Annotated in this window: 48 protein-coding genes, 5 tRNA genes, 3 rRNA genes and 1 pseudogene (1 of these 57 running past the window's edge); 7 read left to right on the top strand and 50 right to left on the bottom strand. The window is 31.5% G+C overall.

Annotated features, from left to right (window positions below; translation table 11 throughout):
- On the top strand, positions 1-474 hold the 3' portion of the coding sequence (locus H3Z83_RS07275; protein ID WP_182124822.1) for an N-acetylglucosamine kinase. 375 nt of this gene lie to the left of the window's left edge; the window shows 474 of its 849 coding nt (coding positions 376-849); the start codon falls outside the window, past its left edge; it ends in the stop codon at positions 472-474.
- On the opposite strand, the gene H3Z83_RS07270 is transcribed toward H3Z83_RS07275, so the two are convergent.
- The gene (locus H3Z83_RS07270; RefSeq protein WP_182124821.1) at positions 466-1,719 is read right to left on the bottom strand and encodes a UDP-N-acetylmuramoyl-tripeptide--D-alanyl-D-alanine ligase; all 1,254 of its coding nucleotides are present in this window, start codon (positions 1,717-1,719) and stop codon (positions 466-468) included. The genes H3Z83_RS07275 and H3Z83_RS07270 overlap by 9 nt on opposite strands.
- A 72-nt stretch (positions 1,720-1,791) precedes the next feature.
- The gene (gene gldJ / locus H3Z83_RS07265; RefSeq protein WP_182124820.1) at positions 1,792-3,513 is read right to left on the bottom strand and encodes a gliding motility lipoprotein GldJ; all 1,722 of its coding nucleotides are present in this window, start codon (positions 3,511-3,513) and stop codon (positions 1,792-1,794) included.
- A 388-nt stretch (positions 3,514-3,901) separates the two neighbouring features.
- On the opposite strand from gldJ, the gene porV reads away from it, so the two are divergent.
- From porV to H3Z83_RS07240, 5 genes are all read left to right on the top strand, one after another.
- The gene (gene porV / locus H3Z83_RS07260) at positions 3,902-5,014 is read left to right on the top strand and encodes a type IX secretion system outer membrane channel protein PorV (RefSeq protein ID WP_182124819.1); all 1,113 of its coding nucleotides are present in this window, start codon (positions 3,902-3,904) and stop codon (positions 5,012-5,014) included.
- 84 nt (positions 5,015-5,098) lie between these two features.
- On the top strand, positions 5,099-5,581 hold the full coding sequence (gene cdd, locus H3Z83_RS07255; protein WP_182124818.1) for a cytidine deaminase: 483 nt from the start codon (positions 5,099-5,101) through the stop codon (positions 5,579-5,581).
- 165 nt (positions 5,582-5,746) lie between these two features.
- A complete protein-coding gene (locus H3Z83_RS07250) occupies positions 5,747-6,811 on the top strand; it encodes a 3-oxoacyl-ACP synthase III family protein (protein WP_182124817.1) in 1,065 nt (354 codons plus the stop codon).
- Positions 6,812-6,874: 63 nt separating this feature from the next.
- Positions 6,875-8,410, top strand: a complete 1,536-nt coding sequence (guaA, locus tag H3Z83_RS07245) for a glutamine-hydrolyzing GMP synthase (protein ID WP_182124816.1) — start codon at positions 6,875-6,877, stop codon at positions 8,408-8,410.
- 27 nt (positions 8,411-8,437) lie between these two features.
- Complete coding sequence (locus H3Z83_RS07240; RefSeq protein WP_182124815.1) at positions 8,438-10,270, top strand: PBP1 and LysM peptidoglycan-binding domain-containing protein; 1,833 nt, start codon at positions 8,438-8,440, stop codon at positions 10,268-10,270.
- Positions 10,271-10,310: 40 nt separating this feature from the next.
- On the opposite strand, the gene rfbB is transcribed toward H3Z83_RS07240, so the two are convergent.
- The 42 genes and pseudogenes from rfbB to H3Z83_RS07030 all read right to left on the bottom strand — a co-directional run bounded on the left by rfbB (position 10,311) and on the right by H3Z83_RS07030 (position 49,930).
- Complete coding sequence (rfbB, locus tag H3Z83_RS07235; protein WP_182124814.1) at positions 10,311-11,327, bottom strand: dTDP-glucose 4,6-dehydratase; 1,017 nt, start codon at positions 11,325-11,327, stop codon at positions 10,311-10,313.
- A gap of 28 nt (positions 11,328-11,355) precedes the next feature.
- Entirely contained in the window at positions 11,356-11,910 is a 555-nt protein-coding gene (gene rfbC / locus H3Z83_RS07230; RefSeq protein WP_182124813.1) for a dTDP-4-dehydrorhamnose 3,5-epimerase, read from the bottom strand.
- 2 nt (positions 11,911-11,912) lie between these two features.
- Positions 11,913-12,788 (bottom strand): glucose-1-phosphate thymidylyltransferase RfbA, encoded by an 876-nt coding sequence (gene rfbA / locus H3Z83_RS07225; RefSeq protein ID WP_182124812.1) that lies wholly within the window; start codon positions 12,786-12,788, stop codon positions 11,913-11,915.
- Positions 12,789-12,853: 65 nt separating this feature from the next.
- Positions 12,854-13,405 (bottom strand): sugar transferase, encoded by a 552-nt coding sequence (locus H3Z83_RS07220; protein ID WP_182124811.1) that lies wholly within the window; start codon positions 13,403-13,405, stop codon positions 12,854-12,856.
- Between the two features lie 3 nt (positions 13,406-13,408).
- Positions 13,409-14,332 (bottom strand): NAD-dependent epimerase/dehydratase family protein, encoded by a 924-nt coding sequence (locus tag H3Z83_RS07215; protein ID WP_182124810.1) that lies wholly within the window; start codon positions 14,330-14,332, stop codon positions 13,409-13,411.
- Complete coding sequence (locus tag H3Z83_RS07210) at positions 14,325-15,503, bottom strand: glycosyltransferase family 4 protein (RefSeq protein ID WP_182124809.1); 1,179 nt, start codon at positions 15,501-15,503, stop codon at positions 14,325-14,327. Before H3Z83_RS07210 ends, H3Z83_RS07215 begins: the two co-directional genes overlap by 8 nt.
- 2 nt (positions 15,504-15,505) lie before the next feature.
- Positions 15,506-17,089, bottom strand: a complete 1,584-nt coding sequence (locus H3Z83_RS07205) for an alginate lyase family protein (protein ID WP_182124808.1) — start codon at positions 17,087-17,089, stop codon at positions 15,506-15,508.
- Positions 17,071-19,191 (bottom strand): bi-domain-containing oxidoreductase, encoded by a 2,121-nt coding sequence (locus H3Z83_RS07200; protein ID WP_182124807.1) that lies wholly within the window; start codon positions 19,189-19,191, stop codon positions 17,071-17,073. Before H3Z83_RS07200 ends, H3Z83_RS07205 begins: the two co-directional genes overlap by 19 nt.
- 35 nt (positions 19,192-19,226) lie before the next feature.
- A complete protein-coding gene (locus H3Z83_RS07195) occupies positions 19,227-19,988 on the bottom strand; it encodes an AglZ/HisF2 family acetamidino modification protein (protein WP_182124806.1) in 762 nt (253 codons plus the stop codon).
- Entirely contained in the window at positions 19,981-20,604 is a 624-nt protein-coding gene (hisH, locus tag H3Z83_RS07190) for an imidazole glycerol phosphate synthase subunit HisH (protein WP_182124805.1), read from the bottom strand. The genes H3Z83_RS07195 and hisH overlap by 8 nt, the downstream gene beginning before the upstream one ends.
- The gene (locus H3Z83_RS07185; protein WP_262889553.1) at positions 20,601-21,734 is read right to left on the bottom strand and encodes an N-acetyl sugar amidotransferase; all 1,134 of its coding nucleotides are present in this window, start codon (positions 21,732-21,734) and stop codon (positions 20,601-20,603) included. The genes hisH and H3Z83_RS07185 overlap by 4 nt, the downstream gene beginning before the upstream one ends.
- A 9-nt stretch (positions 21,735-21,743) precedes the next feature.
- Positions 21,744-22,856, bottom strand: coding sequence for a glycosyltransferase (locus H3Z83_RS07180; RefSeq protein ID WP_182124803.1), 1,113 nt, complete (start codon positions 22,854-22,856; stop codon positions 21,744-21,746).
- Entirely contained in the window at positions 22,853-23,902 is a 1,050-nt protein-coding gene (locus tag H3Z83_RS07175) for a glycosyltransferase family 4 protein (protein WP_182124802.1), read from the bottom strand. The genes H3Z83_RS07180 and H3Z83_RS07175 overlap by 4 nt, the downstream gene beginning before the upstream one ends.
- On the bottom strand, positions 23,899-24,396 hold the full coding sequence (locus H3Z83_RS07170; RefSeq protein WP_182124801.1) for an acyltransferase: 498 nt from the start codon (positions 24,394-24,396) through the stop codon (positions 23,899-23,901). Before H3Z83_RS07170 ends, H3Z83_RS07175 begins: the two co-directional genes overlap by 4 nt.
- A gap of 4 nt (positions 24,397-24,400) precedes the next feature.
- On the bottom strand, positions 24,401-25,492 hold the full coding sequence (locus H3Z83_RS07165) for a glycosyltransferase (RefSeq protein WP_182124800.1): 1,092 nt from the start codon (positions 25,490-25,492) through the stop codon (positions 24,401-24,403).
- Between the two features lie 5 nt (positions 25,493-25,497).
- Positions 25,498-26,718 (bottom strand): glycosyltransferase, encoded by a 1,221-nt coding sequence (locus H3Z83_RS07160; protein WP_182124799.1) that lies wholly within the window; start codon positions 26,716-26,718, stop codon positions 25,498-25,500.
- Positions 26,699-27,820, bottom strand: coding sequence for a hypothetical protein (locus tag H3Z83_RS07155; RefSeq protein ID WP_182124798.1), 1,122 nt, complete (start codon positions 27,818-27,820; stop codon positions 26,699-26,701). The genes H3Z83_RS07160 and H3Z83_RS07155 overlap by 20 nt, the downstream gene beginning before the upstream one ends.
- 74 nt (positions 27,821-27,894) lie before the next feature.
- Entirely contained in the window at positions 27,895-28,650 is a 756-nt protein-coding gene (locus tag H3Z83_RS07150) for a hypothetical protein (RefSeq protein WP_182124797.1), read from the bottom strand.
- 2 nt (positions 28,651-28,652) lie between these two features.
- Positions 28,653-29,303 (bottom strand): nucleotidyltransferase family protein, encoded by a 651-nt coding sequence (locus H3Z83_RS07145; protein ID WP_182124796.1) that lies wholly within the window; start codon positions 29,301-29,303, stop codon positions 28,653-28,655.
- 2 nt (positions 29,304-29,305) lie between these two features.
- Positions 29,306-29,518, bottom strand: coding sequence for a hypothetical protein (locus tag H3Z83_RS07140; protein WP_182124795.1), 213 nt, complete (start codon positions 29,516-29,518; stop codon positions 29,306-29,308).
- Between the two features lie 4 nt (positions 29,519-29,522).
- Positions 29,523-30,878, bottom strand: coding sequence for a lipopolysaccharide biosynthesis protein (locus tag H3Z83_RS07135; protein ID WP_182124794.1), 1,356 nt, complete (start codon positions 30,876-30,878; stop codon positions 29,523-29,525).
- A 14-nt stretch (positions 30,879-30,892) separates the two neighbouring features.
- On the bottom strand, positions 30,893-31,963 hold the full coding sequence (locus tag H3Z83_RS07130; protein WP_182124793.1) for a GDP-L-fucose synthase family protein: 1,071 nt from the start codon (positions 31,961-31,963) through the stop codon (positions 30,893-30,895).
- Between the two features lie 2 nt (positions 31,964-31,965).
- A complete protein-coding gene (gene gmd / locus H3Z83_RS07125; protein ID WP_182124792.1) occupies positions 31,966-33,084 on the bottom strand; it encodes a GDP-mannose 4,6-dehydratase in 1,119 nt (372 codons plus the stop codon).
- A 13-nt stretch (positions 33,085-33,097) separates the two neighbouring features.
- Positions 33,098-34,312, bottom strand: coding sequence for a UDP-N-acetyl-D-mannosamine dehydrogenase (gene wecC, locus H3Z83_RS07120; protein ID WP_182124791.1), 1,215 nt, complete (start codon positions 34,310-34,312; stop codon positions 33,098-33,100).
- A 3-nt stretch (positions 34,313-34,315) separates the two neighbouring features.
- Positions 34,316-35,455 (bottom strand): non-hydrolyzing UDP-N-acetylglucosamine 2-epimerase, encoded by a 1,140-nt coding sequence (gene wecB, locus H3Z83_RS07115; protein WP_182124790.1) that lies wholly within the window; start codon positions 35,453-35,455, stop codon positions 34,316-34,318.
- Positions 35,456-35,477: 22 nt separating this feature from the next.
- Entirely contained in the window at positions 35,478-36,491 is a 1,014-nt protein-coding gene (locus tag H3Z83_RS07110) for a mannose-1-phosphate guanylyltransferase (protein ID WP_182124789.1), read from the bottom strand.
- A complete protein-coding gene (locus tag H3Z83_RS07105) occupies positions 36,491-37,465 on the bottom strand; it encodes a type I phosphomannose isomerase catalytic subunit (RefSeq protein WP_182124788.1) in 975 nt (324 codons plus the stop codon). Before H3Z83_RS07105 ends, H3Z83_RS07110 begins: the two co-directional genes overlap by 1 nt.
- A 93-nt stretch (positions 37,466-37,558) precedes the next feature.
- Positions 37,559-37,680: pseudogene (locus H3Z83_RS07100) on the bottom strand (adenylyltransferase/cytidyltransferase family protein); the annotation flags it as partial.
- A gap of 34 nt (positions 37,681-37,714) precedes the next feature.
- Positions 37,715-38,647 carry a Gfo/Idh/MocA family protein gene (locus H3Z83_RS07095; RefSeq protein ID WP_182124787.1) on the bottom strand — a complete coding sequence of 311 codons (933 nt, stop codon included), beginning with the start codon at positions 38,645-38,647 and terminating at the stop codon, positions 37,715-37,717.
- Positions 38,647-39,930, bottom strand: a complete 1,284-nt coding sequence (locus tag H3Z83_RS07090) for a nucleotide sugar dehydrogenase (RefSeq protein ID WP_182124786.1) — start codon at positions 39,928-39,930, stop codon at positions 38,647-38,649. Before H3Z83_RS07090 ends, H3Z83_RS07095 begins: the two co-directional genes overlap by 1 nt.
- Before the next feature lie 95 nt (positions 39,931-40,025).
- Positions 40,026-40,100: transfer RNA gene (locus tag H3Z83_RS07085), tRNA-Val, on the bottom strand.
- 33 nt (positions 40,101-40,133) lie between these two features.
- Positions 40,134-40,211: transfer RNA gene (locus tag H3Z83_RS07080), tRNA-Val, on the bottom strand.
- Positions 40,212-40,250: 39 nt separating this feature from the next.
- Positions 40,251-40,325 (bottom strand) — tRNA-Val (locus H3Z83_RS07075).
- Positions 40,326-40,375: 50 nt separating this feature from the next.
- Positions 40,376-41,584, bottom strand: a complete 1,209-nt coding sequence (locus H3Z83_RS07070) for a bifunctional folylpolyglutamate synthase/dihydrofolate synthase (protein ID WP_182124785.1) — start codon at positions 41,582-41,584, stop codon at positions 40,376-40,378.
- A 4-nt stretch (positions 41,585-41,588) separates the two neighbouring features.
- A complete protein-coding gene (locus H3Z83_RS07065) occupies positions 41,589-42,599 on the bottom strand; it encodes an NAD-dependent epimerase (protein WP_182124784.1) in 1,011 nt (336 codons plus the stop codon).
- The gene (locus H3Z83_RS07060) at positions 42,599-43,924 is read right to left on the bottom strand and encodes a UDP-glucose dehydrogenase family protein (protein ID WP_182124783.1); all 1,326 of its coding nucleotides are present in this window, start codon (positions 43,922-43,924) and stop codon (positions 42,599-42,601) included. The genes H3Z83_RS07065 and H3Z83_RS07060 overlap by 1 nt, the downstream gene beginning before the upstream one ends.
- Before the next feature lie 75 nt (positions 43,925-43,999).
- A complete protein-coding gene (locus H3Z83_RS07055) occupies positions 44,000-44,827 on the bottom strand; it encodes an energy transducer TonB (protein WP_182124782.1) in 828 nt (275 codons plus the stop codon).
- Position 44,828: 1 nt separating this feature from the next.
- On the bottom strand, positions 44,829-45,221 hold the full coding sequence (locus H3Z83_RS07050) for an ExbD/TolR family protein (RefSeq protein ID WP_182124781.1): 393 nt from the start codon (positions 45,219-45,221) through the stop codon (positions 44,829-44,831).
- Entirely contained in the window at positions 45,221-45,904 is a 684-nt protein-coding gene (locus H3Z83_RS07045; RefSeq protein WP_182124780.1) for a MotA/TolQ/ExbB proton channel family protein, read from the bottom strand. The genes H3Z83_RS07050 and H3Z83_RS07045 overlap by 1 nt, the downstream gene beginning before the upstream one ends.
- Before the next feature lie 148 nt (positions 45,905-46,052).
- Entirely contained in the window at positions 46,053-47,447 is a 1,395-nt protein-coding gene (gene nhaD, locus H3Z83_RS07040; RefSeq protein ID WP_182124779.1) for a sodium:proton antiporter NhaD, read from the bottom strand.
- A 15-nt stretch (positions 47,448-47,462) separates the two neighbouring features.
- A complete protein-coding gene (locus tag H3Z83_RS07035) occupies positions 47,463-48,695 on the bottom strand; it encodes a Glu/Leu/Phe/Val dehydrogenase dimerization domain-containing protein (protein WP_182124778.1) in 1,233 nt (410 codons plus the stop codon).
- A gap of 170 nt (positions 48,696-48,865) precedes the next feature.
- Positions 48,866-49,930: an anhydro-N-acetylmuramic acid kinase gene (locus H3Z83_RS07030; protein WP_182124777.1), complete on the bottom strand. Its 1,065-nt coding sequence runs from the start codon at positions 49,928-49,930 to the stop codon at positions 48,866-48,868.
- Between the two features lie 91 nt (positions 49,931-50,021).
- Between H3Z83_RS07030 and H3Z83_RS07025 the strand changes: the two genes are divergently transcribed.
- On the top strand, positions 50,022-51,164 hold the full coding sequence (locus H3Z83_RS07025) for an acyl-CoA dehydrogenase (protein ID WP_182124776.1): 1,143 nt from the start codon (positions 50,022-50,024) through the stop codon (positions 51,162-51,164).
- A 45-nt stretch (positions 51,165-51,209) separates the two neighbouring features.
- On the opposite strand, the gene H3Z83_RS07020 is transcribed toward H3Z83_RS07025, so the two are convergent.
- The 6 genes from H3Z83_RS07020 to H3Z83_RS06995 form a co-directional block, all read right to left on the bottom strand.
- Complete coding sequence (locus tag H3Z83_RS07020) at positions 51,210-51,992, bottom strand: tRNA pseudouridine synthase A (protein ID WP_182124775.1); 783 nt, start codon at positions 51,990-51,992, stop codon at positions 51,210-51,212.
- Positions 51,993-52,058: 66 nt separating this feature from the next.
- A 5S ribosomal RNA gene (gene rrf / locus H3Z83_RS07015) occupies positions 52,059-52,167 on the bottom strand.
- Positions 52,168-52,267: 100 nt separating this feature from the next.
- Positions 52,268-55,146: ribosomal RNA gene (locus H3Z83_RS07010) — 23S ribosomal RNA — on the bottom strand.
- Between the two features lie 232 nt (positions 55,147-55,378).
- A tRNA-Ala gene (locus H3Z83_RS07005) sits at positions 55,379-55,455 on the bottom strand.
- Between the two features lie 84 nt (positions 55,456-55,539).
- Positions 55,540-55,613, bottom strand: a tRNA-Ile gene (locus H3Z83_RS07000).
- An 81-nt stretch (positions 55,614-55,694) separates the two neighbouring features.
- Positions 55,695-57,218: ribosomal RNA gene (locus tag H3Z83_RS06995) — 16S ribosomal RNA — on the bottom strand.
- The 16S, 23S and 5S rRNA genes sit together here with 2 tRNA genes alongside, the layout of an rRNA operon.
- Positions 57,219-57,671: the final 453 nt, after the last annotated feature.

Genomic DNA, 57,671 nt, shown 5'->3' with positions numbered 1-57,671 from the left:
GGTTTTAAGATAAAACCTTCAACTCCATCATTAGGATATACAATTATGGATGAAGCTAGTGGCAATTATTTTGGTAAAATTTTATTGAAGCATTTCTTTTACAAAAAAATGCCTGGTAATATTAGTGAAAATTTCAAAAATGAATTTAACCTAGATGTTGATACAGTTAAAAGAAACTTATATAGAGAGTCCAACCCTGCTATGTATTTAGCTTCATTTGCAAAATTTATGTTTGATTATAAAGAATCTAAATATATTCAAGAAATAATTAAAAATGGATTTCAAAAATTCTTTGAGTATAGAGTTCTTCCTTTTGATAAGGACAAAAATACTCCAATCTATTTTATTGGATCAATCGCTTTTTATTTCAAAGATATTCTAGAGCAGGTCGCTTTAGATAATAATTTAATTATTACAGATGTTATACAACGTCCAATAGACCGGTTAGTTGAATATCACCAAAACTTAACATAGTTCAACCGCTCTTTCTAAAGCAATACCACGAGATCCTTTAATTAAAATTGAACTTTCTTTAATTGAGTTTTTCTTTAAATACTCACTAAGTTCTGAAAAACTAGAAAACTTAGGATAATTAGTCTGAGTCTTAAAAAAATTATCTCCCAAAAAAATTACTTTTTCAAAATTAGCCTCAGATACTAAGTTAACGATATTTTGATGCTCAACACCACTATACTCACCAAGCTCAAACATATCACCTAAAATAACTGCTTTACGAGTATCTTCTAATAGTTTAAAACTCTCAATCGCTGCTTTCATACTTGTAGGGTTTGCATTATAAGCATCTAAAATTATTCTATTTGTTTTTGTTTTAATTATTTGAGATCTGTTGTTAGACGGAACATAATTTTCAATAGCTTCTTTTATTTCATTAACAGAAACATTAAAATAGTTTCCAATTGTTATAGCTGCAGCAATATTATTATAGTTATAAAGTCCTATAAGATTGCTATTAATTTCAACATCTTTGAAAGAAAGTTTTACAAAAGGGTTAGCATTTACAAACTTAATCGTAGAATCAAAAACAACTGTATCCATCTTTTTGGTTTTATCAACTTGAGTTTGATCATCAGGGTTAACAAAAACTTTTTTCTTGTTTTTTTTTATAAAATCGTATAACTCGGATTTTGCTTTTATAACCCCTTTTAAAGAACCAAAACCTTCTAAATGTGCGCTTCCAAAATTAGTAATATATCCAAAGTCTGGATTTACAATTTCAGATAAAAAAGCAATCTCTTTATGGTGATTTGCTCCCATTTCAACAATCCCAACCTCAGTTTCTGAAGTCATTGATAATACGGTTAAAGGAACTCCGATGTGATTATTTAAATTACCTAAAGTAGCTGTTGTTTTATATTTTGAAGAAAGAACAACATTAATCAGTTCTTTAGTTGTTGTTTTACCGTTACTTCCTGTTAGTGCTATTATAGGTATATTTAATTGATTACGATGATGGTTAGCTAATTTCTGAAGTGTTTCTAATACATTATCAACCAATATAAATCTATCAGAACTTTTATATTCTTCTTCATCAATTAAAACATAATTAGCTCCATTATTTAAAGCTTGTTCTGCAAATTTATTTCCATTGAAATTCTCTCCTTTTAAAGCAAAGAAAATAGAATTATTTCTAATCTTTCTTGTATCTGTATCAACTAAACCATGTTGAATATATAACTTGTATAAATCTTCAATTCTCATTTGGTAAAAATAAAAAACCTCATTGACAAATCAACGAGGTTTAATTGTATTCTATTTATTACTAAGAATAACTTACCTACCTTTTTTATTTACAAATCTAGGCGTTGCTGTTTTTCTTTTATTCAGCATCATAGGCCCCATTTTATCAGTAGCACATCTAAATCCAATAAAGTTGGTTGCCATGTATTCTGGAAAATATCTTCTTTGTGCAGGATCTAACCAATACTCTCTATCTGCCCAAGACCCTCCTTTATAAACTCTTGATTTATCACTAACTAAAGTTGTTCTTCTTTTACTATCGTACTTATAATTATCTATTACATTACCTAAAGTATCTCTTTCTGCTTCTGGTTTTTGTGGAGAATTATACATTCTAGAAGAACGATCTAATTGATCTTTATCTAAATTATAATACTTAGAAGAAGCTTGATCTCCATCTCCTAAACTTGAGTTATTTGCTAAGTTATAATTTCTTCTCATGTAAGTATCTTCTCTAGTAATAGGAATATACTTCACACTTCCTGGTAAATCTCTTGGAATTATTCTTCCGTTTTCTAAAGTATCATATTCAACTTCACCAGTCTCATCACCAACTATTACAACTTTACCATTTTCATCTATTAATTTTTTGGTAAATATGTTACCTCTAAAATAATTAAAATCATTTGCTTCAGAATCGATAATTGGTCTGTAAACATCTTCTACCCATTCTGCTACGTTACCAGACATATCAAAAAGACCAAAAGCATTTGGTGGGTAACTTTTTACAGCGTTAGGAATATCAGATCCATCACTACTCCAACCAGCAATACCACTATAATCTCCTTTTCCTTGTTTAAAGTTAGCTAACTGATCTCCTCTTCTTCTTTTATCTCTATCACGCGTATATTTTCCATCCCAAGCATATTTCTTTCTTCCTCTAATATTATTATACTCACGATTTTCGAAAATAGCTTTCGCAGCATATTCCCATTCTACTTCAGTTGGAAGTCTAAATTTTTGAGAAAGAATACCATCTGAAGAAGTTACTTGTCTTCCTGAAAACTCGCCTTTAGTAGGTTTCGGATCACCTTTTTTTCTTGGTACAGGAATACCTTTTTTATAGATGGTAGAATCACCATCAAATAATGCATATGGATTTGTTAAATAAGTATCAGTATCAAAATTATTTTTCCCTTTAAAATTTAATGAATCTTCTTTGAAAATGTTTTTAATAACACCTTTATCCATTAAAATCTTTAAATTCACTGCATTAGTACGCCATTTACAATATTTGTTGGCTTGTAACCAACTAACACCAACTACTGGGTACTCTGCATATGATGGATGACGCAAATAACTTTCAGATAATAGGTTTGTGTTTCCTAAACCTTTTCTCCAAACTAGAGTATCTGGTAAAATAGATGCATAAATATCTCTAAACTGTGGTTCTTCTGGTGGAAAAACATCTTTAGTATATTGCATAAATAAACCGTATTCCGCATTGGTTACTTCAGCTTCGTCCATGTAAAAAGAACGGACATGCATTTTTTTGGGAGTTGTATTCCAATCAAACATAACATCATCTTGCACAAGTCCCATTGTATAACTTCCACCTTCAATATGTACCATACCTGGAGGAGCATCTTGACCTTCTTTATATTTACCTTTTAAATAACCTCCATAATTAGGGTCATTAAAATTCCAACCAGTTAACGATGATTTACTTGATCCACCTCCGCTTTTACTTTTACAAGAAGTAAATAGTAAACCAGTGATAGCTAATAAACCAAATAATTTTAATGTACTTTTCATATGTTTTTAACTGTTTTAAGGGTGTCGCAATTTACACTTTTTCTAATTTATTGCAACTAATTTACATACAAATTCTGTCAATTGTAACCTTGCTCTTGCATGATAATTAACGCCCTTTTTTAAACTTTAGTATTACGAATCTAAGAAAAAGATTAAAACTTCAACAATTATAATTTATAATTTTATTTTTTTTCTAAAAAAACAATCAAAATAATGTGAAAACATTTACAATAAAACTCTTCTAGAAATAAAAAAATAACAAGTAATTTTCACTTTAATAATAAATACTTTTTTTCTTCGTTCTCTTTTAAATAATTGATTTCCTAAGTAATACTGATATTATTTTAAGAAATTATATATTTGCCAAACTAAATAATCAAATTTTTACATGAAAAAATTATCATTTTTATTGTTTTTTGCATGTTTTGCCCTTCAAATCAAAGCACAATCAACATCGGGAGGTATTACTACCGCTACACCGTTTTTATTAATATCATCAGATGCTCGTGCCGGAGGTATGGGAGATGTTGGTGTTGCCACTTCTTCTGATGCATTTTCTATTTTTCACAATCCAGCCAAGGCTGCTTTTAACAAAAACAAAATAAGTATTGGTTTAAATTATACACCTTGGTTACGTAATTTAACTGATGACATTTTTGTAGGGAATGCTTCTTATATTAATAGATTTAAAGAAAATTCTGCATGGGGAGTTGATATTAAATATTTTTCTCTTGGTCAGATTCCTACAAACGTATTACCAATTGGTGGTAGTTTACCTGTAAGTACTGGTACTATAAACCCAAGTGAATTTGCAATTACTGGTATTTACTCTTTAAAACTAAGTGAGAAATTCTCGATGGGTATTGGACTAAAGTATATCAACTCTAACTTAGCTTCTGGTCAAAATAACAATAGTATAGATGCTGTAAATTCATTTGCTGTAGATGTATCTGGTTACTACCAATCAGAAGAAGACAACTATGGAAGTATTAATGGTAGATATCGTTTAGGTTTCAATATTACTAATATTGGTCCTAAAGTAGAGTACACTCCAGGAGTTGAAAACTTCATTCCAACAAACGCAAAGTTTGGTGGTGGATTTGACTTTATTTTCGACAGTAATAATATATTAGGTCTTAATTTAGAATTTACAAAATTATTAGTTCCTTCAAGTAGCACTGCTTCAACAAGAGGTTGGTTCGAAGGAATGTTTACTTCTTTAGGAGACCGTAGTTTCAGTGAAGAATTAAAAGAAACAACTTGGGCTTTAGGAGCTGAATACCTATATAACAATGCTTTTGCTTTAAGAGCTGGTTTTTTTCACGAAAGTGAAGAAAAAGGTCAAAGACAGTTTTTAACTTTAGGTACAGGGTTCACTGCAAAAGCGTTTACACTAGATTTATCTTATTTAGTAAACACATCAGCAGTTAATAATCCTTTAGAAAATACTTTACGTTTCTCTTTATCGTTTGATTTAGGAGAAATTTACGAAGATTATTAAAAATTAGTTTTTTTTTTAATAAATTCGTACCAGAATTAAAAAGCAGTCATTTTCGGCTGCTTTTTTTGACCATTATTTTTACATATGAAAAAAATAAACGTTACTACTTCTGCAACAATGTTCGATGATTTTTCTCAATTATCATCTGATGACCAATTATTAATGAATAAAGCTATTGAAGCTCGTAAAAAAGCTTATGCTCCATATTCTAAATTCAATGTTGGTGTTGCTCTTCTTTTAGGTAATGGAGAAATTATTTTAGGTAACAATCAAGAAAATGCTGCTTATCCGTCTGGTATGTGTGCTGAGCGAGTTGCTATATGGAAAGCAGGTTCTGAATACCCTAACATGAAGGTTAAAAAAATAGCAATCACTGCTGCTTCTGAAACTTCAACAGTAAACAAACCAGTCGGTCCTTGTGGTGCATGTAGACAAACTTTATCTGAGTATGAAATAAATCAGAAAGAACCGATAGAAATAATTTTTATGGGAGAAGTAGGTAAAATTGTAAAAACAGAATCTTTACTTTCATTGTTGCCATTCTCATTCGACAGTTCTTATTTGTAATATTTCAATTTAAGAAAAGTCTATAAAGGATTCCTTTTTTTTAATTAAAATCATTTATAAACTTATTTTTTGAGAATTCTATAATAATTCAAAATTGACTGAATTTAAAGCCTTTAAAGTAAAAAAAAAGGTTTTATTTGTAAATCAATCTCAAAAAATTAACACATGGCTTCTGCTGTAATTACTGGAACTGGTTCATATATACCTTCAATAAGAAAAGAAAACAATCAGTTTTTAAAAAGTTCTTTTTTAAATTCTGATGGTACACCTTTTGAAAGCACAAACGATATCATTATTGAAAAATTCAAATCCATTACTGGTATTGAAGAGCGCCGTTATGCTAAAAACGAATATAAATCTTCAGATTTAGGTTTCTTTGCAGCTCAAAAAGCAATCAAAGATTCAGGAGTTGATCCTGAAGAGTTAGACTACATCATCTTAGCTCATAATTTTGGAGATGTAAAAAACAATGCAATTCAAAGTGATATTTTACCAAGTTTAGCGACAAGAGTTAAATATAAATTAGGAATTAAAAACCCTAATTGTGTAGCTTATGATATTCTGTTTGGTTGCCCTGGTTGGGTTGAAGGCGTTATACAAGCACAGGCATTTATTAAAGCTGGTATTGCAAAAAAATGTTTAGTTATTGGTACCGAAACATTATCTAGAGTTGTTGACAAAAGGGATAGAGATTCAATGATTTATAGTGACGGAGCTGGAGCTTGTGTCGTTGAAGAAAAGGAAGGCGCTGAATCTGGAATTATCAGTCATGCAACTCAAACTTTCACAAAAGATGAGGCTTATTATTTATTCTTTGGGAATTCTTTTGATAGTAATGAAGATCCTAATGTGCGCTATATAAAAATGCATGGTCGTAAGATTTATGAATTTGCTTTAAATAATGTACCTCAAGCCATGAAATCTGCTTTAGATAAAAGCGGAATTGAAATTGACGAAGTAAAAAAAATATTTATCCATCAAGCCAATGAAAAAATGGATGAAGCGATTATCAAACGTTTCTATAGATTATACAAGAAACCTATCCCAGAAGGCATCATGCCAATGAGCATTCATAAATTAGGAAACAGCTCTGTAGCAACTGTACCTACCCTATTAGATTTGGTTTTAAAAGGACAAATAGACAAGCAAGAAGTACAGAAAGGAGATGTAATCATGTTAGCTTCTGTTGGGTCTGGAATGAACATAAATGCAATTGTTTATCGCTATTAAAAAACTTCAAAAAAATCTAAAATCAAACACTTAAATTCTAAAATCTAAGTACTATTTTTGCACATGCAACAACACAACGTACTTATATTAGATTTCGGATCGCAATACACGCAACTTATTGCGCGCCGAGTAAGAGAATTAAACATTTATTGTGAAATTCACCCTTACAACAAAATTCCAGAGAATTTAAACGATTTTAAAGCAGTAATTTTATCAGGAAGTCCATCTTCGGTTCGTTCTGATGAAGCTCCGCATCCAGATTTATCAGAAATTAGAGGAAAAAAACCTTTATTAGCAGTTTGCTATGGTGCACAATATTTAGCACACTTTTCTGGTGGATTGGTAGCTCCATCGAATACTCGCGAGTATGGTAGAGCAAATTTATCTTTCGTAAAAGAAAATGAAGATTTTTTTAAAAATATTTCAGAAGGAAGTCAAGTTTGGATGAGCCATTCAGATACTATTAAAGAATTACCAACCGGAGGAACTTTATTAGCTAGTACACACGATGTACAAAATGCGGCTTATAAAATTGAAGGGGAAACTACTTATGCTATCCAATTCCACCCAGAAGTATATCATTCTACCGATGGTAAACAATTATTAGAAAATTTTTTAGTTAATATAGCTGAAGTAGCTCAAACTTGGACACCTGCTTCTTTTGTAGATGAAACAGTAGCAGATATTAAAGCTAAGGTTGGCAACGACAAAGTAGTTTTAGGTTTATCAGGTGGAGTAGATTCAACAGTAGCTGCCGTTTTATTACATAAAGCTATTGGTAGTAATTTACACTGTATATTCGTAAATAATGGTTTATTACGTAAAAACGAATTTACCGACGTATTAAAACAATACGAAGGTATGGGCTTAAACGTTAAAGGGGTTGATGCTTCGGCACGTTTCTTGAATGAACTTGCTGGGTTAAGCGATCCTGAAGCTAAACGTAAAGCTATTGGTAAAGTTTTTATTGATGTTTTTGATGACGAAGCAAATCAAATAGAAGATGCTAAATGGTTAGCACAAGGAACAATTTATCCAGATGTTATAGAATCAGTTTCAGTAAACGGAGGTCCATCTGCAACTATTAAAAGTCATCATAACGTAGGTGGTTTACCAGATTTTATGAAATTAAAAATTGTAGAACCTTTACGAATGATTTTTAAAGACGAAGTTCGTCGTGTAGGAGCTTCTATGGGAATTGATAAAGAATTATTAGGACGTCATCCATTTCCTGGTCCTGGTTTAGCAATTAGAATTCTGGGAGATATAACATCAGAAAAAGTTCGTATTTTGCAAGAAGTTGATGCAATATTCATTAATGGATTAAAAGAAAGTGGATTGTACAATAAAGTATGGCAAGCTGGAGCAATTTTATTACCTGTTAACTCAGTAGGAGTTATGGGAGATGAAAGAACTTATGAAAAAGTAGTTGCTTTACGTGCTGTAGAAAGTACTGATGGAATGACTGCTGATTGGGTTAATTTACCTTATGAGTTTTTACAAAAAACATCAAACAAAATAATAAATAATGTAAAAGGTGTTAACAGAGTTGTGTACGATATTAGCTCTAAGCCACCCGCAACAATAGAATGGGAATAAAATCCTGATATAAAAAATCTGAAGTAGATGAAGAAATTACAATTTTTACTTTTAATCTGTATTTTAACTTTTACCGTTTCTTGTGGTCAGCAAAAACGCTATGTTTCTTATAAAGTTCAAGAAGGAGAAACAATGAGAGACATTGCCAAACGCATGGACATGAGCACAAAAGATTTATTGCGCTTAAATCCAGATGTTGGTAGACGACCTGATGCTAATACAGTAATTGTAATCCCAAATCCTGAAATTAAAAAAGGAACTTCTTCATCTACTTCATCACCTGAAAATACTGAAGAAGTTGTTGTAGATAATGAAAATATTGGAGAATCTACAGAAATTCCTGATGAAACCGAAACTATTTTTAAACATATTGTTTACGAATATGAAACACATACAGTACAAGCTGGTGAAACAGTATATAGAATAACTAAAGAGTATAATGTCTCTAAAGATGATTTAATAAAATGGAATCCTGAATTTCCTGGAATTGAAAGAAATATTCTAAGTATCGGTCAAGTTCTAAAAGTTAAATCAACTGAAAAAACAATAATTATTGATCGAGAAGAAGTTTTAAAAAATTTCTTAACACATACGGTTAAAAGCAAAGAAACCATATATAGCTTAACACGTTTTTATAACGTTTCAAAAAAAGACTTAATTCGTTTAAACCCTGAATATCCAGGTATTTTAAATGATGAATTATCAATTGGTCAATTATTAAAAATTAGACCTATTGAAGAAGTTAATTCTGATGATAATTATACTTTTTATAAGGATAGTATTCAGGAGAATACTGAAATTAACTTAGCTATTTTATTGCCTTTCAAAGCAAAAGAATACGATTCTATTTCAGCAAAAGAAATATTCAAAAAAAATCAATTAGCAAATATGGTAACTGATTTTTATATGGGAGCTGAAATCGCAATTGATTCAATAGCTAAACAAGGAGTTGAAATTAATGTAAATGTTTTTGACACAGGGAATAGAGGTAGAAATATTACTTCTATTTTGGCTGAAGACAACCTAGAGAATTCCGATGTTGTTATTGGTCCTTTTTATTCAGACAAAACAGAGATTATTGCTAGAAAAGTAAATGCTCCGGTAGTATTCCCTCATTACTCAAGTAAGCAAGAAAAATTCTCAGGATCAAAAATTGTAAAAACCGCTCCAGAAAAATCTTCATATACCAACTTCTTAATTTCTTATTTAAAAGATAATTATAGAGGAGAACAAATATTTGTTGTTGGTGATGGTGAATCAAGTTCTAATAATAAAATTAACAAGATTACAAATGAATTAAAAAGACACGATTCTATAAAAGTGGTTCATGTTTTAAAACCTGAAAAAGGATATATAAAAAGAGAACGTTTTACAGATAAAATGGATGCTAAAAAACACAATTGGGTAATTATTACATCTGATGATAATGTTGCTATTGCCGACGCTCTAAACAGTATGATTGGTTTACCTGATGATATAACTGTTCAAGTTTTCGCTGTTGATAAAAATGGCTCTTATAACAAGATAGACAATAACAAATTAGCAAGTATTAATTTTACTTATATATCTAATGTTTTTGCTGACGATTCTTCAGATGATGTAAAAACTTTTAACAATAAGTATTTCAAAAAAAACAATACTATTCCTTCAGACTATGCTATTAAAGGTTTTGATATAACTTATGATGTTTTAATGCGTTTAGCTTCTGGCAACAGTTTAACAGATACTTTTAAAGATGGAGTGTCCTATCGTTTAGAAAACAAATTTGATTATCGTAAAAAGACTTTTGGAAGCACCAGTAACAAAGGTTTATTTATTGTAAAGTATAATAAGGACCTTAGCTTAAATAGGCTTAAATAGAATAAAAAAAAGCTCACATTAAAAATGGTGAGCTTTTTTATTATTTCTTATTAGAAATATTCTTTAACCAATCTTGATTATCCAAATACCACTTAACTGTTTTTTTTATTCCTTCTTCAAACTGTAAAGAAGGTTTCCAATTTAATTCTTTTTTAAGTTTTAAAGCATCAATTGCATATCTATAATCATGACCCGCTCTATCTGTCACATAAGTAATTAGTTTTTCCGAACTCCCTTTTTCTCTTCCTAACTGTTCATCTACCGATTTAATTACTGTTTTAATTAAATCTATATTTCTCCATTCATTATCTCCTCCAACATTATAAGTTTCCCCTATTTTACCTTTATGAAAAATGACATCAATTGCCTTAGCATGATCCTCTACAAATAACCAATCTCTAATATTCTCTCCTTTACCATATACCGGTAATGGTTTATTATTACATATATTTTGAATGAATAAAGGAATTAACTTTTCAGGATATTGATTAGGCCCATAATTATTTGAACAATTAGAAATAACCACTGGTAAATTGTAAGTATTGGCATAGGCTCTTACAAAATGATCAGAAGATGCTTTAGAAGCCGAATATGGTGATTTAGGATTGTATGAGGTTTCTTCTGTAAAAAAACCTTTGTCATTTAAACTTCCGTAAACTTCATCGGTAGAAATATGATAAAATAATTTCTCCTTACTATCTTCTTTCCAATATTTTTTTGCGTACTCTAGTAGATTTAAAGTTCCTATAACATTCGTTTTTACAAATGATAAAGGGTCAGATATAGATCTATCTACATGAGATTCAGCTGCCAAATGTATAACAGCATCAATTTCATGTTTTTCGAAAACTTCACTTACTAAATCTACATTGCAAATATCTCCTTCTACAAAAGTATAGTTAGGTTTATTTTCTATGTCTTTTAAATTATCTAAATTACCTGCATAGGTTAATGCATCTAAATTTATAATATGGTAATATGGATATTTATTGGCAAATAATCGAACAACATGCGAGCCTATAAAACCAGCTCCACCAGTAATTAAAATGTTTTTCATTAAGATAATTCGTTAGCTTCCAAAGTTACTAATAAATAAACGGAGTTTTCAACTCTTTGAAGCTTTGTAGTTGTTGATCTTTCTCAGAAAGTATAATTTCATCAATAGCTATTTTCCAATCAATATTTAAAATTTCGTCATTCCATTTTATTCCAGAATCACATTCTGGCGCATAAATATTATCAACTTTATATGAAAAAACAGCAGTATCAGATAACACAATAAATCCATGAGCAAAACCTCTTGGTACAAATAATTGCTTTTTGTTTTCTTCAGATAATTCAACAGCAATATATTTACCGTAAGTTGGAGAATTCTTTCTAACATCAACAACTACATCTAGTACTTTTCCCTGAATACAACGAACCAATTTTGCTTGCGAAAATGGTGGCTTCTGAAAATGTAACCCTCTTAAAACTCCTTTCGAAGATTTGGACTCATTATCTTGAATAAAAGTGATTTCTCCAATATTTTCTTCAAACTCCTTTTGATTAAAGGACTCGAAAAAATAACCTCTCCCATCATCAAAAATTTTAGGTTCAATAATTACAACTTCAGGAATGTCCGTTTTTGTAAATACCATCTCTATTCTTTAATTAAGTTTAGCAAATACTGTCCATAATTATTTTTCATGAGAGGCTTTGCTAGTTTTTTTACTTGTTCTTTATTTATATAGTCCATGTATAGAGCAATTTCTTCCAAACAAGCTACTTTTAACCCCTGCCTTTTTTCAATGGTTTCTATAAACTGACTAGCTTCTAACAGAGAATCATGTGTTCCAGTATCTAACCAAGCGAATCCACGCCCCATTAACTCGACCTTTAGTTCTCCTTTTTCTAAATAGTATTGATTTACAGATGTAATCTCCAATTCTCCTCGATCAGACGGTTTTACATTTTTAGCCACATTAATTACACTATTAGGATAAAAATACAATCCAACAACCGCATAATTAGATTTAGGAGCCTTAGGTTTTTCTACAATAGATTTTGCATTTCCGTCTGAGTCAAAATCAACTACTCCATATCTTTCAGGATCTTTTACATAGTATCCAAAAACAGTGGCCTTATCTTGCTCCTTCACGTTATCAATTGCCGATTTAAGCATTTGTGGTAATCCATGACCATAAAAAATATTATCCCCTAAAACCATACACACATCATCATTACCAATAAACTCTTCACCTATAATAAAAGCTTGTGCTAATCCATCTGGAGAAGGTTGCTCTGCATATTCTAATTGAAGTCCTAAATCATTTCCATTTCCTAATAATTTTTGGAAATTCGGTGAATCATCTGGTGTAGATATAATTAAAATTTCTTTTATCCCTGCCAGCATTAATACTGACAATGGATAATAAATCATGGGTTTATCGTAAATCGGTAATAACTGTTTTGATACTCCTTTGGTTATAGGATATAGTCGTGTTCCCGATCCACCTGCTAAGATTATTCCTTTCATATGCTAAAACTATAAAAGCGAAGTTAAAAAAATAAGCTCAGAAAAATTTCTGAGCTTATTTTTATTTATTCTTTAATTCTATCTCCCGATCCTTTTCCTCCTACGGTTGCAAAAATATACTGAAAGTATTTCTTTATTGTTAAAGATTCAAGCATCTCAGCATCTACCTCAGCTAACTTTTTTGGAGTTGACATATCTATTTCATTAATTTGAGCTAAACCAGTAATTCCTGGCAAGAAATCATAAACTCCTTTTTTACTTCTTTCTTCTATTAGTTCCTCTTGATTAAAAAGGTTTGGTCTTGGACCAACTAAACTCATATCTCCTTTTAAAACGTTAATCAGTTGCGGTAATTCATCGAGTTTCGATTTTCTTAAAAAAGCTCCTAATTTTGTTACAGAGCTACTATTTGCCAAGTGTGTTGCTACCGACTTAGTATTTACACCCATCGTTCTAAACTTTAACAACGTAAATGGCTTCTTGTTTTTACCTACTCTTTCTTGTTTAAAAATTGGTGATCCTGTATCAAACAATCCTAAAACATATACTATTAAGCCTAATGGCCATAAAATCAAAATTCCAAAAAAGGAAAAAATGAAATCAAAAAAACGCGTCATATTTTATTTATTAAAACTTTTAATAGTTAACTGTATCCCTTCCTCTACACTCAAAGGAAGCCTCTTCCCAATGGCTTTCTTAATCCTTTTATTTAAAACAACATAATTACTTGTTAGCTTATGTGTTTTTTCTGAATTAATCGGAAAAGGAATAACATCCCCAACTTTACCTAAAAAATTGATTATAAATTTTGGAGTATTAAGAATTAATACTCTTTTATTTATAGCCAAACCTATATTTTTCACCAACTCTTTTGTTGAAATAGGTTGATCATCTGCAACCTGATATACTCCAGATAAAACATTTTTATTTTCTATCAATTCTTTTATCACAAAACATAGATTCTCCACAGATAAAAAAGAACGTTTATTTTTAAATCTTCCAAATGGATAAGGTATACCTTTTGACACAAAACTATATAATAAATTTAGATTTCCTTTATTATAAGGACCATGAATCATACAAGGTCTTAAAATATAAACTCTTTTATCTTTAGGTATTTCTTTACTAAGTATATAGTTCTCGGCTGCCAATTTTGATTTACCATATACTGTTACAGGGTTTGGAATAACTTCTTCCGTAAGAAAAGTTTCTACTTCATCAGCAACAGCTTTAACAGAGCTCATAAAAACAAAGACCTCACATTCACTCTTTAAAAATTTATTAAACACCTGTTTTGTAAGTTCAAAATTAATAGCAAAATATTCTTCCTCCTGAGCAGTATTTTTTAAATCATGAGCTTTACCTGCTAAATGAATAAAAGCTTTACTAATATCTAAAACTTCCTTATCTAAAGTATCATAAGAAATTAATTCTTCTGTTATTCTTCTAGAAACTCCTTGAATTCTATAGTCTTCTTTTAAATAATTAAATAAATTGGACCCAACAAATCCAGTTATTCCACTGATTAAAATATTATTAGTCATTCCCAAAACTTATTATTGACTCTGTCATTCTTTTATTAATCTCCTCCCTGTTGAAATTTTTCTTAAATTCTATTCTTTCTTCGTTCTTATATATATAATTCATTAACTTATTATAAAGTTCCTCTGTATTTGTTGGTTCGAATAAAATTAAATTCGACATATTCTCTTTTAAAAATTCTTTAGCATACCCATCTACTCCAGCAATTATAGGTTTATTAAAAGTTCCATATTCAAAAAGTTTAGATGGTAATACTCTTTCAAAAGCCTTATGCCTATTTAAATGTAAAAATAGATAATCAGCTTTTTGATAGTAATCTATCAACTCATTTCTACTAACTGGGCCTATCATTTCAACATTTTCTACATTATTGGCCTTTAGTCTTTCCTCTAGTTTAGCTCTAGCTCCTCCATCACCAATAATTTGAAATTTATGTGTTTCCGATAATTTCTTAGCAATATCTGGTATAATCAAATCTAATCCTTGTCCTTCTCCTATATTACCACCATAAACTATAGTTTTGACTTCGTCCTTTTTCTCTACTGTATAAATTGTCGTAAGTGATAAAAATAACTCATCAATTCCATTTGTAAAAAATGAATACTTTACCTTTTTGTAGTTTTTAAAATAACTTTTAAACCCTTTTGAAACTAAATTTATATGCCCAGCTCTTCCGAAAGTATAATTCTCAATAGGTTTTAAAACTAAGTTTAGTCCTAAATTGATAATCTTATTTTTGTATAAATCTGTAATTGTTTCTCTGAAGATATCTCTAATATCTAAATATAACTTAGCCTTTTTCTTTCTGGCAATTTTTGCACCAAGATAAGCTGTAAATAAACGAGATGAAGAAGCATAAACTAAATCATAATTTTTATTCTTAGTAAGATTTAAAGCCTTAAAATAAAACTCTTTATATGACTTAACTTGCCCTATAATTCCGCTTCCATGCTCAGGAATTTTTATCCTGTTAACCACAACTCCTTCTTTAATTTCTTCTTTATCTTTTGCTTCTGCTTTGAAAGAGTCATATCTATTAGGGTGTGTTGTTATTACCTCAAGTTCATCATCATCATTTAAATGATTTAAAAGTTCCTTAAATAAGGAAGTGTTTCTAAAAGATCCCGCTGATAAATCAGGTTCGTAATAGAATGTTAAGAATAATATCTTCATAATTATATTTCGGTAATACGTGTCTCCAATTCGCCATTGAAAAATACCACTATTTTTTTCCCTTTTCTTGTTTTATTAAACCCTATACTAAATTCGTAATCCTGAACAACTACTTTGTCAAACTCTTCTATAAAGCTTAATTTCAAACTATTTAAATGAAATTCCGCTTTATTGACCTCATTTATTTGAACATCAGGATGAAGATGTAGAATCATTTTTTTATCCAAGGAAGATATACCTTCCAAACAATCTCTTAATATTAGATTGTTTTCGTCTAGATGAAATTGTCTGGCATGGATAATTCCTTTATTTTTATAGCCATCATGTTTGGCTAAAATTTTATTTTCATCTTCACTTATAGCAAATACTTTAGCTCTTTTCGCAACTCTAAATCCTCCCCAAACTTGAGTTTGTTCTAAATCCCCTAATTGAACAGTATTATGATAATAAGTTCCTCTCTCTTTCTGTCTTCTCTCATTTTTTTCATAAGTAGAAACCCCGGGATCAACTATTATTGGGATATTCTCAGAATATAACTCAAAACTAAATGTGTCTGAATGAACATGTCCTGGTTGGTAAGACGGTTGGATATTTCCAACATCTATAACAACTTCAAATTTATCTGATTCAAATTTTCTATAACCAGAATCAAACAACTTAATATTTCTCCATTTTAATTTTAAAGATTCAGCATAACTGAATAACTCTTTTGAAGTAGGTGCTATTCCAACAGAACTATCATTTAATAATGGGATATTACCGTTTTTATATGTGATGTTTGCTAACCATGATAACATGCTACAAGCCTTGTCTTCTAGAAAACCTAATAAATTTTTGTCATCAATTTTCTCATTACGTCTAACTAATTGAATACAATCCAAAAGTCGTCCCAATAAAATCTGGTGATACATTGGAGAAAGTTCATAATGGGCTCCATCATTCAAGATTTGCTCTTCTAATTCTGATTTTAGAATTTTTCGAGCTGAATTTGATAGTTTTTTATCCTGAAAATAATACCCTCCGAACAGTAAAGAAAATCCATTTTCAAGTAAATGATTTCCCAAAAGATGATATTCTAAATTATCTAGTAAAATTTGATAATGATGATAAAGTGTTTCATCAATGATTTTATCTTTTATAGTATTTTTAGACAAAAATTTAACCCAGTTAATTCCTCTTAAAGAAATAACGTAAGGTTCTTTTCCATCTAATAATGCTGAATCTTGATTGATATAATTTTTTATCAACTCTAAACCAGAGTCTACAGAAATTTCCTTTTGATTTAAAAAGTCGAAGTAATTCAAATTATATGTCCATAGTTTTCCGAATTCAGAATAATTCCAATTTATATTATTCTCAAAACTCATAGGAATATTTAAAAACTCAAAATCCTTGGCTCCTAAATAAGATTTATTATTAAAAACTTTGTCACTCCAAATTAAATCTATAACTCGATTTATTTCCTTTTTAGAATAAGATTTTTTATAAAATCGATTACGTAATAAATAGTAAAGCCTGTAATAAACTTGAACAGGCTTTAAGTATTTAATTGTATGATATAACGTAATTATTTTACTTCTATCCATCTTCCTTCTTTCAAAGATTCAATAGCAGCAAAGGAGGCTTTAGTTGTATTTACAATCTCTTCAAACGGGATGATTGATTCGCCACCTGATTTTTGGCTGCTAATTAATTCATTAAATTGATTATAATGACCTTTGTCTTGTTTAGAAGAGCATTTTGAGAATTTCTTAAATCCAAACCCTCTTAATTTTCTCCAATTATCCATAACTAATGTTCTTTCCTGAGAATATACCTCAACCCTCTCCTTTGAGTAAGCTTTTGAACCATTAGCAAAATAATTAATAACTGCATTCGTACCATTTTCATACTTTAAAAGGATGCTAGCATTATCTGTATTTTCTTCTGGATTAACTCCCATGGAATTCATACAAACAGATTTTACTTTACTACCAGCTAAATAAGTACATAAATCAATGTAGTGACACGCCTCTCCAATTATTCTTCCTCCTCCTATTTCCATATCATGAACCCAAACATCGGAAGGAATAAACCCGGCATTCATTGTTGCTACAATATTCATAGGAGTATTATCCTTACCCAAAACCTTCTTCATTTGCTTTGCCAAAGGAGCAAATCGTCTATTGAATCCAACAGAAATTGAAACATTTCTAGAATTATATTCTTCTATAATTTCATTAAGTTCATCTCTATTTAAAGCCAATGGTTTTTCAACGAAAACACTTTTATCTGCTCTCAATGTTTCGAGTACCATCGATGCATGCATATTGTGTTTCGTAGTAATAAAAACTAAATCTGCTTCATTATCGGTAAGTATTTCTTTATAATTTGTTGTTGAATTAGTAATACCGTACTGCTTTGCCATTGTCGTAGATGACAAACCTCCAGAACTAGCGATGTATTTTATATCTGCATTTAATTTTTTAAGACTCGGTAAAATAGTTGCACTTGTAAAATTACCAGCCCCAACAATACCAATAATTCCTTTATTTCCACCAAACTCCTTTTCGTTTAATGTAACTGTATTTTTTGGTTCCTCTGTTGAATTGTATTCTAAAATTGAGGCAATTGATTTTGATGAAGACATGTCTCCATATATAGTTTCAAACTCCTTAAGAGGAACTCTCTCTGTTATTAGCGGATTAACATCTAACGAACCAACAGAAATAGCGTTTAATACAGCTTCAAAGTTTCTTTTTTCTGTCCATCGAACATAACCTATTGGGTAATCGTTACCTTTCTGTTCATATTCTTCATCATATCTTCCAGGTCCGTAAGAGCATGAAACTTGAAAAGATATTTCCTTATTGTAAAAATCTGCTCTACTAATATCTAATCCTATTACACCTACAAGAACAATTCTACCAAGTTTTCGACACATTTGCGCTGATTGAGAGATAATTTCATTACTCTTACTTGAAGCTGTAATAATAACTCCATCTGCTCCTACTCCATTTGTAAAAGTCTCAACAAATTTCACTTGATCTGTACCTTCAGATGGGTTTATTGCTGTAATACCTTTAGATTTTGCAATTTTAATTTTTTCCGGATCAAAATCAAACCCAATAACATTACACCCATTGGCTTTTAGAAGCTCAGCTGTTACCAAACCAATAAGACCCAATCCTACAACTACAATTGTTTCTCCAAATGTAGGGTTAAGCAATCTAATACCTTGTAAACCAATTGCACCAATTACCGTAAAAGCTGCTTCTTCATCTGATACGTTATCTGGGATTTTTGCAACTAGGTTTTTAGGGACTAATACATACTCTGCATGATTACCATTAGACGCAACTCGATCTCCAATTTTAAATTCTGAAACACCTTTTCCTACAGCTACAACTTCTCCTACATTACAATATCCAAGAGGTAAGGGTTGACCTAATTTATTAAAAACAGCATCTATTGTTGGTTTCAACCCATCAGTTTTAACCTTATCTAAAACCATCTTAACCTTATCAGGTTGTTGTTTTGCTTTTTGAATAAAATTCGCTTTACCAAATTCTACTAGCATTTTCTCAGTTCCAAGAGAAACTAATGATTTAGAAGTCTTTATAAGTACATGACCTTTTTTTACCAATGGAACAGGAACTTCTTCTAATATTGTATCACCTTTTTTAAGGTCTTGTATAATTTGTTTCATTATTTCTTTATTACTTAATCCAATTTTTTGAATTATTAGTACAGAGGCTTTCTTTCTTCTCTGTTTGGATAATTTATTAGTACAGCTCTGTATTTCCCTTTAAATACGAAAAGACTCCCAGCTGCTGCGCCAATAACTTTAAATTTTGAAATTAGTTTTTTGACATCTTCTAAACTACCAGCACCACCTAAAATAGTAAGAGGCATTTTACATAAATCGCGAATTGTTTCTGCTAAATCCATATCATACCCCTTCATCACGCCATCATTATCAATAGAATTAATAACAATTTCTCCAACACCTATATTATCTAACTCTTTAATAAGGTCCTTTAATTTCCATTTCGACTTTTTAGTTCCATTAATTGTATAGATATCATATCCTCCAAAAAGTTTTCTTTTTTTAACATCTATTACAACTACAACACTTTGTGCTCCTACTACTTCTCCTATTTTAACACATAAATCAAGATTATTTAGTGCTGCCGAAGAAAGTGCAACTTTTTCTGCTCCTAAGCTAATTATTTTTCTCGCCTGTTCAACAGTTGTTACACCGCCACCATAACAGAAAGGCATTCTGCATTCTACTGCTAAATTTTTAATCATTTCGAAGTTTGGAGCCTTTTTTTCTTTAGATGCATCAATATCAAGAACCATTAATTCATCTACCTCTTTTTCATTAAATATCTTTACAGCATTAATGGGGTCACCAACATATTTGGCGTCTTTGAAATTTACTGTTTTCACCAATCCTTTATTATGAACTAACAAACATGGTATTATCCTAGATCTAAGCATACTCTAATTCAGCAAAATTTTTTAGTAATTGTACTCCATTTCCATGACTCTTTTCAGGGTGAAATTGCATTCCAAAAATATGATTACTATATATTGAAGAGGCAAACTCTATTCCGTAATTGCATTTTGATAATACATGTTCTTCATTCTCACATTCGAAATAATAACTATGTACAAAATAGAATCCAAAATCTTCATCTATGTTATTAAATATTGGATGATTATTGTTGTTTTTTATAGTATTCCATCCCATATGAGGCAAATGAGGTTTATTTGGAATAGTTTTTTCATCAAATTTTCTAACATTACCCGGAATCCATCCCAATCCTTTTAGCTCGCCTTCATCACTTCCATTACCGAGTATTTGCATTCCAACACATATACCAAATACTGGGGTTTTTTTCTCAAGAACTAAATAATTAAGCTTTTCTTGAAGACCTGAATTCATCAGTTGCTGCATTGTTTCATCAAATGCTCCTACTCCTGGTAAGATTAGCTTTGATGCCTCTTCTAATTCATCTGGTTTACTAATAATTTTATGCGGAATATTTAGATTTTTGAATATTGTCGCAATCGCATAAATATTACCAGATCCATAATCAACAATACCAATCATCTTTTACCTCCTTTTTCTAGTCCTAATGCTCTCATTACTTTAGCTCCTATATTATATATGTTTTCTTGTGACTTATAATCTTTGTACGTTTTATTAGGAGCATCCATATATGACTGCAATTCTTCTACAGTTATTCCTAACTTTGTTGCAATATATTCAAAATCTTGTGCAATGGTTTCTGGATCATACCCTGGTTTAGATAAAGCTTCTATAGCTTCTTCACGTGTCATTTGGTTGGTTAATATTAAACTTGAATATTGTACTTTTCTAGTATCGTATCCAAATTTTTCAGGTAACCAATACGCCTCATAAAATCTGGTAAATCTAGACTCAAAATGTTTTTGAGGATATTTTTGATAACCAAATTCATCTACTAAAAGCTGCATTGCTTCATCTTTATTGTATGGAACAAAATCTAATGGTCTAATTAATTTAATTCCTCTAACATATGGAAGATATATTTTATGCCATAAAATATTAGAAACAGGATAATCTTTCAATTTACCTGTACCGAATTTCTTATAAATATCCTTTAACTGTATAGAGTCTGATTGATAATACATCCATTCTAATGGATTTCTAACACATTCGGTAGAATAGTTACCTCCAGTTAAGATATATTTGATTTTATGCTTAGAAGCAAATTTATACATCGTTGCAAAAAAAGCATGATCTTGAGGCACATCAACATGGGGTACACCAGACTTAAAAAAAGCTAACTGTAAGTCTTTAATTTCTTCCCAATTAATTACTTCAGTATATAAATCTAATCCTAAACCATCGACTAATCTTTCTATATTATTAACAGCAATTTGAGAATTCCATCCTGCATCTACGTGAAATACTAAAGGTCTTAAGCCATACTTTTTAACCATTACATATAATAAGTACGAACTATCAATTCCGCCACTCATTCCCATTAAACAGTCAAAATCTTTACCTTTACCTTCCTTCTTTATTTTTGATATAATCCCTTCCAGCTCCTTATGGCCTCTTTCATCTGTGTGCCATTTAGGTAAAATATCAGTGTAAAAAGTATTACAGTGGTCACAAACTCCATTTTTATCAAAAACTATTTTTGAATCTGTAGTGTCCATAACACAGTTTGAACATATTTGGTATTCTCTCATATTTTTCATTTATCTCAAAACACTATTTATTTCTTTTTCAAAAAGCATCATCGTCTCTTCCCATTTTGGTAACTCTTTAACAATTTCCTCTCCTCTATCTAATCTTAAATTTAACATATCATCTTTAAATGTAACTTCTATTTTATCTAATATATCTATTGAGTTAAATGGATCAAAATAAAGCGCCGCATTTTTACATGCAACTTTAGCAAAATCTAAATTAGAAGCTACAACAGGCTTCCTATAATACATTGATTCGTAATATGTTAAACCAAAAGACTCTAGTAATGAAGGTATAACCACTATATCACTTTCTCTATATACTTTTTGAATTTCTTCAAGATTCAACCTACCCAAGTTTTTTATTTGATTATTTAATTTTAACTCTTTTATTTTTAAAAAAAAATCTTCAGAAGATTCTTTATTTAATGTTAAGTAAATTATATGTCCTTTATTCAATCTCTTTATATCGTTAGCTAACGAAATTATTATCTCAAAATTCTTATGAGAAAAAAAAGATGCTGGATAAAATATTTTAAGTTTATCAACATTATATTTCTCTTTATCAGCAAACTTAACATTATTTCCTGTAAAGTTTACAGGGGTAGGCATTGTAATTAACTTATTTATATTATATTTTTTTCTTATCCTATCATTAATATTTTGACTTTGTACTATAACAAGACTTAATTTTTTAATATACCTACCTATCAAAAAGATTTTAGTTTTCCTTAATAAAACATCTTTTACAGACATTCTTTCCCATAAATAATTTTCTCCATATACCGCATAAGCCCAATCAAAATAATAAACTTGTTTCCTTTTTGTAGGAATAATAACATCTCCAAAATTAAAAATCAAATCTATCTCATTTCTTTTTATAAGTTTTTGAATGTAATAACAATAAAAGAATATAAAGAATGTATTCTTTAGATATATCTTTTTTATGTCAAGTATATAAATATTATTTTTAGTAAAACTTTTATATTTATTATAATCTGGAGTAATAATAAAATATTTATGTTCATTGAGTTTATGTGAATGCTCAAGAAAGTTTATAAGTATGCTTTTTCCTCCTCCCACATTAGCTTTTGAAAAATTTACTAGTATATTACTCATCATTTTAATACTGACATTAAATTTGCTACAGAAAATTGGGGTGAAATTCTTTTAGATAAAAGGTAACTATTTTCTCCCATCACTTTTAAATCTTTATAATTCATTTGAGAAAATTCTTTCATTTTTTGAGCCAACTCTTCTGGAGAGTTATTTTCAAATAATAGACCATTAAATTTATTTATAAAAAAAGTGCATTTTGCACCAACATTTTCAGACAATAATAAAGGGAGTCCTAATCCAGCAAATTCATGAACTACGACTCCCCATTGGTCGTTTCGACTCGGTAGTATAAACACCGATGACTTTAATGCAATATTAATTAATTCTTGCTCATTAGAATAAGGATATAATTTCAAACCTTTAACATTTTTCAGTATTTTATCTAATTCACCGTTACCAACACACACCAAACTCCAATCTCCATTAAACCTCTCTTTATATATTTTATAAGCTTCAATTAAAATATCAGTCCCTTTTACTTTTCTAAAGTTACCAACGTATAAAAATGTTTTTTTTTTCAAGTGTTTTTCTTCATATTTATTTTTATCAAATACTTCTGTATTTGCTGACAATAAATCAAATATAATTTTTTCTTTCACAAAACCTAATCTACTAGCAAACTCATATTGTTCAACACCCGCTACCCAAGCATGTGAAAAATATTTTTTATATAAAAAGGGAAACAGAAATGCTCCCAATTTTTGGCGAAAACTATTAACCCAACGATCATCAAACCCAGTAACAATCGGCACTCCTTCTCTTTTTAAATATTTGGTTGCATGCAAATATTTTTTATCCATCCATCCAGAAACATAAACAATATCTGGAGATATATGTTTACAAAATGTTAAAATTTGTTTTCTGTTATAGTTTGATGAAGGGTAATAAAATACTCCTTTAGTGCCTACTGGCTTATATGGTTTCATTCTATTTTTATCCCAAAAAACTACGTGGACCTCAAATTCATAATCTTCTACTAAAGATTTAAAAATTGGTATCAAGTACCCTACAACTTCAGAATAAAGGAAAATGATTTTCTTTTTTTTCATATATTTTTAATTACTCTCATCGGGTTACCTATAACTACTTGCCTTTCTAATACATCTTTACTCACCACGCAACCTGCCCCAACTATAGCCTTATCTCCTATTTTTACTCCTGGTAAAATTAAAGCTCCATATCCAATCCATACCCCATTTCCTATAACTATATCCTTACCGATTCCTTTTCCTGCTGCTTTATTACCTGAATATGCTATTTCATGAGTTCCACAAACTATAGAAACCCTATCTGATATATCGCAATCTTTTCCTATAAAAATTTTTGCGTTTCCTCCTGTTATTATAGTTTCATTGCCTATATGAGTTCTTGCTCCAATTTTTACTCCTATGTTTCCAAATATAGATACAGAAGAATAAATTCTAGCACTCTTATCAATATCATACCCAAAACTTCTAAAAATGCTAACATTTACCTTTGGAAAAGAAATTAAAGGTAACAACCTAAGAAGTTTAGCTAAAACATATCTAAAAACCCTATTCATAAACCTAATTTATTAACTTTTCTATTTTATTTAACAAACTTATTTTTGTGAAATTATCCTTTAAATAATTATATATTAAGATTCTTAACCTATCCACTTCATCAGTCTCTAAGCTATAAATATTGTCTAAAATCTTATTAACTGATTCTGAATTAAATTCACAATTAAATAAATATCTATTCTCGAACCCTTTATACTCTAGTGTAGAAATAACAAATTTGGACTTAGAAAGATATTCTAATATTTTTGAAGGAAAATTATATTCATGCTCATCATCTAGTGGATTTCTTAAACTAAATGCTATATCACACCTCTCAAGGATCTCTTGATATTTATCAAAATCTAAAAGTCCTAAATACTTTATATTATTATATTTCGAATACGATTGTATAATTTTTTCAAACTCATAATCTGAGTACTTATAAGGTTTTCCTGTAATATACAGGGTACAATCTTTTCTTTTAGATATGGCTTCGAGAGCAACTTCAAATCCAGTTGTTTTCCCTAAAGATCCTGAAAAAATAATATTCTTTTTTAAATTTCCTTTTTTTAATTGTAACTGATTTTCTTCAACTAAACCTTGGAGTAATTGTTGATTTTTATTAATAGATACGTTCGCATTTAGAACTAAAGCTCCATTGACTTTCTTCATTATAAAATAAAAAAATCTATCCGAAAATGTTTTTAATTCATGATTAGGGTTATCTGCTAAAATTAAATATACTTTCTTTTTTAATATGTATTTGGTCATAATTATACTAAACACATTTTGTCTATCAATATTATAGTAAAAAGTATTTTCTACTTCTTCTTTTTTTATTAGTTGATTAAGATGAAATGTGTCTTTAATTAGCCTATAAAGTTTTTTATAAGGGGGAAACTTAACTTTCTTAGGTAAGTTTCTGATATAGCAAATACTCTCTTCTTCCATATTAATGGGTGAATCAAAAAAAATTGGTACCAAGGAAAAGGCCTTTTGAGGACTTAACATCTTTATCAGCTTAAATTGATAATTATTACCTGCTTGAGATATTCTTACGTCTTGATTGGCTTTTTTTTCAGGGATAAATTGACCTATAAAAACTCCTTTAAACATAAAATTTATTTTATTTTTAATAATTGTACATGTTTCTGAACTAAACTTTCTGACAAAAAATTTTTCTCTATATGACTCCTAACTCTTTTTTTCATTTGTGATAGATTGTCCTTTTTTATTAAATCATAAACACTCTTAACAAGCCCCTTTTTATCTCCAACCGATAATAAATACCCATTAAATTTATGAATTATTAAATCTCTAGCTGCTCCAACATCATAAGCTACAGGAATAACCCCACAAGACATTGCTTCAAATAAAGTTTGTCCAAATGATTCTTGTAATGAAGGGAATATAAAAACATCTGCATTTTGATAAACTTCTATCATTTTTTCTTCAGAGTTAACCATACCATAACTCTTTACATTAACTTTTAACTCATTTAATTCTTCCTGATCAAAATCATACCCAAATAATAAAAATTCAACATTTTCAAGTACTTCTTGTTCCATAGTATTTAATAGATATCTAAAATGACTCCATCCTTTGTATAAATTAGTTTTTCCCCCCATTGCTCCATAAAGTACTTTTATTTTTTTATTTTTATTCTCCTCCTTTATCGGAATAAATTTACTTGTATCTAAAATATTCGGGATATAGTGAATATTTTTTTTATTAAGTATATTACTTTCTAACCCCATAGTATAAAATATAGTACTTGGAAAAATATGATGGACATTAATGTGATTTTCATAAGTATTTTTCTTTTTTAAAAATCTTTCTCTCACTATGTTCTTCATCTGGATTGTCTCAAAAAACACACACGATGGACATCCAAATTTAAATTGTTCACAGCCATTACTTTGATGGCATCCTCCAGTAAAATACCACATATCATGGTTAAATAAAAAAACTGGCTTTTGTAATAAAATAATCTTTTCAATACCCTTCCAAGACATCATTCCGTTATTTACCCAATGAATATAAATTACGTCTGCTTTTTTTACTAGTTCATGTTTGCTTAAGTCTAAACCTAAATAAGCAAAACTAAAAAGCCCATAACATTTCTTTTTTTTGGTTAAAGTATTATTAATTTTATTATTTACTCTTGCACATGTAAATTGTAATTTAGTAACCGGTTTTACTTCTTCACTGTTAGTGTTTTTAATTAATACTAGCATATTAGAATTCACTCCTCCATATTTATTCATCAATTCACTTAACCTTTTAGCTGCTATTGCTGCTCCTCCTAACCCATCTGATACACTAACGTGAAGTACTCTCATATTTAATTAAATTTGTTGCTGTTAAAGCCACGAACATAAAAATCAAATTCGCAAAATTATTAAAGTTATTGTGTGAAAAATCAGTTATAATAAAAGTAATCAAAATTATAGAGTATGGCTTCAATACGTCATGCTTCCACAACTTAATTAAACTAGAAATAATTTTAATATAAATCATAAATAAAAAGAAAAAACCTCCCTTTAACAACAAAAACACACTACCATAATGAACATTATTAACACCATTAATCAAGTCTGAAAAAATCCAGTATTTATTTGATGCGCCTAACCCTCTACCCGTAAACAATTCTGAAGTTGTCAAACTATTTATAACAGAAAATGCTTCCTCATTTCTATGCACTCCTACTTTACCAGATTCAAAACGTAACAATAAATATTCAATAGAACTAAAGATTTTGTTTGACTCTGAAAAAACGGCAAATAAAATTAACCCAAAAAAAATCAAAACTAATCTCCCTAATTTCAATATTTTTTTCCCTTCAATTTTAGACTCAACATAATACGTTATTCCCATCACTACAATTCCTATTACTGTTGTTCCTCTTGAACCCATAAACAAACTAAAAGCTATGAAAAAAACCATCCCTATTAAATAAATTAACTTATCTGTTTTATTTTTTACATAAACTACTAATGGATATATAAAAAATGATCCGTACATTAAGTATTTAGGCGAAAACAAAGATCCCTTTAGATCATTCAGTCCTCTTCCTGTTTTTATAGAGGAAGTAGTTAATCCATAATTCAATACATATAAAAGTGCTAATGATAAAGAAATAATATTTATCCAAACCCCTAACCTAGGCAGAGTCTTATAAAAATAACTCTGTTTATCTTCTTTTCCTATTAAAAAAATAAATATTATACTTGAAAATGTTAATAAATCAAAAAAGAGATATGACGAGAAGTTTTCATTAATTACACCTAAAAAGAGTAGATAAATAAGAAATAAAAAATAGAAAATAAAAAAATTTAATTTTAATTGTTTATATAAAATATTTCTAAAAAACAACAACAAATACACCCCCCCTAAAACACCATATACCACACCCTTAATCTCCAAATCAAATCCTTTATTCAAAAGTGTAAGGAGTAATAAAAAGAGGTATAATTTTATCTCAAAATTAAATTTCCGTAAGTACCCTAATATATGCATTAAAAAGATCTCTTAATTTTTGCTTCTAGCCTATATTTTAAATTTTTATAATGCCTCCAAAAGAACCTAAGTACATTTTTGACTCTTGTAGTATTCCAATGGAATATATATTTCAAATAAGGATGCTTTGATAGATTTGCTTTATCGTTCTTGAAATGAATTCGAACAACTTCTGCATATTTATTTTTTTTACTAAGTAAAATAGAAGCCCTATGTTGACCATCTCTAATGATATTTTGATTATTAAATAAAACGATATACTCATTATTATATGGGTACTCATGAGTATTTAAATAATTTTTAACTCCTAATAACCTCTCTTCATTTGTCATAAAGATGTCATTTTCCTGAGAATAATTTATATATGCTTTATCATCTCCTTTAATAGCTTTATAAACTATAGATTTTTTTAACTTACTTACGATGGGTAATCCTATAAAATTTTTAACATTTACCTCTAATTGATGTAAATCAACGTTAACAATCTCTATTTTTTTAATATCATTTAGATATTCTCCTACATGTTTTAAAAAAACTGGATCAAAACACTCTACTTGAAAATTTTCGTTATCTACTATACCGTTTATTACTTGACGTAGAAAATCTGCGAGTTTTAATAAATCATTAATGGTTAAATCAAATCGTAAATTTTCATAATGAATATGAATTGATTCTCCAATATTATCTTCTACTCTAAAACTTTCATTTCTCTTCGTTCTACATTCTGAGAGAATTATTACTGCTGGATTACTCACTATTAATAATTTGAATATTTAATATAATTTGTTCTTATTTTTTTATACTCTTTCTCTTTTATCAATTTCATCAAGCTACTTGTGTATTTAAAAAAGACTAGTTCTAGTTTTTTTATTAATCTTTCTTCACTTATTTCAGGCAAGATTCTTTCTATCTCATCAACATACCCTTGTACAAATTTCTTTTTATCAAAAATGGATCTTGTAACTAAATGTATAAAATAGTCCTCATTATTTAATATATACTTCCAAGGGCTATCAACCTTAACTCTATTAATCCATATAGACTCTTGAATAAACTCATCTAAAGGAAACCATTCTCCATTATTAAGACTTCTACAAGACAATTGAAAGCACACATCTAAATGTAATTGATTCTTCTTAAAGAATAGAAAAGGATCCATAGAATAAAGAAAAATAAAATTATTCCCAAAATCCCATGGGTGTTTAACTAAACTCCACTGTTTCTTCTTAAGAATAGAAATTAGCTGTTTAATATCTTTAGGATGTACAATTATATCAATATCCTTCTTAATACTTAATTTCTTAGGAAGCTCACCCCCTATATTTCTCAATAAAGCATATTCTATTTTACCTTCTTCTAAAGTTTTAAATAATTCATGAATATCTTTTTTATCTACAAAACTCTCCATATTTACAGCCCTTTCAATCTTTTTAATTTCTTTTCCGCTTCAAGTATAGTTAAAGATAACTTCAAGAACTCTTTCTCATCCATTTCTATTCTCATTTTATTAGATTGAATATGCACCGAATTAAGTCCTCCCTTCGCATGAGGTTTATTAAGTTCAAAATCTATATCACTTTCAGCTATAGTAATAGCTCCAAATTTTTTTATTATTTCTCCCATAATTTTATTTTATCCAAATTCCTGTACCGGTTTTATTTATTATTTTATAATACTGTACCGGTTTCAATATCATTGAGTAAGATAAAGATACACATGTCGCCAGTATAACCCCTTTAGATCCCATTTCCAAATATTTAGCGAAATAAATGGATAATGGTATATTAATAATCATTGAAATAGTAGCTGTGTATAATTGTAGTTTTACTGCACCAACACCATTTATAAAATTGGTAAATATTAAACTAAAAGTAGACATTATTATGTATACCCCCATTAAAATAGACAGACTTACAGGAACTACAACCTCATCACCAACCCAAATTTTATAAAACTTATTCGAAAAAATCATCATTAGCAAAACTAAAAAAACTGATAAAAACCAAAATCTAAGCATTATTCTTATTGATTTTTTTATCCAAATAAAATCAGATTTCTCATAAGCCTCTGTTACAGAACTCCATAAAGGACCAGTTATTATAGAAAAAAACATAAGTATTACAGCGAAATATTTATGTGATATATTATATGGAACAACCTCTTCAGGACCCAAAACTTTAGAAATAATAAAATTATCTGTAGAAAATAAAACAATAACAGCTATCTGAATGTAAAAAAATTTAAAGCCTAAATTAAATAGATCTTTACTTAATCTAAAATTAACAAAATGAATAGAAGGTTTAATCTTTTTAAATGTAGTATTGAAATAGAAAATTGTAAATAATAACAATATAAATACAGGAATAATACTCATAACAATTGTTACATTTAAAAATGTGGCTTCCGAAAAAATATCCAGAAGATAAACTCCTAAAAAATTAACAACATTCGTTAATGATATTATTACACTTGTTATTCCTGAATTTAGATTAGCTAATAAAATAGAATTTATAAGTTGGAATATAAATTTCCCTAAAAAAAAATATACTGTAATAGCTATTATTTTACTAAAATCTGCTACTGATTCAGGTATATTAAAAACTGAATTCCAATTGAGTATATTATATATGAACGAAAATAATATTACTAAAAGCAATACAACTATAGAGATACCTCCATAAGCAGTACTTACATACATTTTAGCTCTTTTATATTGTTTATTAGCAATAGATTTTGTCAATCTATTTCTCAACCCATTACCTAATCCTAGATCAAAAAAAGTAAACCAAGAAACAACTGAAGTTAAAGTTAACCAAGCACCGTACTCTACATCACTTAACACATTTAACATTAAAGGGACAAACAGAAAGCTAACTAATACAGAAATTGCATTACAAAAAGATGTAATAATTATATTTTTCTTTGCTTTAACTGTTCTCTCATGCCCTTTAAAAAAAGATCTTATTTTATCTTTAATTCTCACCTAAAAGCCAATTATTAGATTTTATTTAACTCTTTATTGGAGAGATACCATTTATACATTTTCTCTACTCCTAACTCTAGATCTATTTGATGCTTCCACCCTAAACTATTCAATTTAGATACATCTGTTAATTTTTTCATTGTCCCATCAGGTTTATTCGAATTAAAAACTAACTTTCCTTTAAATCCAACAATTTTTTTAATCAGAAACGCTAAGTCTTTTATTGAGATATCAATTCCTGTACCTATATTTAGGTGAGTGTTTTTAACTTCATCAACATCTGATTTAACTTTATAAATATCTTTAAAGTCTCTTTTTTCTACTATAAAAACACATGCATCAGCCATATCTTCACTCCACAAAAATTCTCGCATAGGCTTTCCACTTCCCCAAATTTCAACAGACTCCGAAGAAACTCCAAAAGATTGCAAATAACTCATTGCATCTTTCAAGTTTTCTATTTCTAAGTCCTCTAAAACATTTTCGGTCTTTTTCTCTTCTAATAATTTAGCCAAGTGCATTTTTCTTATTAGAGCCGGTAATACATGTGATTTTTCTAAATCAAAATTATCATTAGGACCATATAAATTTGTTGGCATTACAGAAATAAAATTTGTCTTATATTGTAAATTATAACTTTCACACATTTTTATCCCTGCTATTTTTGCTATGGCATAAGGTTCGTTAGTATATTCCAACTCTCCAGTTAAAAGATAGTCTTCCTTCATTGGTTGAAGACAATTCTTTGGGTAAATACAAGTACTTCCTAAAAACAATAACTTTTTAACTTTATTTAAATAGCTTTGATGAATAACATTGTTTTGAATCATCATATTTTCATAAATAAAATCTGCTCTATAAGTGTTGTTAGCAATAATGCCTCCTACTCTTGCTGCTGCTAAAAACACATATTCTGGTTTTTCTTCTTTAAAGAACTTAGCTACAGATTTTGTATCTATAAGGTCTAGTTCATTATGTGATCTTGTTATTAAATTTGTATATCCTTTAGATATTAAATTTTGAAGTATCGCACTACCAACTAACCCTTTATGACCAGCTATATATATTTTCGAACCTTTATTCATAATTATTCAAAATAATTTAAAGTAACATAACCACCTTCTTTTAGATATTGGTCTTTACTCATTAATTTTAAATCACTTTTCATCATATCTTTTACTAAAGCAGGTAAATCGTATTTTGGTTTCCAACCTAATTTATTATTTGCTTTAGATGGGTCGCCTACTAACAAGTCTACTTCCGTTGGTCTGAAATATATTGGATCAACTGATAGTATTTCTTTTCCTATTTCTAACTGATATTTTGGATCACTACATGTTTTCACATAAGCAACTTCATTCACTCCTTCACCTTTAAACTCTAACTCTATTCCTACTTCACCAAAACTCATTCTTACAAAGTCTCTAACAGTAGTAGTCTTTCCTGTCGCAATCACCCAATCCTCAGCTTTATCAGCTTGTAAAATCATCCACATCATACGAACATAATCTTTTGCATGCCCCCAATCTCTTTTTGCATTTAAATTCCCTAGATAGAACTTATCTTGAAGTCCCAAAGCAATCCTTGATACTGCTCTTGTAATTTTACGAGTCACAAACGTTTCGCCTCTTAGTGGTGATTCATGATTAAATAAAATTCCATTACAAGTATACATATCATAAGCTTCTCTATAATTTACTGTAATCCAAAATGCATACATTTTCGCAACTGCATAAGGTGATCTTGGATAAAAAGGTGTGGTTTCTGATTGAGGCACTTCTTGAACCCTTCCATATAGTTCAGAAGTGGACGCCTGATAAATTCTGGTTGTTTTCTCTAACCCTAATAAACGTACAGCATCTAATATACGAAGCGTACCTAACCCATCTGCATTACCAGTATACTCAGGTGTTTCAAAGGAAACATGCACATGACTCATTGCTGCTAAGTTATAAATTTCATCTGGTAGGATCTCTTTGATAAGACGTGTAATATTAGTACTATCAGTCATATCACCATAATGCAAAAAGAAATTACGGTTTTCTATATGTGGATCTTGATATAAATGATCTATTCTATCTGTATTAAAAAGGGAAGACCTTCTTTTCATTCCATGAACCTCATATCCTTTTTTTAACAAAAACTCACTCAAATAAGCTCCATCTTGTCCTGTAACTCCCGTAATTAACGCTACTTTTTTCTTCATTTTAATTCTAATATTATTTTTTGGAAACACCACAGAAATCTAATACTTCCTGACTTTCTTTAAAAGTTAAATTTGCAAACTCTTTATGAGCTACTAAGAATGCAACAATATCCGCTTTATATATTGCTTCTTTATAATCTGTTAGCTTAAACACTTTATGCTCTTTAATATTAGGCTCTACAATAAAGTATTCACCATTACTATCATTTTGCAAAACTTTATTTACTATATACTTAGCTGGAGATTCTCTTAAATCATCAATATTAGGTTTAAAAGCTAATCCCATTAAAGCTACTTTAGGTTTTCTACCATACTCTAATTCAAACTGTAATTTTGCTGTTTGAATTTTTTCTGCACACCAAAAAGATTTATAGTTATTTACCTCTCTTGCAGTACCAATAATTTTAGATTCCATTGGATATTCGGAAACAATGAAATAAGGATCAACAGCAATACAATGTCCTCCAACACCACATCCTGGTTGTAAAATATTAACTCTTGGATGTTTATTTGCTAAGTTAATTAACTCCCAAACATTAATATCTGCTTTGTCACATATTAACGATAGCTCATTAGCAAATGCTATCTGAACATCTCTTGATGAATTTTCAACTAATTTACACATCTCTGCCGTACGTGCATTTGTTTTATGCAATTCTCCTTTTACATACTTTCCATAAAATTCTAAAGCTTTTTGTGTAGATACATCATCGATTCCTCCTATAACCCTATCATTATGTACTAACTCATACATTACATTCCCTGGAAGAACTCTTTCTGGACAATACGCCATATATAATTTACCTTTTAACTCTGGTCTTTCTTGGTATATTAAATCTCTCATTTTCTCGGTAGTTCCGACTGGCGAAGTTGACTCTATAATATATAAATCACCTTCTTTTAATAATGGAATTATACTATATGTTGCTGCTTTAACAAAAGAAATATCTGGCTCGTTTTTTCCCTTAAATGGAGTAGGTACAACAATTAAATAATTGTTTGCCTCTACAGCTGAAGTAGACGCTTTCAAATAACCCTTTTTTACTGTACTATCAACAGCCTGATCTAATTCTGGCTCAACAATATGAATTTCACCTCTATTAATAGTTTCAACAACATTAGTGTTAATATCAACTCCGTGGACATTAACTTCGTTTTGAGCTATTAAAGCAGCTGTAGGTAAACCGATATAACCAAGACCTATCATTACAACTTCTGGTTTATTCATTTCTTATATTTCTTTTATAAAGTTAACAATCTGCACACATGCTTTTCCATCACCATAAGGATTATGAAGTTTACTCATTGATAAGTAAGCATTATCATCGTTCAACAATTTTTGAGCTTCTTTTACGATTTTATTTTTATCTGTTCCTACTAATAGTACTGTTCCTGCATCAACAGCCTCAGGTCTTTCCGTAGTATCTCTCATTACTAATACTGGCTTCCCTAAACTAGGTGCTTCTTCTTGAACTCCACCACTATCAGTAATAATTAAATACGATTGATTCATTAACCAAACAAATGCTGGATATGATAACGGAGATATAAGTTTCACATTATCTATTCCATTTAATAATTCATAAACAGGCTTCTGAACATTTGGATTTAAATGTACAGGATATATAATTTGAATATCTTCGTTTGTATTGGCTAATTCTTTAAGAGCTGAACAAATATTTATAAATCCTTGTCCATGATTCTCTCTTCTATGGCCAGTAACTAAAACCAGTTTTTTAGAAGTCTCGACAATATTTTTAAGCATTGTAACCTCTTCATCAGAATAATTTTCTGAAGTAACTTTTTCGGAACTAAAGTGTAACGCATCAATAACTGTATTACCAGTAACTAGTATTGATTCTTCAGAGATATTTTCTCTTAATAAATTACTTTTTGAAGTAGTTGTTGGTGAGAAATGATAATCACATATACTACCTGCTACACTTCTATTTACTTCCTCAGGGAAAGGTGATCTTTTATTGAAAGTTCTTAAACCAGCCTCAACGTGACAAACTTTTGCTCCAGAATAAAAAGAAGCAATACTAGAGGCCATAGTTGTAGTTGTATCGCCATGAACATAAACAAAATCTGGCTTAAAGTCCTCTAAAACAGGTTTTAACCCTGAAATTATATCAGCTGTTAGGGTATATAAATTCTGATTTGGCTTCATTAAATTCATATCGTAATCAGGATTAATTTCAAAGAATTCTAAAACCTGATCTAACATTTCTCTATGTTGAGCAGTGATGCAAACTTTTGTTTCAAAAAAATCATTATTTTCCTGAAACTCTTTCACTAAAGGAGCCATTTTAATAGCTTCTGGTCTTGTTCCAAAAATAATAAGGTTTCTTTTTTTACAATTACTATTCATAATCATTTCAAACTATTTTTCACTATTTCAATAGAGCATTACTAGATATAGCAATATTATATATCTTTTTTATATCATTTGTTTTATTCCTTTCTAAAACAACCAAACCGTCTTCTGTATCAATAACTATTATCCCTTCTACATTTGTGTACACTTCTTTCCTAGACACAAAACCAAAACTATTTACATTGATTTTCTTTAAATCATCTACCGCATTTCCTTCCTCAAAATAATCAACGATAGCATCAAAAGTACCTAAATCAGTCCAATAAAAATTAGAGGAAATAATTTTTATTTTATCACTTTTTTCTAGTATTGTGTAATCAATGCTATCTGATGGTATTTTTAACATCAAATCTCTATCAATTTCTTCTTCATTATTAATAGAATTATATGCATTTTTACAAGCTAAATACATGTTTTTATTATACTTGTACAATTCTTCCAGAAAAGTAGAAGCTTTAAAACAAAACATTCCACTATTCCAGCTAAAATTCCCTTTCTTCAAGAAAGAGATTGCTGTATTTATATCTGGTTTTTCTCTAAAACTTAATACCTTTTCTTTATCATGTGCTATGTAGCCGAAGCCTGTATTGGGAGTTCTTGGCTTTATTCCAAATGTAACTAAGAAGTCCTTGTTTGCTAATTCAATTGCTCTTTCAATCGATTCTTTATATAAATCTAAATCTCCTATCATATGGTCTGAAGGTGTAATTATCATTATATCATCATCATTCAAACTAAGAGCTGCTAGAGCTATAGCAGGAGCAGTATTTCGGCCTACTGGCTCAATAATTCTATTAATAAATTTAATATTCATTTTTTGAATTTGCTCCTCAGCATAATTAATTTGAGATGAATTAGTTACTAATAAAAAATCAGAAGCTATCTTTTTATTTCTCATTATGGTATGCTGAAAAAGCGATAATTTATCAAACATTGGCAAGAACTGTTTTGGCTTACTTTCTCTAGACAGAGGCCATAATCTTGTGCCAGAACCACCACTTAAAATTACATTTACAACTTTCTGTGTCATTATATATATACTTCTAGCAATTGAAAGTTTTTATTCGTTTTAATTAATACTTTACTGGCACATGCTGGAATTAAAATTGTTTCTCCTTTTTTAAAATCTTCTACATAACCTTCAACTTCAATCTCTCCTCTACCTTCAACACACATATAAACAACAAAAGAATCTATTTTTTTCAATTCTCTTTTCAACTCCTTATCAATATTCAATTTATTAGTAGTGAAATAATTACAACTGAATACTGTATTTGTACAATTTACTTTATTGGTATAATTTAACCTACATGACCCTTTTTTAGAAAAATCTAAAGCATCAATAGCTAAATTAGTATGCAATTCTCTTTCCTTCCCATTATTATCTACTCTATCCCAATCATAAACTCTATAAGTAATATCTGAAGTTTGTTGAATTTCAGCAATCAAAATCCCTTTACCAATAGCATGAATTGTACCTACATCAATAAAAAAAGCATCATTTTTTTTAACTTCGTCTATATGAATTGTATCTAAAATTTTCCCTTTAGTAAAAAAATCAAAATATGTTTCTATATTTAATTCTTTGTTAAACCCAGCATATATTTTCGATCCATCTTTAGCATCTAAAACATACCACATCTCTGTTTTCCCCAATGAACCATGTCTTTTCTTAGCTAGTAAATCATTAGGATGCAACTGCAAAGATAAGTCATCTGCCGCATCAATAAACTTGAATAACAAAGGAAATTTATCACCAAAATCTTTGTAAACTCTATCACCCACTAAATCCCCTTTAAACCTAACCAATAAATCAACAATTGAAATTCCTTTATAAAGACCGTTACTTACAACTGATTCATTTCCTTTCACACCTGACAACTCCCAACTTTCACCAATATTTTTTTCAAAATCTGAAGTTTTATTAAGGTTATTAATTAAAGATATTCCTCCCCAAATTTTTTGTTTTAAAATAGGAGTAAATTTTAATGGATATATTTTCATCTATCTACCTATTTTTAGTGCTATATTCTTTTTTCATCACACATCAATTTCTTTCGTCAAGCTTTATTTTTTAATCCATTTCTCTGGCTACCCCAATGTTAAGCCTGTTTGTAAACCATAAATAAATGATTATATTTCTCCTTTGCATCTTCCAGCATCTTAATATGCCCTGCATGAAGTAAATCGAAGGCACTAAAAGTAATTCCTATTTTCATTTTTCCTTTTTAATTTGCAAATATACCTATTCTTTTACAATAGGAAGTGTTTTTCTCCTGAATTCACTAATTCGATATTCCTAATATCATGCACAATTTCTATTGATGATTTAGCATCTAAAAGCCCAAATCCATTACCTTTTAAAATCTCTTTATAACTTTCTGTATGCAATTCGGTAAACCCTCCGCTAAATTCAATCTCTTCTCCATCAACAGTTATAGAACGATAGGTTCTTTGATCTTTTTCTTTCACTTCCTTTGGAAGTGAATTTTCGTCAATAGAAAGATACCACCTTACCCTAGCATTTTCAAACTCCAAATACCCTGATGCTTTATTCTTTTCTCTAAGATGCACTATACTCTCTTGCACCCCTCCAAAAACCCAAGATAACATATCATAAAAATGAACACCAATATTTGTTGCTATTCCACCTGATTTACTTTCATCACCTTTCCAAGAAACATCGTACCAGTTTCCTCTAGATGTAATATAAGTTAAATCAATATCATACTTCTCTTTTTTATTTTCCGAATCAACTTTATTTTTTAAAGCCACAATACTCGGATGCAATCTTAATTGAAGGATCGTATTTATCTTATTTCCTGATTCTTTTTCTATTGCTTGTAATGCATCTACGTTCCATGGATTTAGCACTAAAGGCTTTTCACAAATAGCATCTGCACCTCTTCTTAAAGCCATACGAATATGTGAATCGTGTAAATAATTTGGTGTACAAATACTTACATAGTCTAATTGTATATTTTGTTGACGCTTAATTTTTTCAATATGACGGTCAAAACGCTCAAACTCAACAAAAAAATCTGCATTCGGAAAATATGAATCCATAACTCCAACACTATCAAACTTATCAAGCGCCGCTATTAGCTTGTTATTTGTATCCTTTATAGCTTTTAAATGACGTGGAGCTATATACCCCGCAGCACCTATTAGAGCAAAATTTTTCATTATAATGTTTTATCTATTAATTCTTGAGGAAGGAAATTCTTAACATCATATACCACTCCATTATCCTTCTTTATTTTCATCAAGTCTAAATTCTTAAATTCATCGTGTGAAACCGCTAGAACAATAGCATCGTACTTTTGCTTATATGGATTCTCAATCAATTTTAAATCATAATCTAACTGAACCTCCTCCTTCTTAGCCCATGGATCATATACATCAATCTCTACTCCGTAACTTTTTAAAGAATGGTACACGTCAATTACTTTTGTATTTCTTACATCAGGACAATTCTCTTTAAATGTAATTCCTAAAATTAAAATATTAGAATTCTTTACCTTAACATCTTCAGCAATCATTAGCTTAACAACCTCTGATCCAACATGGCTCCCCATACTATCATTTAACCTTCTTCCTGATAAAATTATCTCAGGATAATATCCGTATTGCTGCGCTTTCTGCGCCAAATAAAAGGGGTCAACCCCTATACAATGCCCTCCAACCAAACCTGGTTTAAATGGCAAAAAATTCCATTTAGTAGATGCCGCTTTTAAAACTTCGCTAGTATTAATATCCATCAAATTAAAAATCTTTGCCAATTCATTAACAAATGCAATATTTATATCTCTTTGACAGTTTTCAATAATTTTAGAAGCTTCAGCAACTTTAATTGAGGAAGCCATATGCGTTCCTGCTTTAATTACCGAACCATATAGATCGTCTACTTTTTTTGCTATCTCAGCAGTTGAACCTGAAGTTACTTTTAAAATATTTTCAACAGTACGAACTTTATCTCCAGGACTTATTCTTTCAGGTGAATACCCTACATAAAAATCTTTATTTAATTTTAAATTTGACTCCTTTTCTAAAACAGGAACACAATCTTCTTCTGTAGCACCTGGGTATACTGTAGATTCATATATAACAATATCATCTTTCTTTAAAACACCTCCTATTGTTTTACTAGCACTCAATAAAGGTAGTAATACTGGTTGATTATTCTTATCTACTGAAGTAGGAACTGTAACGATATAGTAATTACATTCTTTTATATCTTTTTTATCAGAAGTAATAAATAATCCTTTTCTATCAGAAATCTCATTTACTAAAACAGATTGTAATAAATTATTATCAACCTCTAATGTAACATCTACACCCGATTTTAACTCTTGTACTCGTTGAGACTTTATATCAAAACCAACTACAGTATATTTTGTAGCTAATAATCTTGCCAAAGGCAAACCAACATAACCCAACCCTATAATTGCAATTTTTGGTGTATTCATTTTTACTTATTAAACAGCTTACGAAATTACAAAAATTGTATTAACAAATTATTAGAAAACAAAAAAGTCTCATCAAATAATGATGAGACTTTCAGTGGGCAATGAGGGATTCGAACCCCCGACCCCCTCGGTGTAAACGAGGTGCTCTGAACCAACTGAGCTAATTGCCCGATTTTATTTTAATTCCTATTCGGATTGGAATCTGGTGGGCGATGAGGGATTCGAACCCCCGACCCCCTCGGTGTAAACGAGGTGCTCTGAACCAACTGAGCTAATCGCCCCGATTTTTATTTTAATTCCTCTTCGGATTGGAATTTATGTGGGCAATGAGGGATTCGAACCCCCGACCCCCTCGGTGTAAACGAGGTGCTCTGAACCAACTGAGCTAATTGCCCTCAATTGCGGATGCAAATATAACATTGTTTTGTGAAACACCAATATTTTTTTATAAAATTTCCGCTACAACAAAGGTACTTCCTCCAATATAAATTACATCGTTACTATTTGCTTTTATTTTCGCTTCATCAAAAGCTTGATTTACAGAATCAAAAGACTCTCCCTTTACTCCAAATACACTTGCTTTTTCTTTTAAAATATTTTCAGATAGACCGCGAGGAATATTTGGTTTACAAAAATAATAAGTTGCTTTTTTAGGAAACATAGGTAATATTTCTTCTAAATTCTTGTCGGCAACAACTCCTAAAACAATATGAAGTTCCTCTTTTTTTTCTTTCTTTAATTGATTTAATGTATAAGTCAATCCTTCTTTATTATGCGCCGTATCACAAATAACTTTTGGATTTTCTTGTAGAACTTGCCAACGCCCTTTTAAATTTGTGTTTTTAACAACATTTAATAATCCGTTTTTAATATTTTCTTCTGAAATATCAAATCCTTTAAGTTGCTTAACAGTTTCTACTGCTGTTTTTACATTTTTTGATTGGTAATCACCCAACAAATCTGTTTTGTACTCTTCTATAGAATCTGTAGCGAAGAGCAGATTTGATCTACATTCTTCTGTTTTATCAGTAAAAACGTTTTCTATTTCTTTTTGACGCTCTCCTACAACTACTGGAATATTCTTTTTAATGATTCCTGCTTTCTCATAAGCTATTTCAGATAGAGTTTCTCCTAAAAATTGTGTGTGATCTAAACCAATGTTCGTGATTACAGACACCTCTGGAGTTATAATATTTGTTGAATCTAATCGACCTCCTAAACCAACCTCAATTATTGCTATATCTACTTGCTCTTTTGCAAAATAGTCAAATGCCATTCCTACGGTCATCTCGAAAAACGACAAACCTTGACTCTTTAAAAAAGCTTTATTCCTTGTAATAAACTCAACTACATTTTCTCTTGGAATTTCTTCTCCATTAATACGAATTCTTTCCGTGAAATTCTTCAAATGTGGAGAAGTATACAACCCTACTTTATAACCTGCTTCTTGTAAAATAGAAGCAATCATATGACTTGTTGATCCTTTTCCATTGGTTCCACCTACATGAATTGTTTTAAACTTTTTTTCCGGATTACCTAATTCATTACTTAAAGCAATAATATTGGTTAAGTCTTTTTTGAAAGCTGTTTTGCCTTGACGTTGATACATTGGTAATTGAGCAAACATCCAATCTAAAGTTTCTTGGTAAGTCATCAAACTATTTATAAAAATTTTGATACCACTCAACAAACTTCTGCACACCTTCTTTTATTTTCACAGATGGCTTATAATTATAATCTTTTTTCAACTCGACAGTACTCGCCCATGTTCTTTTTACATCCCCCATTTGCATTGGCATCATTTCTTTAGTTGCTTTTTTACCCAAAGAAGTTTCTATCTCATTAATAAAATCCATTAGTTTAATAGAATCGTTGTTTCCTATATTATAAATTTTATATAACTCTCTATTTTCAACAGGCTTTTCAATAACTCTTTTTACTCCTTCAACAATATCATTAATAAAAGTAAAATCACGCTCCATATTTCCGTTATTGAAAACTTTAATAGAACGATTATTAGAAATTGCATCGGCAAATAATATTGGAGACATATCTGGTCTTCCCCAAGGTCCATAAACTGTAAAAAAACGCAATCCTGTAGTTGGAATTTTATACAAATGGCTATAAGTATGCGCCATTAATTCATTACTTTTCTTTGTTGCCGCGTATAAACTCACTGGAGTATCTACCCTATCACTTTCTTCAAAAGGAATTTTTGTGTTTGCACCATATACACTAGAACTACTTGCATATACTAAATGCTTTATAGAAAAATTTCTACAAGCTTCTAAAATATTTAAATAACCAACAATATTACTTTGAATATATACATTAGGGTTTTCAATACTATAACGTACTCCCGCTTGCGCAGCTAAATTACATACGACATCAAAACTCTCATTCTTAAATAACGAAAACAATTCTTCTTTATCCTCTAAATTTAATCTTACAAACTTCAACGCATTAAAAGATGAACTTTTACTCTCTTTATAAAAAACTTCCGCTTCTTCTCTATTTATTCCAAGTTCCTTTAAACGAGCAAACTTAAGATTTACATCATAATAATCATTAATATTATCGATACCAACAACTTCATGACCTTCACTTAACAAGTTTTTAGTTAAATGAAAACCTATAAATCCAGCTATTCCTGTTACAAATACCTTCATTAGTTTTTCCCTATTTGATAATATTCAAATCCTTTATCTTCTAAATTAAATATATTGTATTGATTTCTTCCATCAAAAATAACAGATTGCTTTAATCTTTGTGATATTTCATCAAAATCAGGAGATCTAAATTCTTTCCATTCTGTTAGTAAAATTAAAGCTTCAGCATCTTCTAAAACATCATATTTAGATTTTACATATGATACTCCCTCAACATCTTTTAAATAAAAATGTTCAGCTTCTTCCATAGCTTTCGGATCATAAGCGTTTACTTTTGCTCCTCTCTTCACCAATTCTTTTATCACATAAATTGCTGGAGCTTCTCTCATATCATCAGTTCCTGGTTTAAAAGCCAACCCCCATAAACCAAAAACCTTCCCACTTAAGTCTTCGCCAAATCTTTTTACTATTTTTTCAGCAACCACATACTTTTGACGATTATTTACATCTTCAACTGACTTTATTAATTGAGCATCATAACCATTTTCTTCAGCTATCTTTTTCAACGCTTTTACATCTTTTGGAAAACAAGAACCTCCATAACCCGCTCCTGGGTAAATAAAACTATATCCTATTCTTGAATCTGAACCTATTCCTATACGAACATTATTAATATCAGCTCCAACTCTCTCACAAATATTTGACATTTCATTCATAAATGAAATCTTTGTTGCCAACATTGCGTTTGCAGCATATTTTGTCATTTCTGCAGAACGAATATCCATTGCTATAAATCGATCATGCGACATGGTAAAAGGAGTGTATAACTGTCGCATTTTTTCAAAAGCATATTCTGAATCAGCTCCGATTACTACTCTATCTGGTTTCATAAAATCATTAATGGCATCTCCTTCTTTTAAAAATTCTGGATTTGACACCACATTAAACTCAATTCTTTCTCCTCTCTGATCTAATTCTTTTTGAATTGCTTCTTTAACTTTATCAGCTGTTCCAACTGGCACAGTTGATTTATCTACTATTACCAACTTATGTTTCATCTTCTTTCCAATTTCTTTGGCTACCGATAAAACATATTGTAAATCCGCAGAACCATCTTCCCCCATCGGTGTTCCTACCGCTATGAAAACAATCTCAGCATCTATAATCGCTTCTTCTAAATTGGTTGTAAAAAACAAATTTTTGTTTTCTACATTTTTAAGAACCATCTTTTCTAAACCTGGTTCGTAAATAGGAATAATTCCTTTATGAAGTTTATTTATTTTCTCTTGATCAATATCAACACAGGTTACTTTGTTTCCCATTTCTGAAAAACATGTACCTGACACCAATCCAACATACCCCGTACCTATTACAGCTAATTTCATTAAATTATTATTTGAATAAAGTATCTTTTACAAAATAATCTTTAGCAAAGATATACTATTTTAAGAGTGTACTTATTATTGTGATAAAGAAAACCTGTAGATTATGGTTCCTCTTTGTTTCGACGGTGCTTTTCCATCTGCATTCCACTTTGTTCTCATAGCTGCCTCTTTAGCTGGCTTTAATAAACAAGGTGCAGTATTAGTAGATCCTTTTACGCCTGGAATAGCTTTTATTACCCTACCGTTTTGATCTACCTCTATACTAACTACCACTGTACCTTCTTCTTGGCAATCTGGTTTTTCGATTGGTTTTGATAATGCTTTTCGTCCCGCTAAATTATAATTACCTCCTGATCCACTACCGGAATTACCATAATATTTATTCGAATTCGGATCTCCTTTTTCATTTCCTTTTACGCCAGATTCAATATCATCTCCTTCACCTTTAGTAGCACCATCTTTAGATGTTCCATTTAATAAACTATTTAAAGCATCGGTTGTTTCTTTTGAAGGTTTTGGCTTTGGCTTTTTTTTAGGTTTTATTTCTTTTGGAGTTTCTTTAACTTCTTCTTTTTCCTCTTTTGGTTTTTCAACTACTGGAACGTCTTCAGAAGTTTCGTTTGTAATTACCTCTTCTTGTATCGTTTCTTTTGGAATTTCTTTTACCTCTTCTTGAACCTCTTCAACAATTTCCTCTTGTTTGGGAGTTACTTGTGCTTTTGTTTTTTCAACAGGTTCTCCACTTCCTACTTCAGAATTTCCAAAATTAATTGCTAATCCATATTCTACAGGTGGATCTAGGTATTTCATTCCATAATTGAAAATCCCAAATAACAAAAGTATTAGGATAATAGCCGTAATTATGGCTGATTTACGCTTATGCTTTGTATCTAAAACTGACATTTTATTTACCTTTTACGGCTAAAATCATTTTTAATTTATTTCTATTTGCAATATCAATAACTTTCATCACATTTTTATATGGCACATTTTGATCTCCTCGAATTACTACCGTCTTCTTTTTATCAGCTCCAACCTTTAATAATATCTCTCTTTCTAAATTTGAATTACTGACTTTAGTTTTATCTATATAGAATGAAGATTTATTCGTAATCGTTACAGCTACTGATGTATTATTTTCTGTTTTACCTCCTGCTTTTGGCAGCAATACATCAATCGCGCTGACTGTAACTAACGTAGATGTTAACATGAAAAATATTAACAACAAGAAAACAATATCTGTCATTGACGACATATTGAAACTTGGATCTACTTTATTTCTTCCTTTTAAATTCATTATACTGGTTCATTTAATAAATCTAAAAACTCAACAGATTTAGCTTCCATTTGGTACACAACTTTATCTGTTCTAACAACTAAATGATTATAAGCTATGTAAGCAATAATACCAACTATTAAACCTCCAACGGTTGTTGTCATTGCTGTATATAAACCATCTGACAACATTTTTATATCTATCTGCCCACCTGAGTTTGCTATTTCATGTATGGCAACAATCATTCCAATAACAGTACCTAAAAAACCTATCATAGGTGCAGCACCGGCAATAGTTGCTAATACCGACACATTTCTTTCTAACTTATACACCTCTAACTTCCCAGCATTCTCTATTGCCGTATTAATATCATCTAAAGGTTTACCAATGCGAGAAATACCTTTACCAATTAATCGGGCTGTTGGAGTATGTGTATTATCACACAAAGCTCTTGCGCTTTCTAATTTTCCGCTAGTAACATGATCTCTAATTTGATTCATGAAATTTTTATCAACTTTTGATGCTGCTTTTATAGCAAAAAAACGTTCAAAATAAATATATAAGGCAACAGCTAAAAGCACAAATAATAGCGCAATGATTATTTGTCCTCCAACACCTCCATCCATAATTAAATTATAGATTGATAATGTTTTTTCTTCAGTAACTTCTTCTAACAATTCTTGATTCTCTTGAAATAACAACATTAAAATAATATTAGAGTTTGTAATGTAATTTACGTTAAATAACTAACGATTTGTTTTATTGAAAATTGTTTTCACTTGCAAGTATAAAAAAGTCTTCCTCAATAACCATAATCGAGGAAGACTTTTTACTATTTGTTTTTAATGATTTTTAGAATAAAGTTCTCATAAGCACAAAAGCTATTGAACCAACTATAAAACCTATAAATGCTAACCATGATATTTTCTTTAAATACCAAAAGAAATCTATTTTCTCCATTCCCATTGCAACTACACCAGCTGCAGAACCAATAATTAACATCGACCCTCCAGTTCCAGCTGAAAATGCTATAAAGTGCCATAGTGGATTATCTAATGGCTCACTAAACATTCCTAATGAAGCTGCTACTAATGGTACGTTATCAATAATTGCTGATCCAATACCCAATAAAATTACTACAAGATCAGAAACTTTTGTTCCATCTAATTCAGTTCCCATTAATGGGATGCTTTCTTTTAAACTATCAGCAAAATTAAATAAAATACCTAATGATTCTAAAGCAGCTACCGCCATTAAAATTCCTAAGAAAAATAAAATACTAGGCATTTCAATTTTTGATAATGAATGATGAACTGGACTATGATGTGCATGCGCATCAGATTCTTCACTATCAAAATCGGTTAATGAAAATTTTGTTCTACTATAAATTTCAGCAAACGTTGCTACAACTGCTAAAGATAACATCATTCCAACATATGGTGGTAAGTGTGTTACAGTTTTAAAGAAAGGTACGAAAACAATTGCTCCTAAACCTAAATACAACATTCTTGCACTATGTGGGCTTTTCTCTCCTTCTTCTTCTTTATCATCTGATTCAATCTCTCCTTTAAAAGCTGGTAAGAATGAAGCTATAAATGTTGGCACTATCATACATAATAATGAAGGAATGAATAAATACATAAACAACATTGGTGTTGTTACTTTTTTACCTATCCATAACATTGTTGTAGTTACATCTCCAATTGGAGACCATGCACCACCAGCATTTGCTGCGATAATTATTAAACCTGCAAACCAAATTCTATCTTCTCTTCTCTTTACTAATTTTTGTAAAATAGAAATCAATACTATTGTAGCTGTTAAGTTATCAATAATTGCAGATAAGATAAAAGCTAAGATTCCGAACATCCAAAGAATCTTTTTCTTACTCTTTGTTTTTACATACCCTTTAATTGTCGAAAATCCGTCGAAGTAATCGATAATTTCAACAATAGTCATAGCTCCTAAAAGGAATACCAATATTTCGGCAGTTTTACCTAAATGATGTAATAAAGTTTCTTCAACTAAATGCATTTTATCTTCGTGAGCCATAGCCCCAAAGCCTTCTACTAAAGCATGTTTACCTGAATCAAACCAATTAGAGAAACTGTCAACCCCTAAGGCTACTAATGCCCAACAAACGGCCATCATAACCAATGCAGGAATTAATTTATCTAATTTGATATTGTGTTCTAGAGTGATACCTAAGTATCCCATTACGAATATTAAAATAATCGCTGATTCCATAGTTTAAATTTATATTTATATCAATTCTTTTAAAGCGATCTCAAATGCTGTTGAACAGATTTTTGTTTTTGACGCGCTTTTAGTAAATGTTCTTTGTAATGCTTTTTTGATAATGTTTGAGGTATCATCAAAGATCGCCTTATCTTCCATAGGTAATGCCACTTTAGCTTCCATTAAATAAGCAAAAACCCTAGCAATACCACAATTAGAAATAAAATCTGGCAGTAAACTTAAATGATTGTCTGTATATTCCATAATTGGTCCAAAGAAAATTTCCTTATCTGCAAACGGAACATTTGCACCTGGGCTAATTACCTCTAAACCTGTATCAATCATTTGTTGTACTTGATCTTGAGAAACTAATCTTGAAGCTGCAGCTGGAACAAATATTTCTGCTGGCAAACTCCAAATTCTTTCATTAATTTCTTCGAAAGGAATCATATTATCAGCAACCAATTTATTTCCGTCTTTTCCTAAAAACAAATTAGTCATTTCTTCCATAGTGAAACCAGCTTCGTTAATTAAACCACCCTCTCTATCAATAATTCCAACAACTTTAGCTCCTAATTGAGTTAAATAATAAGCTGCAGCCGAACCTACATTTCCGAAACCTTGAACAATTGCTCTTTTACCAACAATCTTTCCTCCGTAAATATTATAATAATGCTTAACCGCTTCAGCAACACCATAACCTGTTAACATATCTGCAACAGTATATTTTCTTGATAAATCTGGTGAAAACTGTTTATCTTCAATTACTTTAATTACTCCTTGACGTAATTGACCAATTCTATTAATTTTATCAGCTTCGGTTGGTTTAAAATGACCATTAAAAATTCCTTCTTGAGGATGCCAAACTCCACAACTCTCAGTAATTGGAATTACATCTTTATCTGCATCAACATTTAAATCACCTCCAGTTCCATAATAATGCTTTAATAACGGAGTAACTGCTTTGTACCAACGCTCTAAAACACCTCTTTTTCTTGGATCGTTAGGATCGAAGTTAATTCCTGATTTAGCTCCTCCAATTGCAGGACCAGATACCGTAAACTTAACTTCCATTGTTTTTGCTAAAGACAAAACTTCATTTTTATTTAGCCCTTTACGCATACGAGTTCCTCCACCTGCGGCCCCACCTCTAAGTGAATTAATTACTGTCCATCCTTCTGCATCAGTTTCTTGATCTTTCCAGTGAAAAACAATTTCTGGTTCTTTCTCTTCGTATCTCTTTAATAATTCTTTCATTTTAAATAGTATGTGATTTCAACTTTAATTTAACCTCTTTTTCATTCGCTTATAATTCATGTAGTATATCCCGAGTGGGAAGCTAAAGTTGATTCATTTTCTGTTGATTTTGTTATGTAGTTGTTTCGAACAAATTTACCATAAAAAAATTAGTACTCAAATTGTTTTACCTATTTCTCTGGATAAAAAATAACGCCAGAAGAATGATCTCTAACTGCTCCTGTTACAGATTGTAAACAGTTGATTTCATTTTTATTTTTCAGTAATCCTAAAAACGCAAATATCAATGCCTCTTTATATTCGATTAATTCTTTTGAAGGGATTTCTATTTTCTTACTTGAGTAATATTCAATTCTTTGCATTAAAAAAGAATTAAAAATACCTCCTCCTGTAACTAAAACTGTAGAGCTCTCATTTAAAACAGTACCAATTTGAATAGCAGCATGCTCTACAAAAGTTCTTAAGATAGTCTCAATATTTTTTTCTAAGTCATCAATTAATGGAAAAACATTTTGCTGAACCCACTCTAAACCTAGCGATTTTGGTGGCGTTTTTTGATAAAACTCTAATGAATTCAATTTCTCTAACAGCTCTTCATTTACTTTACCTCCAGATGCCATCTGTCCTCGATCATCAAACTCAAATCCTAACTTATTTGTATAATGGTTCAACACAATGTTTACAGGACAAATATCAAAAGCTATTCTTGCATTATTCTTTTCAAAAGACACATTTGCAAAACCTCCTAGGTTTAAACAATGACTATAATTTGAAAACATCAATTTATCTCCAATAGGTACCAATGGCGCACCTTGTCCTCCAAAATCAACATCTTGAGTTCTAAAATCACAAATAATCTTTTTATTCGTGATTTTAGCTATTTCTTGTCCGTTACCAATTTGTAATGTAACTCCATTATGTGGCTCATGCAAAATTGTGTGTCCGTGTGAAGCTATAAAATCCAACTTAGAAACCTTATACTTATCTATAAAATCATTTAATAGAGCACCTAAAAGCTTACCGTACTCAATATCAAGTTTTTTTAAATTTTCCTTCGTATAAAATATCGCCTCTCTTAAAATGTCTTTCCATTTCTTTGAATATGTAAATGTTTCTGCCTGTATAATTTCAAAATCTTGGTATGAATTATTATTGATTTTTATGTAAGCAATATCAATTCCATCTAACGAAGTACCTGACATTAATCCTATGCAGTAAATATATTTGTTGGGCATAAAGTAAAAGTAGAAAGTCTATTGAAAATATGCTATTAAAAAAGTATCTTTGAGCACATTTTTTACGAATTTAATAAAATAAAAATATATAATGGATTTTAATCTTACAGAAGAGCATTTAATGATTCGTGATGCTGCGCGTGACTTTGCTCAAACCGAATTATTACCTGGAGTTATAGAAAGAGATGAAAAACAAAGTTTTCCTGACGAATTAGTTCGTAAAATGGGAGAATTAGGTTTTATGGGAGTTATGGTAGATCCTAAATATGGGGGAAGTGGTATGGATGCTGTTTCTTACGTATTAATTATGGAGGAATTATCTAAAATTGATGCTTCTGCTTCTGTAATGGTTTCTGTAAACAATTCATTAGTTTGTTATGGTTTAGAAGCTTACGGTTCTGAAGAACAAAAGCAAAAATATTTAACAAAATTAGCTACTGGTGAACAAATCGGTGCTTTTTGTTTAAGTGAACCAGAGGCTGGTTCTGATGCTACTTCTCAAGCTACTACTGCTATCGATAAAGGAGATCATTATTTATTAAACGGAACAAAAAACTGGATTACTAACGGTGGTCGTGCTGGTGTTTATTTAGTAATCGCACAAACAGATCGTGAAAAAGGGCATAGAGGAATCAACGCTTTTATCCTTGAAAAAGGAATGGAAGGTTTTGATATTGGGCCTAAAGAAGATAAATTAGGAATTCGTGGTTCTGATACGCATACTTTACAATTTAACGATGTAAAAGTTCCTAAAGAAAATAGAATTGGTGAAGATGGATTCGGATTCAAATTTGCCATGAAAACTTTATCTGGTGGACGTATTGGTATTGCTGCTCAAGCATTAGGAATTGCTGCTGGTGGTTACGAATTAGCTTTAAAATATTCTAAAGAGCGTAAAGCTTTCGGAACTGAGATTTGTAATCATCAAGCAATAGCTTTTAAATTAGCTGATATGTATACTGAAATTACTGCTGCTCGTCATTTAGTAATGGCAGCTGCTTGTGATAAAGATAATGGAGATGATTATACACGCTCAGGAGCTATGGCAAAACTATATGCATCAAAAGTTGCTATGGAACAAACAGTAGAAGCTGTTCAAATTCACGGAGGAAACGGATTTGTAAAAGAATATCATGTAGAGCGTTTAATGCGTGATGCTAAAATTACTCAGATTTATGAAGGAACTTCAGAAATTCAAAAGATAGTAATATCAAGAAGTTTAATTAAAGAATAAACTCCTTTTACATAAAATAAAAAGCTCATCAAACGATGAGCTTTTTTATTTTTTAAAATCTATATTATGTAAATGTAGTCCAGAAGCTGGCGCAATGTTTTTTATTAAATCTATATCAGAATCAGGTTCTAAACTTTTTTTAATAAACTCTAAGTCAAATTCTCCTTTTCCTAAATCGTGTAAAGCCCCCATGATTAATCGTATTTGGTTTCTCAAAAAACCTTCTCCTCTTACAATTAAAACATAACTTACTTTTGGAAAAAAAGAAGCTGTCAATTCAGTATTCTTTTCAATTCTACAAAATAGAATTTCTCTTTCTACTTTTGTTTCTGGAGATGGCTTTGTACAGTATCGTTTATAGTTATGAAATCCTTCAAACAACTTAGCTCCTTGCTTCATTAACTCAATATCTAGTTGCTCTCTAAAACGATTTAAAAAAGGTGCTGCATATGGGTGATTCTTTTCTCCGTATGAAAAATAGTATCTGTATTCTTTAACTTTTGGGTGCTGAATTATATTAAAATCTCTAGGAATATCTTCAATCTTCAATGCTCTCATATCACTTGGAGCATTTACATTAAAATCTACCATAAACTGTTCGAAGTTTACTTCTTCATCAATAAATAATTGAAATGCAAAATTACTTGCCGATACCCTTGCATCTGTTCTACCAACTCCTAAACTTTTTAATCGAATTCCCTTATAAATAAATTTCAATGTCTTATCTAAAAAAAGGTGACCCGTTTTTAAGTTTGGTTGCTTTTGCCATCCATGAAACCGAAATCCTAGATATTGAATAGTTACTAAATAAGAATGCTTATAATTCATAAGGTAAAAATAGCGGTAAATTTCGTGTAAAAAAAAACCTCAATCTAAAAAGATTGAGGTTTAAAAGAAAGGCAACGACCTACTCTCCCACCATTGGCAGTACCATCGGCGCAAATGGGCTTAACTTCTCTGTTCGGAATGGTAAGAGGTGAGCCCCATTGCAATAATCACCTTAAATCGTTCAGTATATTTCAACTGTATAAGTTAACATATTGATAAAATCATATTGTAAAAAATCAAAGAGTTTCGCTTCCGCTCACAAGGAGCGGAAGACTATACATAAGCCTATGGGTTATTAGTACTACTCGGCTACATACATTACTGCACTTACACCTATAGCCTATCAACGTGGTAATCTCCCACGACCCTTTAAAGAAATCTCATCTTGTGGTGGGTTTCGCGCTTATATGCTTTCAGCGCTTATCCCTTCCCGACGTAGCTACCCTGCAATGCCACTGGCGTGACAACAGGTACACTAGAGGTCAGTTCAACTCGGTCCTCTCGTACTAAAGTCAAATCCACTCAAATTTCTAACGCCCACAGCAGATAGAGACCGAACTGTCTCACGACGTTCTGAACCCAGCTCGCGTGCCACTTTAATGGGCGAACAGCCCAACCCTTGGGACCTTCTCCAGCCCCAGGATGTGACGAGCCGACATCGAGGTGCCAAACCCCCCCGTCGATGTGAGCTCTTGGGGGAGATCAGCCTGTTATCCCCGGAGTACCTTTTATCCTTTGAGCGATGGCCCTTCCATGCGGAACCACCGGATCACTATGCTCTACTTTCGTACCTGATCGACCTGTATGTCTCTCAGTCAAGCTCCCTTATGCCATTGCACTCTACGCACGGTTACCAAACGTGCTGAGGGAACCTTTAGAAGCCTCCGTTACTCTTTTGGAGGCGACCACCCCAGTCAAACTACCCACCACGCACTGTTCTCATTGCTGAGTTAGGCTCTAGATAAGCAAAGGGTGGTATTTCAAGGACAACTCCACAACGCCTAGCGACGCCGCTTCAAAGTCTCCCACCTATCCTACACATTACTTATCCAAAGTCAATACGAAGCTATAGTAAAGGTTCACGGGGTCTTTTCGTCCCGCTGCGGGTAATCGGCATCTTCACCGATACTACAATTTCACCGAGCTCATGGCTGAGACAGTGTCCAGATCGTTGCACCATTCGTGCAGGTCGGAACTTACCCGACAAGGAATTTCGCTACCTTAGGACCGTTATAGTTACGGCCGCCGTTTACTGGGGCTTCATTTCAGATCTTCGCCGAAGCTAAACCCTCCACTTAACCTTCCAGCACCGGGCAGGTGTCAGGCCTTATACATCATCTTTCAATTTAGCAAAGCCCTGTGTTTTTGATAAACAGTCGCCTGGACCTTTTCACTGCGGCCCCACCGAAGTGGGGCGACCCTTCTCCCGAAGTTACGGGTCTATTTTGCCTAGTTCCTTAGCCATGAATCTCTCGAGCACCTTAGAATTCTCATCCCAACTACCTGTGTCGGTTTACGGTACGGGTTCTTATAATCTGAAGCTTAGAGGTTTTTCTTGGAAGCCTTTAGGCACACTATCAACGCATCCGAAGACTTGTTGTACTATCACAATTCACCTAGCTCTGCGGATTTACCTACAGTGCCAATAGCTACTTGTTTCAACGAACTATTCCGTCAGTTCGCGGTGCTTTCATTACTCCGTCACCCCATCGCAATTATAAGAAGTACAGGAATATTAACCTGTTGTCCATCGACTACTCCCTTCGGATTCGCCTTAGGTCCCGACTAACCCTCAGCTGATTAGCATCGCTGAGGAAACCTTAGTCTTTCGGTGAGGGGGTTTCTCGCCCCCTTTATCGTTACTTATGCCTACATTTTCTTTTCTATCCGCTCCAGCATACCTTACAGTACACCTTCGGCGCAAATAGAATGCTCCCCTACCACTTATACTTACATATAAATCCATAGCTTCGGTAATATGTTTATGCCCGATTATTATCCATGCAAAACCGCTCGACTAGTGAGCTGTTACGCACTCTTTAAATGAATGGCTGCTTCCAAGCCAACATCCTAGCTGTCTAAGCAGTTTCACCTCGTTAGTTCAACTTAACATATATTTGGGGACCTTAGCTGATGGTCTGGGTTCTTTCCCTCTCGGACATGGACCTTAGCACCCATGCCCTCACTGCTGAAAAACATTTTATAGCATTCGGAGTTTGTCAGGAATTGGTAGGCGGTGAAGCCCCCGCATCCAATCAGTAGCTCTACCTCTATAAAACTTTTAATCAACGCTGCACCTAAATGCATTTCGGGGAGTACGAGCTATTTCCGAGTTTGATTGGCCTTTCACCCCTACCCACAGGTCATCCAAAGACTTTTCAACGTCAACTGGTTCGGTCCTCCACTGTGTGTTACCACAGCTTCAACCTGCCCATGGGTAGATCACTCGGTTTCGCGTCTACTACTACTAACTATGGTCGCCCTATTCAGACTCGCTTTCGCTTCGGCTCCGGACCTTAAATCCTTAACCTTGCTAGTAACAGTAACTCGTAGGCTCATTATGCAAAAGGCACGCCGTCACACAGTAAATGTGCTCCGACCGCTTGTAGGCGTACGGTTTCAGGTTCTATTTCACTCCCTTACTTAGGGTTCTTTTCACCTTTCCCTCACGGTACTAGTTCACTATCGGTCTTTCAGGAGTATTTAGCCTTACCGGATGGTCCCGGTGGATTCATACAGGATTACTCGTGTCCCGCACTACTCAGGGTACTGCTATATCCTCATCGCTTACCTATACGAGACTATCACTCTCTTTGGTTTGTCTTTCCAGACAATTCTAGTTCACTTTGATTCTAATGTCGCAGCCCTACAACCCCCAATTTGCCGTAACAAATTGGGTTTGGGCTAATCCGCGTTCGCTCGCCACTACTAACGGAATCACTATTGTTTTCTCTTCCTCTGGTTACTTAGATGTTTCAGTTCACCAGGTTTGCCCCCTTGCGGGTACTATGTCTTCAACATAGTGGGTTGCCCCATTCGGAAATCTACGGATCAATAGGTATGTGCCCCTCCCCGTAGCTTATCGCAGCTTATCGCGTCCTTCATCGCCTCTGAAAGCCTAGGCATCCGCCATACGCCCTTATTTAGCTTATTGTACTTTTTGCTCTAGTATAAATACTAGAACGAGCTCTTTATAATTCTTAATTTTATAAAAAATATTGTGTTAATCGTTAGATTAACTCTCTATCTTGATTCTTTACGATATCATTTTACCAATATGTCAATGAACTTTGTGGCGAGTCGCCACTGACAAGTATTTAAACTTGTTAGCTACAATCTGCCCGCAATACTCATGAAGATAATTTTACTTATCTCCAGGCATCGCCTGGTGGAGAATACCGGAGTCGAACCGGTGACCTCTTGCGTGCAAGGCAAGCGCTCTAGCCAGCTGAGCTAATCCCCCATTACTAGTAGTTAGTAATAGTGATAGTAATTAATCTTAATTACGTCAACTTCTAGAATTTCCTTTCTAATATTTAAGTTTTTGTAGTCTCGGGCAGACTCGAACTGCCGACCTCTACATTATCAGTGTAGCGCTCTAACCAGCTGAGCTACGAGACTATAATAGCTTATATATTAGTGTGTTTTAAAATTAACAGCAAAGAGTAAAATCTCCTTTTGTAACTCACCATCTTTCTCTAGAAAGGAGGTGTTCCAGCCGCACCTTCCGGTACGGCTACCTTGTTACGACTTAGCCCTAGTTACCAGTTTTACCCTAGGCCGCTCCTCTCGGTAACGGACTTCAGGCACCCCCAGCTTCCATGGCTTGACGGGCGGTGTGTACAAGGCCCGGGAACGTATTCACCGGATCATGGCTGATATCCGATTACTAGCGATTCCAGCTTCACGGAGTCGAGTTGCAGACTCCGATCCGAACTGTGATATGGTTTGTAGATTCGCTCCTATTCGCATAGTGGCTGCTCATTGTCCATACCATTGTAGCACGTGTGTAGCCCAGGACGTAAGGGCCGTGATGATTTGACGTCATCCCCACCTTCCTCACGGTTTGCACCGGCAGTCTCGCTAGAGTCCTCAGCATTACCTGTTAGCAACTAACAATAGGGGTTGCGCTCGTTATAGGACTTAACCTGACACCTCACGGCACGAGCTGACGACAACCATGCAGCACCTTGTAAAGTGTCCGAAGAAAAAGCTATCTCTAGCCCTGTCACTCTACATTTAAGCCCTGGTAAGGTTCCTCGCGTATCATCGAATTAAACCACATGCTCCACCGCTTGTGCGGGCCCCCGTCAATTCCTTTGAGTTTCAGTCTTGCGACCGTACTCCCCAGGTGGGATACTTATCACTTTCGCTTAGTCACTGAGATAAATCCCAACAACTAGTATCCATCGTTTACGGCGTGGACTACCAGGGTATCTAATCCTGTTCGCTCCCCACGCTTTCGTCCATGAGCGTCAGTATATACGTAGTAGACTGCCTTCGCAATCGGTATTCTAAGTAATCTCTATGCATTTCACCGCTACACTACTTATTCTATCTACTTCCGTATAACTCAAGTCAACCAGTATCAAAGGCAGTTCCATAGTTAAGCTATGGGATTTCACCTCTGACTTAATTGACCGCCTGCGGACCCTTTAAACCCAATGATTCCGGATAACGCTTGGACCCTCCGTATTACCGCGGCTGCTGGCACGGAGTTAGCCGGTCCTTATTCTTACAGTACCGTCAAGGCCGTACACGTACGACTGTTTCTTCCTGTATAAAAGCAGTTTACAACCCATAGGGCAGTCTTCCTGCACGCGGCATGGCTGGTTCAGAGTTGCCTCCATTGACCAATATTCCTCACTGCTGCCTCCCGTAGGAGTCTGGTCCGTGTCTCAGTACCAGTGTGGGGGATAATCCTCTCAGACCCCCTACCTATCGTTGCCATGGTAAGCCGTTACCTTACCATCTAGCTAATAGGACGCATAGTCATCTTGTACCCATAAATGTTTAACTAAATTGTGATGCCACATCTCAGTATTATGGAGTATTAATCTTCATTTCTAAAGGCTATCCTCCTGTACAAGGCAGATTCTATACGCGTTACGCACCCGTTCGCCGGTCGTCAGCGGAAAAGCAAGCTTCTCCCTGTTACCCCTCGACTTGCATGTGTTAAGCCTGCCGCTAGCGTTCATCCTGAGCCAGGATCAAACTCTTCATTGTATATTTTAAATAATATTAATGAATAAGTTTCAAAAGAATTTAACTTCGTTAGAAGTTATGGTTATTCTACTCTTTGTTTACGCTGTCAATTTCAATATTTTCAATGAACTTGGTGAGTCGCCAATAACAAGTATTATCTTATTTTTTTAACTCAACCTTTTGTAGAAATACTAGACTCGAACTAGCTGATTTTATTATCTCAAAATCATTCCAAAATTTCTGTGATCGTATCGCTTTCTTAAAGCGGTTGCAAATTTATAAACTATTTTAAAACTGACAAACTTTTCTGAAAGTTTTTTTTAATTTATTTTTTCGCTAATTTTAATGAACTTCCGTTTTTAAAACGGACTGCAAAGATACTCTCTTTTATTTATTCTAAACAAATAAAATCAAACTTATTTTTAATCTTTTTTTGAAAATTTCTTTACACTATTTTAATGAACATTCGCTATT

Origin of the sequence: Tenacibaculum pelagium (assembly GCF_014062345.1) — a bacterium.
GTDB lineage: Bacteria > Bacteroidota > Bacteroidia > Flavobacteriales > Flavobacteriaceae > Polaribacter > Polaribacter pelagius.
The sequence above is the reverse complement of the archived record's forward strand: the minus strand, read 5'-3'. Positions and strand labels throughout refer to the sequence as shown.

What these genes read in the sequence shown, in the direction of transcription:
- H3Z83_RS07270 (WP_182124821.1), bottom strand. Translation starts at nt 1,719, where the DNA reads ATGAGAATTGAAGATTTATACAAGTTATATATTCAACATGGTTTAGTT.
- gldJ (WP_182124820.1), bottom strand. Translation starts at nt 3,513, where the DNA reads ATGAAAAGTACATTAAAATTATTTGGTTTATTAGCTATCACTGGTTTA.
- porV (WP_182124819.1), top strand. Translation starts at nt 3,902, where the DNA reads ATGAAAAAATTATCATTTTTATTGTTTTTTGCATGTTTTGCCCTTCAA.
- cdd (WP_182124818.1), top strand. Translation starts at nt 5,099, where the DNA reads ATGAAAAAAATAAACGTTACTACTTCTGCAACAATGTTCGATGATTTT.
- H3Z83_RS07250 (WP_182124817.1), top strand. Translation starts at nt 5,747, where the DNA reads ATGGCTTCTGCTGTAATTACTGGAACTGGTTCATATATACCTTCAATA.
- guaA (WP_182124816.1), top strand. Translation starts at nt 6,875, where the DNA reads ATGCAACAACACAACGTACTTATATTAGATTTCGGATCGCAATACACG.
- H3Z83_RS07240 (WP_182124815.1), top strand. Translation starts at nt 8,438, where the DNA reads ATGAAGAAATTACAATTTTTACTTTTAATCTGTATTTTAACTTTTACC.
- rfbB (WP_182124814.1), bottom strand. Translation starts at nt 11,327, where the DNA reads ATGAAAAACATTTTAATTACTGGTGGAGCTGGTTTTATAGGCTCGCAT.
- rfbC (WP_182124813.1), bottom strand. Translation starts at nt 11,910, where the DNA reads ATGGTATTTACAAAAACGGACATTCCTGAAGTTGTAATTATTGAACCT.
- rfbA (WP_182124812.1), bottom strand. Translation starts at nt 12,788, where the DNA reads ATGAAAGGAATAATCTTAGCAGGTGGATCGGGAACACGACTATATCCT.
- H3Z83_RS07220 (WP_182124811.1), bottom strand. Translation starts at nt 13,405, where the DNA reads ATGACGCGTTTTTTTGATTTCATTTTTTCCTTTTTTGGAATTTTGATT.
- H3Z83_RS07215 (WP_182124810.1), bottom strand. Translation starts at nt 14,332, where the DNA reads ATGACTAATAATATTTTAATCAGTGGAATAACTGGATTTGTTGGGTCC.
- H3Z83_RS07210 (WP_182124809.1), bottom strand. Translation starts at nt 15,503, where the DNA reads ATGAAGATATTATTCTTAACATTCTATTACGAACCTGATTTATCAGCG.
- H3Z83_RS07205 (WP_182124808.1), bottom strand. Translation starts at nt 17,089, where the DNA reads ATGGATAGAAGTAAAATAATTACGTTATATCATACAATTAAATACTTA.
- H3Z83_RS07200 (WP_182124807.1), bottom strand. Translation starts at nt 19,191, where the DNA reads ATGAAACAAATTATACAAGACCTTAAAAAAGGTGATACAATATTAGAA.
- H3Z83_RS07195 (WP_182124806.1), bottom strand. Translation starts at nt 19,988, where the DNA reads ATGCTTAGATCTAGGATAATACCATGTTTGTTAGTTCATAATAAAGGA.
- hisH (WP_182124805.1), bottom strand. Translation starts at nt 20,604, where the DNA reads ATGATTGGTATTGTTGATTATGGATCTGGTAATATTTATGCGATTGCG.
- H3Z83_RS07185 (WP_262889553.1), bottom strand. Translation starts at nt 21,734, where the DNA reads ATGAGAGAATACCAAATATGTTCAAACTGTGTTATGGACACTACAGAT.
- H3Z83_RS07180 (WP_182124803.1), bottom strand. Translation starts at nt 22,856, where the DNA reads ATGATGAGTAATATACTAGTAAATTTTTCAAAAGCTAATGTGGGAGGA.
- H3Z83_RS07175 (WP_182124802.1), bottom strand. Translation starts at nt 23,902, where the DNA reads ATGAAAAAAAAGAAAATCATTTTCCTTTATTCTGAAGTTGTAGGGTAC.
- H3Z83_RS07170 (WP_182124801.1), bottom strand. Translation starts at nt 24,396, where the DNA reads ATGAATAGGGTTTTTAGATATGTTTTAGCTAAACTTCTTAGGTTGTTA.
- H3Z83_RS07165 (WP_182124800.1), bottom strand. Translation starts at nt 25,492, where the DNA reads ATGTTTAAAGGAGTTTTTATAGGTCAATTTATCCCTGAAAAAAAAGCC.
- H3Z83_RS07160 (WP_182124799.1), bottom strand. Translation starts at nt 26,718, where the DNA reads ATGAGAGTACTTCACGTTAGTGTATCAGATGGGTTAGGAGGAGCAGCA.
- H3Z83_RS07145 (WP_182124796.1), bottom strand. Translation starts at nt 29,303, where the DNA reads ATGGAGAGTTTTGTAGATAAAAAAGATATTCATGAATTATTTAAAACT.
- H3Z83_RS07140 (WP_182124795.1), bottom strand. Translation starts at nt 29,518, where the DNA reads ATGGGAGAAATAATAAAAAAATTTGGAGCTATTACTATAGCTGAAAGT.
- H3Z83_RS07130 (WP_182124793.1), bottom strand. Translation starts at nt 31,963, where the DNA reads ATGAATAAAGGTTCGAAAATATATATAGCTGGTCATAAAGGGTTAGTT.
- gmd (WP_182124792.1), bottom strand. Translation starts at nt 33,084, where the DNA reads ATGAAGAAAAAAGTAGCGTTAATTACGGGAGTTACAGGACAAGATGGA.
- wecC (WP_182124791.1), bottom strand. Translation starts at nt 34,312, where the DNA reads ATGAATAAACCAGAAGTTGTAATGATAGGTCTTGGTTATATCGGTTTA.
- wecB (WP_182124790.1), bottom strand. Translation starts at nt 35,455, where the DNA reads ATGAATAGTAATTGTAAAAAAAGAAACCTTATTATTTTTGGAACAAGA.
- H3Z83_RS07110 (WP_182124789.1), bottom strand. Translation starts at nt 36,491, where the DNA reads ATGACACAGAAAGTTGTAAATGTAATTTTAAGTGGTGGTTCTGGCACA.
- H3Z83_RS07105 (WP_182124788.1), bottom strand. Translation starts at nt 37,465, where the DNA reads ATGAAAATATATCCATTAAAATTTACTCCTATTTTAAAACAAAAAATT.
- H3Z83_RS07095 (WP_182124787.1), bottom strand. Translation starts at nt 38,647, where the DNA reads ATGAAAAATTTTGCTCTAATAGGTGCTGCGGGGTATATAGCTCCACGT.
- H3Z83_RS07090 (WP_182124786.1), bottom strand. Translation starts at nt 39,930, where the DNA reads ATGAATACACCAAAAATTGCAATTATAGGGTTGGGTTATGTTGGTTTG.
- H3Z83_RS07070 (WP_182124785.1), bottom strand. Translation starts at nt 41,584, where the DNA reads ATGACTTACCAAGAAACTTTAGATTGGATGTTTGCTCAATTACCAATG.
- H3Z83_RS07065 (WP_182124784.1), bottom strand. Translation starts at nt 42,599, where the DNA reads ATGAAGGTATTTGTAACAGGAATAGCTGGATTTATAGGTTTTCATTTA.
- H3Z83_RS07060 (WP_182124783.1), bottom strand. Translation starts at nt 43,924, where the DNA reads ATGAAATTAGCTGTAATAGGTACGGGGTATGTTGGATTGGTGTCAGGT.
- H3Z83_RS07055 (WP_182124782.1), bottom strand. Translation starts at nt 44,827, where the DNA reads ATGTCAGTTTTAGATACAAAGCATAAGCGTAAATCAGCCATAATTACG.
- H3Z83_RS07050 (WP_182124781.1), bottom strand. Translation starts at nt 45,221, where the DNA reads ATGAATTTAAAAGGAAGAAATAAAGTAGATCCAAGTTTCAATATGTCG.
- H3Z83_RS07045 (WP_182124780.1), bottom strand. Translation starts at nt 45,904, where the DNA reads ATGTTGTTATTTCAAGAGAATCAAGAATTGTTAGAAGAAGTTACTGAA.
- nhaD (WP_182124779.1), bottom strand. Translation starts at nt 47,447, where the DNA reads ATGGAATCAGCGATTATTTTAATATTCGTAATGGGATACTTAGGTATC.
- H3Z83_RS07035 (WP_182124778.1), bottom strand. Translation starts at nt 48,695, where the DNA reads ATGAAAGAATTATTAAAGAGATACGAAGAGAAAGAACCAGAAATTGTT.
- H3Z83_RS07030 (WP_182124777.1), bottom strand. Translation starts at nt 49,930, where the DNA reads ATGCCCAACAAATATATTTACTGCATAGGATTAATGTCAGGTACTTCG.
- H3Z83_RS07025 (WP_182124776.1), top strand. Translation starts at nt 50,022, where the DNA reads ATGGATTTTAATCTTACAGAAGAGCATTTAATGATTCGTGATGCTGCG.
- H3Z83_RS07020 (WP_182124775.1), bottom strand. Translation starts at nt 51,992, where the DNA reads ATGAATTATAAGCATTCTTATTTAGTAACTATTCAATATCTAGGATTT.